This window comes from Streptomyces sp. PA03-3a, assembly GCF_033792735.1.
Lineage (GTDB): Bacteria > Actinomycetota > Actinomycetes > Streptomycetales > Streptomycetaceae > Actinacidiphila.
Genome location: NZ_JARAVM010000012.1, coordinates 171,328 through 224,603, shown reverse-complemented (window position 1 = coordinate 224,603; position 53,276 = coordinate 171,328). Strand labels below are relative to the sequence as shown.

The following is a 53,276-nucleotide window of genomic DNA, read 5'->3' as shown; positions in this document are numbered from 1 at the left end:
AGTCGTTCCCATTCAGCATCGCTCAAGTCACCCCGCCCCATGTCCACATCAACGACGCGGACGGCGAGTAGTCACATGATCGTCCGGACAAGTCCTAGGGTGCAGAACGGGCGCAGGACCCCTGTGGTGGGGTTCCGGGCCTCCGCGGTACGCCTCGCCGCCACCATGAAGGCGGATCGGATTCCTGCCGAAATGAAGCGAAGGTAACGCCGACGGCGGGGCTTCCCGACACGGACCGTCGGCTTCCGGGAACCCCGCCGCCCCGATCACACGCCCACGACCCGGGGCTCCGACGGCGCGAGCAGCGTGCTGGACGTGGGCGGCGCCGACGGCCCCGGCCGGGCGCCGGTCCGGAGCGCGGTCAGGAGGGAGGCGAGGGCACCAGTCGGCTGATCCCCAGCCGGATGCGCCCGCCGGTCGTGCCCAGGGCCAGGTACAGCTCCACCTCCGGCAGCGGTGCGCGGCGGGCGAGCGGGTCGAGCCCCACGACGAGCGCGACCGGTCCGCCGCCCGCGACGAAGGCGGTCCACCGCTCACCGGCCGCCACCTCCAGCAGCGCCCCGCCGTCCGCGCCGCGCACCACCGCCCGGCCGGGACGGCGGACGGCGATCCGGTCGCCGAGTTCGGGCAGCCGCCGCCCGGGCTCGGCGAGCCCGAGGAGCGCGGCGAGTTCCGCCGTGCCGAGCCCCTGCGGATGCGCCAGCAGCAGGAAGGCCACCGGCCCGAACGCCGTGTCGTCCAGCCAGGTCCACGAGGCGGGCCTCACCGCAGCACCACCCACACCTGCTTGCCTTCGGGCGTCGGCCGTACGCCCCACCGGTGGGCCGCCGCCGCGATCAGGTGCAGACCGCGCCCGCGTTCGGCCGCCCAGTCCGGCGGCCCGGGTGCCGGGACCGGCAGGACGGGCGACCGGTCGCTGACCGTGGCCCGCACCCCCTCCGCGGCGAGGTCGTCGAGGGTCAGCTCGCACTCCGGGGAGCCCGCGTGCCGGTGCACGTTGGCGAGTATCTCCGTGACGCACAGCGCGGCGGCGGGCGCCAGGTCCTCGCGCCCCCAGGCGCGGAGCTGTTCGCGTACGGCACGGCGGACCTCGGCGATGCGGGCGGGCTCGGCGACGACACGCATCGCCGCCGCGGGTGGAGATTCCTGCGTCATGGGTCCAACGGTTCCCTGCCGTGGCTAGCCTGACCAGGGCGGACCTGACCCCTGGTCAGCTGTGTCGGGGCCGGTCCGCGGCTGTGTACGGCGTGTGTACCGGGAGGTGGTGCCGTGTCCCCGAAGGGTGAGGGATCGGCCAGCATGCGGATGTTCGGCTCCGTGGCGCGGTCGCTGCGGGAGGCCCGCGGGATCTCGGCCGACGAACTGGCCGCGCACGTGGGCTACTCGAAGTCGCTGATCGTCAAGATCGAGCGAGGCGAGCGGATGCCGCCTCCGGCGTTCGTGGAGAAGGCGGGAGTCCTGCTGGGCGACGGCGGCGGGGTGCTGCGGTCCGCGGCGTGCCATCTGGAACGGGCGGAGTTCCCCTCCTGGTTCGAGGAGTACGCGGAGCTGGAGCGCGCGGTGGTGAGCCTCTACACCTACGACACGCATGTCATCAACGGCCTGCTGCAGACGGAGGAGTACGCCCGTGTCGTGCTCGGCGCCTACTGCCCGACGCTGGAGACGGAGGAGGTCGAGCGCCGTGTACGCGCCCGGCTGGCCCGGCAGTCGCTCCTGACCCGCGCCCCGGCGCCGCAGCTCGCCTTCGTCATCGAGGAGTGGGTGCTGCGCCGCCCGGTCGGCGGACGGTCCGTCCACCGAAGCCAGTTGGCGCGGTCGCTGGAGGCCGCCGCGTTGCGCCATGTCACGGTCCAGGTGATGCCGCTCTCCCACACGGCGCACGCGGGTTTCGACGGCCCCATGAGCCTGCTGGAGACACCGGATCTGCGGCTGCTCGCCTATCTCGAAGTCCAGGGCCGCAGCGTGCTGGTGGATGGCCGGGACGAGGTCAGCAAACTCCATCAGCGCTATGCGATGATCCGCTCACAGGCCCTCAGCGTGGGGGACTCCGCCAGAGTGATCGAGCAGATTGCGGGGGAGCTATGACATCCCGACTCGCCTGGTTCACCAGCAGTTACAGCGGCAGCGAGGGCGGCCAGTGCGTCGAGGTCGCCCATGCCTCCGGCGCCGTGCACGTGCGGGACTCCAAGGACCCGTCCGGGCCCTCGCTGGCCTTCACCGGCGAGGCGTGGACGGCGTTCGTCGCCTTCGTCGCCGACAGCACCGGGGCACCGGTAGAGTAATCGGCCGATCACCCTTCGTGCCCAGAGCATGAAGCGGCCCCCAGTGGTGCGCCAACACCGGCCGGGGGCCTACACCTACGAGGCTTTATCCGAAGGAGCCCCGCAAATGCTGCGTCATGCTATCCCGCCGACCCGTTTCTTCTCCCAGACGCCGAACGACCTCATCCGCCATCCGCGCCTGAACGGCACCGCCGTACGGCTGCTGCAGTGGGCGCTCTCCCTGCCGGAGGGGTCCCGGGAGACCCTGCAGTCCATCGGCGAGAAGATGCCCGAGGGACGCATCGCCCTGCGCCGGGCCCGGCAGCAGCTGGAGGCGGAGGGCTTTGTGCACACCCGCCGCACACAGAGCCGTGAGACCGGCCGCTGGACGACCCGGGTGCTCGTCTCCAATGTGCCCCTGCGCGACCCCGCGGAGATCGAGGCGGCCTTCGCGGCTCCGGGCGGCAGCATCCTGACCGCCGGTGCGCCGTCCGTACGGGCCGTCGGCGCATCCCCCAAGGGGGAGAACAAGGAGGAGGAGAACACCTCCCACCCCGAGCCCCCCGCCGACGAGTCGCTGGTCGCCCGCGCGGCGGCCGCGCTGCAGCGCCTCGGGCGGCGGGAGGCCAGGCTCGCCCTCGGCGTCGCCGAGGCCGCCCGGCTGGCCCCGCTCGCCGCCCGCTGGCTGGCCCACGGAGCGAGCGAGCTGGAACTGGGCACCGCCCTGTCCTCCGGGCTGCCCCGCACCGTCCACTCACCCGCCGGCTTCGTCGCCCGGCGCCTGCGCGACAAGCTCCCCGCACCCCGCCCCGCCCGCGACCCCGCCGCCCCGGCGGCCCCGCTCCCCGAGTGCCCCGGCTGCGGAGACCCGCTGCCCCCGGGCCGGACCGGCCCCTGCCCGCCCTGCGCCGGAGCCGTTCCCGCCGCTCCGTCAGGCGGTCCGCGCGGCGCCGCCCTGGTCCGCGCGGGCATCGCGCGGCAGCGGCCCCGCGTGAAGCCGCCAGTGGCCGCCGATATCAGCAACGGCTCATTTTGATATCGCTGAGTCGGACACCCATGCCGGAGGAGGCTCGAACGACCCGCACCGTCATAGACGTCGACGACCGGATGCCGGCGGAGGCGGCCGGGATCTTCGGGACCACGACCAAGGTCGCCACGGTGAACGCCGCTCCGTCAGATCGGGGCCGGACACCGTTCATCCTCTTTGGTCACTCAAAGTGCGGAACGCACCGCACAAGGTGACGATGAGCGCAATCGCTTCGACCCGGAGCGAGCTCCTTCCGTCATCTTCGAAGGCAGAGAGATGAACATACGAGCGAAGAAGACCCTGACCGGTCGACCCCGTCGTAATGTGCTTTGGGGTGTCGCCGGAACCATGACGGTCGCTGCCGCGGTCGTCACGACCACCGCATTCGTCGCCCCCCTGAACGCCACCGCCCCCGCGCGCACCACCGCGGTCGCCGAAGACGCCGCCGGAAACCCCGTCCAGGGCAATGGCAACCGTGACGACTTCGGGCGGCTGAGGACCGCCGAGTTCCTGGGTGTCTCCGCCGTCGTGCCCTCGGGCGCCACGCAGACCGTCTCGGCGCGCTGCCCCTCGCGCACCGAGGTCACCGGCGGCGGTTTCGTCCTCAGCAACCGCGGCCTGATCGTGCTGACGAGCCAGCGGTCCGGCAACGGATGGACCGTCACCGTCCGGAACATCGACGGTTCGACCCTCACCAGCCCCACCGCCCGCGCCGTCGTGGAGTGCGCCGCGATCGTCCGGGACAACAACAACTGGTGACCCCACCCCTTCCCCGTGCCACCGCCCCGGCCCCCCGTCAGACAGGAACGGGGGACCGGGGCGGGCCGTGCGCGGCCCGCGTCAGGCGCGCTTGCCCACCGACTCCGCCGCGGAGCAGACGGCGATGCCCAGCACGATCAGGAGGACGCACACGTAGATCTCGTAGCCGTCCAGGAAGCCGATCCGGTGCGTCAGCGCCCACACCCGGAACCAGCCTCCGGTGAGCTGGTAGGCGATGCCGCCGATGCCCTGGGAGAGCAGCACGAAGCCGAGGAAGCCGAGGAATCCCTTCATGCCCCGAGGCTAGGGAGCGGGCGCCCGCGTCGGCTGTCGGCGAAAGTCGCCGATCGCGCGGGGGCTGTCGTCCGAAAGTCTCGACTTGGGGCGCGGGGGTGGTGCCGGCGCCCCGGAACCGTACATTCGGAGGAATGCGACGCGTACGGAAGGGCCTCGTCGCCGACATCGCGGTCTTCCTCGGTGCGGCGGCCTTCTCCGTGCTGTCCGTGGACGGGGTGGGTGCCTCCATCGGCCCCGTCGAGCAGGCCGTCAGCGCGGCCGCGTGCGCGGCCCTGTTCCTGCGGCGGCGGTGGCCCGTGCAGCTGGCGGTGGTGCTGCTGGTGACCGGGTGGTTCGCGCACCTGGTCGGCGGCCCGACGGCGGTGGCGGTCTTCACCGTGGCGGCGTACCGGCCGCTGCGCACGACGGCCTGGGTGGCGGCCCTGGCCTTCGCGCCGCTGCCGCTGTTCGTGGCCCGGGGCCCCGACCCGGACCTGCCGGAGACGGGCTCGGCGATGACCTTCTTCGTGATCATGGCGGGTTCGATCGGCTGGGGGCTCTACGTGCGCTCCCGGCGCCAGCTGCTCGCCTCGTACGCCGAGCGCGGGCGGCGGCAGGCCCGCGAGGAGATCGCACGGGAGATGCACGACGTGCTGGCGCACCGGCTGTCCCTGCTGAGCGTCCACGCGGGAGCGCTGGAGTTCCACCCGCGTGCGTCCCCCGCGGAGATCGAACGGGCCGCCGGGGTGATCCGGGAGAGCGCGCACCAGGCGCTGGACGACCTGCGCGGCATCATCGGCGTACTGCGCGAGCCCGCCGGGTCCGCCGCGGCGGACGGCGCGGGCGGGCGGCCGCAGCCCACGCTGGCCGACGTGCCGAGGCTGGTGGAGGAGTCGCGGGACGCCGGGATGCGGATCGTGCTGGAGACGGACGACGACGCCGTGTCGGCGGCGGCCCCCGCCGCCTCGGGGCGCACGGCCTACCGCATCGTGCAGGAGGGGCTGACCAACGCCCGCAAGCACGCCCCCGGCGCGGAGGTGACCGTGCGGCTCGCCGGCGGTCCCGCACGGGGCCTGACGGTCGAGGTCAGCAATCCGGTGCCGGCCGCGGCGGCCGTGGTGCCCGCCATCCCCGGCGCCGGGCAGGGGCTGATCGGGCTGACGGAGCGGGCCTCGCTCGCCGGGGGAGACCTGGAGCACGGCCGCTCCGGCGGTGACTTCCGGGTGCGCGCCTGGCTACCGTGGGCGGCGTGAGGATGGTGCGGCTGCTGCTGGTGGACGACGACCCGCTGGTGCGGGCGGGGCTGCGGATGATGCTCGGCGGGGCACCGGACGTCGAGGTCGTCGCCGAGGCCGCCGACGGCGGCGAGGTCGCGTCGCTGGTCCGGGAGCACTCCCCCGACGTGGTGCTCATGGACATCCGCATGCCCACCGTGGACGGGCTCGCGGCCACCGAGGCGCTGCGGTCGCGGCCCGGCGCGCCGGAGGTGATCGTGCTCACCACCTTCAACACCGACGAGCACGTGCTGCGGGCGCTGCGCGCCGGCGCCGCGGGGTTCGTCCTGAAGGACACCGCGCCCCGCGAGATCGTCGAGGCGGTGCGGAAGGTGGCGGCCGGCGAACCGGTGCTCTCCCCCGCGGTGACACGGCAGTTGATCGCCCAGGTCGCCGGCGCCGACAGCGAGGGCGGCCGCGGCGCACGGTCCACCGCCCGGCGCAGGCTCGCCTCGCTGGGCGAGCGGGAGCACGAGGTCGCGCTCGCCATCGGGGAGGGCCGGTCCAACGCGGAGATCGCGGCCGGGCTCCACATGAGCGTGCCGACGGTGAAGACCCACGTCTCCCGCGTCCTCGGCAAGCTCGGCCTGAACAACCGGGTCCAGATCGCCCTGCTCGTCCACGACGCGGCCTTCCCGCCCGACCGGTGAAGCGCCCCCGGGCGGGGCGCCGCACCCGACCAACCCGTGTCCGGCCGGCGGACCCTCCGCGTCGCTCTCGTCATCGACCACCCGGATCGGGAGCCGCTGCACGAACTCCGTCGAACGCCAGGGCGGATACCCGCCGGCTTCCGTCGCCGGCGCCCGCAAGACTCAACGCCATGAACCGAGTTGAAGGAAACGTGGCGCTGATCACGGGCGGCAACCGGGGCATCGGTGCCGCTGTGGCGTCAGAGGACGGCCACCGCGTGATCACCAGGGGTCGTGTGGACTCCTGAAGATCGTGCGGTGGCCGCCGGCCGAAGCGTGGAGCGGGCAGGAGGCCGCACGAGCTTCGTCCCCACCGCGCCTGGCCGCGCGAGCTCTTAGGCCCCGTCCTCGGCGTCCCGTTCCTCCAGGGCGTCCGCGAGGGCGTCGACCAGCGCCACGACGCCCTCCGGGCCGTCCACGACGAGGTCGGCCCGGGCGGCCAGTTCGGCCACCTCCGCGCTGCCGCTGCACACCAGCACACCGGGGAGCCCGTCGGCGCGCCGCTTCTCCACGGCGCCGAAGGCGGCCAGGTCGCCCAGGTCGTCACCGGCGTACAGCACGGGACCGGCGCCGACCTCGCGCAGGTAGTCGTTGAGGGCCACGCCCTTGTCCATCCCGGGCGGCCGCAGCTCCAGCACCATCCGGCCCGGCTCCACGATCAGCCCGTGGCGCTCGGCCAGTTCGCGCAGCGGCCCGCTCAGCGACTCGAACGCCGCCTGCGGATCCTGCGTGCGGCGCGTGTGGACGGCCACCGCGCGGCCCTTGTCCTCCACCCACGTGCCCCGCCAGGCCCCGATCGCGTCCAGCACGCCGGGCAGTTCGGCCCGGACCGCGTTGACGCCGGGGTGCGCGCCGGGCGCCTTGACCTCACCGGAACGGGCGTCCCAGCGCTCGGCGCCGTAGTGGCCCAGCACGACCATGTGCTCCAGCGCGGGTACCCCGGCGAATCCTCCGTACCGCACGGCCACGCCCGCGGGGCGGCCCGTCACGACCACGACCGACCCGATGCGCGGGGCCAGCCGGGCCAGCGCGGCGGCGGCGCGGGGATGGGCCCGCGCGGCGTCCGGATCCGGCACGATCGGGGCCAGCGTCCCGTCGAAGTCCAGTGCCAGCACGGCCCTGCGGGGCTCCGCGAGCAGTGCGGCCAGGCCGTCCTTGCCCTCGGACGTCGTCGGTACCGGCAGTTCGTCCCTGCGGCTGCGGCTCATGCCCCCGACCTTACCGACCTCTGCGGGGGGCGTGCCCGGCGTACGGAAGCATCCCGCCTCTCGCTCCGGCGGTGGTCCCCGGGCCCGTCGGTGGGCGGGTGGTCGGTGTCGCCGCCGGAGGCGTCAGCGGTTGGTGCGGTGGGTGTCGCGGGTGCGGCGGAGGCGGTTGACCGTGACGGGGTCGTGCGCGAGGGCGCGCGGATCGTCGAGGAGGGCGTTGAGCAGCTGGTAGTAGCGCGTGGGGGAGATGCCGAGGCGTTCGCGGATCGCGCGTTCCTTCGCGCCGGGGCCCGCCCAGGCGCGGCGGGCGATGTCGAGGACGGCGCGGTCCTGTTCCGTCAGCCCGTCCCCGGGGGCGGCCGCGTCCGCCCCGCTCTCGTCCCGTTCCATCCGACCACCATATCCGCGGCGCCGGCGACCCCGCTGGGTGATGCGGCGACCACATGGAGTCCCCACCCGGCGTCACATGAGGTCTACACCACTCCCCCCGCGCATCGTACGCGATCTCTTTCGACGAGTGGACTAGACCTTTTGTGGTGTACCGCGCGAGACTGTCCCCCGTGAGACACGTCATCGCCCTCGATGTGGGCGGCACCGGCATGAAGGCCGCGCTGGTCGCGACGGACGGCACGCTGCTTCACGAGGCGCGCCGCCCGACCGGCCGGGAGCGCGGCCCGGACGCCGTGGTCGAGTCCGTGCTCGACTTCGCCGCGGATCTGCGGGCGTATGGCGAAAGCGCTTACGGCGAGCCCGCCGCCGCGGCCGGCGTCGCCGTGCCCGGGCTGGTCGACGAGCGGTCCGGCGTCGCGGTCTACTCCGCGAACCTCGGCTGGCGCGACGCGCCCCTGCGCGACCTGCTCACCCGCCGCCTCGACGGCACCCCCGTGGCCCTCGGCCACGACGTGCGCGCCGGCGGCCTCGCCGAGGGCCGGCTGGGCGCGGGGCGGGGCGCCGAGCGCTTCCTGTTCGTGGCCCTGGGCACCGGCATCGCCGGGGCGATCGGCATCGAGGGCCGGGTCGAGGCCACCGAACTGGGGCACATCGTGGTCCGCCCCGGCGGCCCGGCCTGTGGCTGCGGGCAGCGGGGCTGCCTGGAGACCGTGGCCTCCGCCACCGCCGTGGCCCGCGCCTGGGAGGCCGCGGGCGGCGGCCCCGACGCCGGTGCCGCCGGGTGCGCCGCCGCCGTCGAGGCCGGCGACCCCCGCGCGGCGGCCGTGTGGGACGAGGTCGTCGCCGCCCTCGCCGACGGCCTGGTCACCGGGATCACCCTGATGACCCCGGGCACGCTGATCGTGGGCGGCGGGCTCGCCGAGGCGGGCGACACCCTCTTCACGCCGCTGCGGGCCGCCGTCGAGCGGCGGCTGACCTTCCAGCAACTCCCCCTCATCGTGCCGGCGACCCTCGGGGACACCGCCGGATGCCTGGGCGCAGGGCTGCTCGCCTGGGACCTTCTCTCCGTGGAGGTGACCGCTTGACTGCGGCAACTAGCGTGCTGACCGGTGCCCGTGTGGTGCTGCCGGGCGGCGTGGTCGAGGACGGCCGGGTGACCGTCGAGGGCCGCTCGATCGTCGCGGACGACCCGCGCCAGGCGTCCACCCGCGACCTGACGGGACACTGGATCGTCCCCGGCTTCGTGGACATCCACGTGCACGGCGGCGGCGGCGCGTCCTTCTCCTCCGGTGACGCCGAGGCCGTCCTCACCGGAATCGCGACCCACCGGCGGCACGGCACCACGACCCTGCTCGCCTCGACGGTGACCGGGGACCTGGACGACCTCTCCCGGCAGGCCGCGCTGCTGTCCGAGCTGGTCGAGCAGGGCGACCTGGCCGGCATCCACTTCGAGGGGCCGTTCATCTCCCCGCACCGGCGCGGCGCGCACAAGCCCTCGCTGCTGCGCGACCCGCACCCCTCGGACGTCCGCAAGCTGCTCGACGCCGCCCGGGGCACCGCACGCATGGTCACCCTCGCCCCCGAACTGCCCGGCGGGCTCGACTCGGTGCGGATGCTGGCGGAGCACGGCGTGATCGCCGCCGTCGGCCACACCGACGCCGCGTACGAGGCCACCCTGCAGGCAGTCGAGGCGGGCGCCACCGTGGCGACGCACCTGTTCAACGCCATGCCCTCGCTGCTGCACCGTGAACCCGGCCCGATCGCCGCGCTGCTGGAGGACGAGCGGGTCACCGTCGAGCTCATCAACGACGGCGTCCACCTCCACCCGGCCGTCCTGGAGATGGCCTTCCGCAGCGCCGGCGCCGACCGGGTCGCCTTCATCACCGACGCCATGGACGCCGCCGGCTTCGGCGACGGCCGCTACCTGCTGGGCCCGATGGAGGTCGACGTCGTCGACGGCGTCGCCCGGCTCGTCGAGGGCGGCTCCATCGCGGGTTCCACGCTCACCCTGGACACGGCGTTCAAGCGGGCGGTGACCGTCGACGGGCTGCCCGTCGCCGACGCGGTGCGCGCGCTGAGCGCCAACCCGGCGCGGCTGCTGGGCGCGTACGACCGGATCGGCTCCCTGGAGCCGGGCAAGGACGCCGACCTGGTGGTCCTGGACGCGTCGTTCGACCTCGTGGGTGTGATGCGCAAGGGCAGCTGGGTCGTCGAGCCCTGACGGGACCGCGGGCGGCGGGGTCTGTGCCTGCGGGCGTTCGTTTGGCATGATCCCTTCCCGTCGCACACGCTGTTCGAAGGGATCACGCGGTGATCGTCACCGTCACGCTGAACGCCGCCATCGACGTGACCTACCGCGTCCCCCGGCTGCGGCCGCACACCACCCACCGGGTGTCGGAGGCCGCGGAACGTCCCGGCGGCAAGGGGCTGAACGTCGCCCGCGTACTCGCCGCGCTCGGCCACGAGGCCGTCGCGACCGGTTTCGCGGGCGGCGCGTCGGGCGACCGGCTGCGCGCCTACCTGACGGGCATCGACGGCGTCACGGACGCGCTCGTGCCCACTTCCGGCAGCACCCGGCGGACGGTGGGCGTCGTGGACGAGTCGGGCGGCGACACCACGATGTTCAACGAGCCCGGGCCGACGATCAGTTCGCAGGAGTGGGCGGCGTTCCTCGGCACGTACCGCACGTTCCTGGACAGCGGCACGACGCGCGCCGTGGCGCTGTGCGGCAGCCTGCCGCCCGGGCTGCCCGTCGGCTGCTACGCGGACCTCGTCCGGGACGCGCGCGCCGCGGGCGTCCCGGTGCTGCTGGACACCAGCGGCGAGCCCCTGCGACGCGGCCTGGCCGCCCGGCCCGATCTGGTCAAGCCCAACGCCGCCGAACTGACCGGGCTCACCGGAGCGACGGAGCCCATGCGCGCCGCCCGCGACGCCCGCCGCCGCGGCGCCCGCGCCGTCGCGGCCTCGCTCGGTCCCGACGGGATGCTCGCCCTCGCCGAGGACGGCACCGTGTGGACCGCCCGTCCCCCGGCCCCCGTCCCCGGCAACCCCGCCGGCGCCGGCGACTCCGCCGTCGCCGCCCTGCTCTCCGGGATCGTCGAGGGCCTCGACTGGCCGCGGCGCCTCGCCCGCGCCGTCGCCCTCTCGGCGGCCACCGTGGCGGCACCGGTGGCGGGCGAGTTCGACAGCGGGGTGTACGAGGACCTGCTGGGACGGATCAACGTGATCCGGGACGGCGACTCACGGCAGTAGCCCGCCGTGACCGGCGGGCCGCGGCGGGATCAGTTTCCCCAGCCCTCGGGCGACTGGCCCTTGTCCAGGAGCGCCACCTGGTCGAGGTTGAAGTGGCAGGCGTCACCCTGACCGCAGGTCAAGGCGATCGTGTTGCTCCCCTGCTTCAGGTCGAGGGTGACGTAGGAGCGGTACCACGCGTTCCAGTCGCCCTCCTTGCCGTAGTTCTTCAGGTCCGGCTTGTAGCTCTGGGGCGCCCCGTTGACCACGGTCGTGGCGCTGGCCGAGTCCTTCTCCGCGTTCGCGTAGCGGATCCAGAAGTCGTAGGAGCCGTCCTTCGGCACGTCGACCGTCCAGGTCACCGACGCGCCCACCGCGTTCATGTTCTCGACGTACTTGCCGCCCGCCGCCAGGGTGCCCTTGTACTGGGAACCGACCCGTGCGCCGCCCGCCTTGGCCAGCGAGGCCGCGTCGACGACACCGGGCTCGGTCGCGCTCGCCGAGGCCGAGGGCTCGCCGGAACTGTCGTCCTTGCCGCCGTCGCTGCTCGCGGTCGGCGTCGAGGTGCCGCCCGCCTGCGGGGTGTCGTCGTCACCGCCCGCCATGGCGACGCCGATGCCGATCGCCACGGCGGCGACCACGGCGACGGCGCCGATCAGCAGGCCCTTGCTGTTGGGGCCGCCGGCACGCGGGGACGCCGCGCGCCGGCTGCCGCCGCCAGCCGGTCCGGACGGGCCTGCGGGGCCCTGGGGGAACTGCTGGGTCGCCTGGGCCTGCTGGGGCTGCTGGGGCTGCGGCTGACCGTAGGCGGGCGGCTGCTGGCCGTACCCGGGCTGCTGCTGCGGGTAGCCGTAGCCGCCCTGCTGCGGCTGCTGCGGTTGCTGCGGGCGCCGCTCGCCGACCCGCTGCACCTGGTTGTACGAGGTGCGCGGCACGCCGGGCTGGGCAGCAGCCGCCTGACCCGGCTCCTCGCCGTCCTGGCGGTACAGGTACGCGAAGGGGTCGTCACTCCCGGGCTCGGGGGCACCGTTGTTGCCGGCCGTCATCGCTCTTCACCTTCCACTGCCTGTCGCTTGCACAGCACCTATCAGTACCGGGGCATCCGGCGAAAGGCGTGCGCTCCCCGCGGTGGCGAATGTTCATGATCGATTCATCCGCGGCCGTCACGGGCGGACACACCTCTGACCACGGCACCCTACCTGGAACCGGTGATGGGGCGCTCAACCGTCCGAAGCCCCGGGTTGTGCGCATACGGTGGAGGCGTGATCGACAGCACAGCCGTGTGGACGGGGTGGCGGGAGGCCACGGAGCGGGCCCTGTACGGCCCGGGAGGATTCTTCCGGCAGGAGCGCCCGGCCGCCCATTTCCGCACGTCGGTCCACGTCTCGCCGCTCTTCGCGGGGGCCGTCGCCCGGCTCCTGGAGCGCGTCGACGCGGACCTCGGGCACCCCGCCGAACTGGCCCTGGTGGACGTCGGCGCGGGCGCCGGGGAACTGCTCACGGGGGTGCTCGATGTGGTTCCCGCCACGCTGGGCGCCCGCCTGCGTCCGTACGCGGTGGAGAAGGCCCCGCGACCGGACGGCCTGGACGCCCGGGTGAGCTGGTCCGAGAAGCTCCCACGGGGCCTGCGGGGCCTGCTGTTCGCCAACGAGTGGCTGGACAACGTGCCGGTCGCGGTCGTGGAGACCGACGCGCACGGGGTGCCCCGGCACGTCCTCGTCCGCGCCTCGGACGGCGCCGAACGCCTCGGCGAGCCGGCGGCCGGGGAGGACGCCGACTGGCTGCGCCGCTGGTGGCCGGTCGAGGGCGCGGAGGCCGGGACCAGGGCGGAGATCGGCCGCTGGCGGGATTCCGCCTGGGCGTCCGCGGTGGCCTCCCTGGAGGCCGGGCTCGCCGTCGCGGTCGACTACGGCCACCTGGCCGGGGCCCGCCCGCCGTACGGGACGCTCACCGCGTTCCGGGCGGGCCGCGAGCTCTCGCCTCCGGTGCCCGACGGCTCCTGCGACATCACGGCACACGTGGCCATGGACGCCTGCGCGGGCCCTGGGGCGGTCCTGCGCAGCCAGCGCGAGGCCCTGGGCGCCCTGGGGGTCACCGGGGGCCGTCCACCGCTCTCGCTGGCCTCCTCCGACCCCGCCGGCTACGTGCGCGCCCTGGCCCGCGCGGGCCAGGCGGCCGAACTCACCGACCCGTTCGGGCTCGGCGGCTTCCTCTGGCTGGAGCAGCCTGTGCCCGCGGCCGGGAGAGCCCCGGGGGGCACGGCCCCGGCCACGTAAAGGGATGGGAAACTGGGGCCATGACGGAGACCACGATCGGCATCGGCGGCGCGGCCGAGGGCACCGACATGGTGCTGAACATCGGCCCGCAGCACCCCTCGACACACGGTGTGCTGCGCCTGCGCCTGAGCCTGGACGGCGAGCGGATCGGCTCGGCGGAGCCGATCATCGGGTACATGCACCGGGGCGCCGAGAAGCTCTTCGAGGCCCGGGACTACCGCCAGATCATCATGCTGGCCAACCGGCACGACTGGCTCTCCGCCTTCTCCAACGAACTCGGCGTCGTGCTCGCCGTGGAGCGCATGCTCGGCATGGAGGTGCCGGAGCGCGCGGTGTGGACCCGCACGCTGCTCGCCGAACTGAACCGGGTGCTCAACCACCTGATGTTCCTCGGCTCCTACCCCCTCGAACTGGGCGGGATCACCCCGATCTTCCACGCGTTCCGCGAGCGCGAGGACCTGCAGGCGGTCATGGAGGAGGTCTCCGGCGGCCGTATGCACTACATGTTCAACCGCGTGGGCGGCCTCAAGGAGGACCTCCCCAACGGCTGGCACGGCCGGGTCCGCGGCGCCGTCGCCGAGGTGCGCTCCCGCATGGGGACCTTCGACGACCTCGTCCTGGGCAACGAGATCTTCCGCGGCCGCACCCGCGGCGTCGGCGTCCTCTCCGCACAGAACGTGCACGCCTACGGGGTGAGCGGGCCGATCGCCCGGGCCTCGGGCGTCGACTTCGACCTGCGCCGGGACGAGCCCTACCTGGCCTACGGGGAGCTCGCCGACACCCTGAAGGTCCCCACCCGCACCGCGGGCGACTGCCTGGCGCGCTTCGAGGTGCTGCTGGAGCAGACCCACAACGCCCTCGACCTCGCCGACGCGTGCCTGGACCGGCTGGCCGAGTTGCCGCCGGGCCCCGTCAACCAGCGGCTGCCGAAGGTGCTCAAGGCCCCCGAGGGCCACACGTACGCCTGGACCGAGAACCCGCTCGGGCTCAACGGCTACTACCTCGTCTCCAAGGGCGAGAAGACGCCGTACCGCCTGAAGCTGCGCTCGGCGTCCTACAACAACGTCCAGGCGCTGGCCGTGCTGCTGCCGGGCACGCTCGTCGCCGACATGGTGGCGATCCTGGGCTCGATGTTCTTCGTCGTCGGCGACATCGACAAGTGACCGGCGGGCCGCCCCCGGGCGGCCCGCGGCCGCCGGATGTCAGGAGGAGCGGGCGCGCAGCTCGCTGAGGTCGAGCTGCTCGGTCTCGTCGTGCACGGTCAGGTCGATGACCTCGGCCTGCTCGGCCACCGCCTCGTCCCCGACGACATCGGCGAGGTCCGCGTCCGCGGGCGCCGTCTCGCCGGCCGCCTCCAGCTCCTGGGGGCGGGCCTTCTCGTTCTTCGTGCCGAAGAAGTCGAAGCCGCCCTGGGCGCGGCTGGCCTGCCGGTTCGGCCTGGCGTAGGGCAGCACGGCCGCGGCGACCGCCGGGACGAGCTTGGGCTGACGCACCGGCAGTGCCGGGTTGCTCCCGCTGCCGCTGGTGGTGGCGTCGTCGGGACGGTCGCGCACCGCCGGGTCCAGCGCGTGCTTGCCCTGCGGCTCGTCGGTGTCCGCGAGGTCGCGGCGGCGTGCCTCCTCGACGGTGAGCGCGGCCTGCTGGCGGGCCCCGTTGCGCGACAGGTCCCGCAGCGCGGCGGACGCCCGCAGGTACGCGGCCGGGCTGACCGGCGCCGTGTAGGGCACGGGGAGCGCGGAGCTGACCGCCTTCTTCGCGACGCGGCCGTCCTCCAGGGCGCGGGCCCGCTCGGACTCGGCGGTGGCGTAGCGACGCAGCAGGTCCGCGTGCTCCGAGCGGAGCCGGGCCAGTTCGGCGCGCTTGCCGCGCAGTTTGTTCTCCAGCTTGCCGCGCAGCTCGCGGGAGTCCTCGAGGTCCACCTCGAGTTCCGCGATCCGCTCGTCGGCACGCCACTCGTCGCGCACCCGCGCGGTCTTGAGATCGGCGACCTGCTTGCCCGCGGCGCGGTCCCAACTGCGCAGGAGGAAGGCGCCGCCACCGGCGACACCCGCCGCCGCGACGACGAACACACGGAGCAGCACCGGATCACCGATCACCAGTGCGCCGACGGCGAGGGCCGCGGCCGAGCCGGCAACCGTCGCGGGCGGGAGCAGCCGGTGCAGCGGCTGGGAATGGCGGTGGCGTCCACGGGGCATGGTAGGGAACTTAGCGTGCCGGTGGGTCGTGTGGGGCCGCGGCATCCGATTTCTCACCGAACACCCAACGACAAACACGGAGGGCGCTCACGCGCATACGAATCGTCACGTGAGCACCCTCCCGCCACCATTTATTCGATCTTGTCCGTCGGGCCGGCCCGGCCCGCGGGGCTCAGCCCTTCAGCAGGCCCTTCGACTTCAGGTAGTCGGCGGCGACGTCCTCGGGCTTCTTGCGCTCCGAGTCCACCTGCTTGTTCAGCTCGGTGAGGTCGGCCGTGGTCAGCACCTGGGTGAGCTTGTCCAGGGCCGCGGCGACGTCCGCCCCGCCGGCCTCCTTCGCGTTGACGACGGGCAGCACGTTGTCGGCGTTCTGCAGGCCCTTGTCGTCCTCCAGGAGCACCAGGCCGAACTGGTCGAGGGTGGCGTCCGTCGTCGTGGTGAGCACCAGTTGGTCGGTGCCGTCCTTGACGGCCTGCTTGGCCTGGACGGTGCCGACGCCCTTGGCGTCGACCGAGGTGACGTCTATCCCGTAGGTCTTCTTCAGGCCCGGCGAGCAGAAGGGGCGGATGGAGCACTCCTCGCCCGCGGCGAGTTTGACCTTGATCTTCGACTTCCCGAGGTCGGAGAGGGTCTTGAGGTCGTTCTTCTGCGAGAAGTCCTTGGTGACCGCGAACGCGTTCTGGTCGACGGCCTCCCCGGCCGGCAGCACCTTCAGCCCGCGCGGGGCGGCGAGTTCGCTGAGCGCCTGGACGGTGGCGTCGACGTCGGAGGAGGCGACGGGCGCGGCGTCCTTGCCGTTCGCCTTCGCGTTGAGGAACTCCGCGAGCGTGGCCGCGTACTCGGGGACGACGTCGATCTGGCCCTTCTCCAGGGCGGGTTCGTACAGCTCGCGGTTGTCGACCGTCTTGATCGTGGTCTTGTAGCCGGCGTCGGTCAGCAGCTGCGAGTACAGCTGCGCGAGGACCGTGCTCTCGGTGAACCCGGCGGAGCCGACGGTCAGGGAGCCCTTGGAGCCGCCGGCCGGCGAACTTCCCCCTCCCCCGCTCTTCTCCAGGCTGTCGCCGCCGCAGGCCGCCAGGCCCGCGGAGAGGACCGCCACAGCGGCCAGGGCGGTGGCGGTGCGCAGGGCCTTGCTCATGTGAACTCCATCTGATGGGTGGAACGGGCAGGTCTTCGGGCGGGTCGGGACTTCCGCGTCGGGGACACCAGGCGCTGCAGCAACAGGAAGACTCCCTCAACGAGCAGGGCGAACGCGGCCACGAGCACCGCGCCCGCGACGACCTTCGGGGTGTCGTACTGGGAGAAGCCCGCGGTGATGATGCGGCCGAGGCCGCCCTCGCCGGGCATCGCGGCGAGCGTGGCGGTGGCGACGACCTGGACGGCGGCCGAGCGCACCCCGCTCATGACGAAGGGCGCCGCGAGCGGCAGCTCCACCCGCGCCAGCAGCTGACCGCCGGTCATCCCCATGCCGCGGGCGGCCTCCACCGCGTCCCGGTCGACCTGGCGCATGCCGACGTAGGTGTTGGTGAGGAGCGGCGGGACGGCGAACAGCACCAGCGCGATGATGGTGGGCCAGTAGCGCGCCGAGTTCGTCGCGACGACGAGCAGCACCAGGATGGCGAAGGTGGGCACCGCCCGCCCGACGTTCGAGAGGTTCACGGCGAGCGCGCCGCCCTTGCCGAGGTGGCCGAGGAGGACCGCGACCGGCAGGGCCACGGCGCAGGCGATGGCCAGGGACACCGAGGTCAGCACGAGGTGCTCGCCGAGCCGCTGCAGGACCCCGTCGGTGCCGGTCCAGTTGGCGCCCGTGGTCAGCCAGTCCCACGCGCCGGGGATCGTCCCCATCAGCCGACCGCCTTCGCGGCCCGGGTCCATGGCGTGAGCAGCCGCTGCACCCCGAGCAGCAGCAGATCGGCGACGAGGGCGAACACCACGCAGATCACGGACGCGGTGAGCACCTCCGCCTTGAAGTAGGTCTTCATGCCGTCCTTGATGAGATTGCCGAGACCGCCGTAGCCGACGATCGAGCCGACCGTGGTCAGGGAGATCGTGGCGACCGTGGCGATCCTCACACCCGCCATCACTGCGGGCAGCGCCAGCGGCAGCTCGACCTCCCACAGCAGGCGTATCGGTCCGTAGCCCATGCCGCGCGCGGCCTCCCGCGCGTCCTCGGGCACGGCGTCCAGTCCGGCCAGGAAGTTCCTGACGAGGATGGTGAGCGAGTACAGGGTCAGGCCGGTGACGACCACCGACGCGGAGATCCCGAACACCGGCACCAACAGCGAGAAGAGGGCCAGCGACGGGATCGTGTAGAGCACGGTCGTCACCCCCAGCACCGGCGCCGCGGCCGCCCGCCAGCGCCGGGCGAGCAGGGCCAGCGGCAGCGCGAGCAGCACACCGGCGGCCACCGACGCCGCGGTGATCCACAGATGTTCGGCCCCCGCGTCCAGCAACTCCTGGCTGCGCGTGCGCACGAACTCGCCGCATATCCATTCGTTCGCCGCGAGACAGTCCTGTCCGGCCATGCGATGCCACCTCCCCCGCCCGGTTCAGATCATGCAGGTGAGCGTAAACCCGACCACGGACATTCCCGGTGTCCTGCCACATCCTCGCAACACCCCCTTCACATCCGTCGCCGAGCGTGTACCAAGCTGGGGGGTGAGCCGTACCGCCCAGCGCCGACGAGAGGGCCCGATGATCCGCTTCGAGAACGTCACCAAGCGCTACCCCGACGGCACGACAGCCGTCGACGACCTGTCCTTCGAGGTGCGCGAGGGCGAACTCGTGACCCTCGTCGGGCCGTCCGGCTGCGGCAAGACCACCACGATGAAGATGGTCAACCGGCTCATCGAGCCCACCGCGGGCCGGATCCTGCTGGACGGCGAGGACATCGCCCGCACCGACCCGGTACGGCTGCGCCGCAGCATCGGCTACGTCATCCAGAACGTCGGGTTGTTCCCGCACAAGACCGTGCTGGAGAACACCGAGACCGTGCCGCACCTGCTCGGCTGGACCCGCGCCAAGCGCCGGGCGCGCGCCGCCGAGCTGCTGGAACTGGTCGGCCTGGACCCGTCCGTGCACGGCGCCCGCTACCCCGAGCAGCTCTCCGGCGGCCAGCGGCAGCGGGTCGGCGTGGCCCGGGCGCTGGCGGCCGATCCCCCGCTGCTGCTGATGGACGAGCCCTTCGGCGCCGTCGACCCGGTGGTGCGGGAGCGGCTGCAGTCGGAGTTCCTGCGACTGCAGGAACAGGTGCGCAAGACCGTGCTGTTCGTCACACACGACATCGAGGAGGCCGTCCGGCTCGGCGACCGCATGGCGGTCTTCGGCCCCGGCCGGATCGAGCAGTACGACACCCCCGCGACGGTGCTCGGCTCCCCCGCCACCCCGTACGTGGCCGACTTCGTCGGCTCCGACCGCGGTCTGAAGCGGCTGTCCGTCACCCCGGTCGAGACCGCCGACCTGGAGCACCCGCCCGTCGTGCGGGTCGGCTCGCCGGCCGCGGAGGCCGCCGCCCTCCTGGCGAAGCAGGGCGACCCCTACGCGGTCGTGCTCGACGACGACGGCGGGCTGCGCGGCTATGTCGCCGCGGGCACCCTCACCTCGGGCACCGTGGCGGACCACACCCGCCGTCTGGAGGCCTGGGTCCCGGTGGGCTCCCCCCTCAAGCGGGCCTTCAGCGCGATGCTCCAGCACGACGCGGGCTGGATAGCCGTCGTGGACGGCGACCGCTTCGCCGGGGTGCTGACCCCGGCGACGCTCCACGCGGCGCTGCGCCGTTCGGTCAACGAGGACGGCGAGGACGGCGACGAGGCCGGAGCGGGGCAGCCGGTGGCGGCCCCGGCCGGAGCGGGCGACAATCGCCGGACGGAACCGGACGCCGAAGCCTCGTGATGCGGAGCGTTCCATGACCACCCCGCGGGACCTGATCATCACCGCCCTGGAACGGGCCGCGGCCGCCCAACCCGCCGTGGAACCGGGCGACCTCTCGCTCGCGCTCGCCGCGGCCGAGGCCGTCGACCTCCTGGCCGCGGGGGCCGTCGCCCTGGAGGGCGGCCGCCTGGTGCCGGACGGGCACCCGGAGATCGCCGACCCCCTGCTGGCCGAGGCCATGGCCTCGCTGGTGCGCGGGGCGCCGTACGAGGCGCCCGGCGACTGGCTGTGGCGCCGCGGCCGCGGGCTGGCCGACGCGTACCTGACCGGCCTGGCGGCCGAGGGCCAGGTGGTGAGGGAACGGCACCGCAACTGGCTGGTCCGCGACACGCGGACCGTGCTGACCGACTCCCGCGCCCGGCGGCGCGCGGCCGCCCGCATGGCGGCGGACGAACCCGTCCTGGCCGCCCTGACCACCACGCTCGGCCTGCGCCGCGGCTCTGCCGCCGACGCGGCACCGGCCGTGAGCGACGCCTCCGCGGCCCGCGTCCTGGCCGCCCTCGACGACGCGCTGGCCGAGCTGGCCTCCGAACGCCGGCGCCGCTCCCGGCGCCAGGCCGACGCCGCGGCGGAGAACGTCCGGCGGGGCTACTGAGCCCGCGCGTACCGGGCCGGTGGGGCCGGTGGGCGGGTGCGGGTTCATCTCGCGCCCTTTCGGGCGCAAAGCGCTCGCTGCGGATGGGAGAGTGGGGGCGGCCCTTGTCCGCAGTGTGCGGGTGGGTCGGTGGCTGGGGTTCAGGCGCCGGAACGGGTCACCTTTCCGCCGGCGGAGGTCTCGTTGCCGCCCGCGGGTACAGATGGCCGCTTCCACGCCACCCGTGGGCGGTGGGCGCGCCCGCCGTAACCCGCGTCTGCGGGTATTTCGGGGTACTGCCGAGGGCCTGAGGGAGATCGGGCCCGCCATCAGCGGTATGGACGTCGGAACAGAGCCCGAGGGGGAAGCACCAACGCCGGTCACGGCAGGCGCGGCGGGCGCGCCACCCACGGACATTCGGCGGGGCCTCCGGCCATCCATACCCGCCGACGGCAACGAGAACGGAACCGGACGAACGACCCGCCCCGCTCCGGCGCCTGAACCCCGGCCACCAACCCACCCGCACCCTGCCGACCGGCCCCGGACCGCCACCCTCCCATCGCGGCCGGCCGCATTGTGCCCGCAGGGCGCGAGACGGCGGGACACCCGAAGCACCGGCAGGGCGCCACCCATCAGCGCCGCGCCCCCGGTGCCCCGCGCTACGCGCGGCCGCCCACCGTGCCGGTGCGGTTGTCGTCCTCGTCCTCGGGGAGGCGGCAGACCCGCTCCAGGAAGATCGCGGCGGCGCAGACGGCGACGCCGGCGATGACCGCGACACCGGCGTAGATCGCCTGGTCGCGGCGGGGGTCGCTGTCCATCTGGTACATCAGGAGGAAGGCGCACACACCGCCGTACATCCCCGCGACCAGAGCGGCGACCAGGGCGCTGGCCTGGCCGAAGACCACCGCGCGGGCGGCCAGCAGCGGGTCGACGCCCTTCGCCCCCGGACGCCGCTCACGCTGCGCGCGCAGCCGCGAGCGCAGCGACAGCGCCGTCGCCGCCAGGACGGCGGCGATCAGCGCCAGCACGATCGGCGCGGCCACGGGCACGCCCGGCAGGGTGCCGAGCGAGTCCCACAGCTTCGCGCCCGCCCACGAGAGCACTCCGGCGACCACGAACAGTCCGACCAGGGTCCTGATGCGCAGCGCCTTCACCGGGTGCTCGCTCCCCACATCACATCGACGAACGTACGGACGGGATCGTAACGATTACTCCGGCAGCCTGAGTTCCACGTCGCCCCGGGACCACACGCTCTCCCGGCCCACGCCCGCCAGCAGACCCGCCACCGGCCCCTGGCCCGGCAGCTCGGCGCCGGGGTCGATGTCGAGCCACGGCGCCAGCACGAAGGCGCGCTGGTGCGCCCGCGGATGCGGCAGCGTCAGCTCCGGGTCGTCGGAGACGACGCCCTGGTAGGCAACGATGTCGACGTCGATGGTGCGCGCACCCCAGCGCTCACCGCGGGTCCGGGCGAAGGCGTCCTCGATCGCCCGTCCGCGCTCCAGCAGCGAGGACGGCGGGAGCGTCGTCCTGACCAGGACCACGGCGTTGAAGTAGTTCGGCTGCGAGCCCGGCTCGACGCCCCAGGGCTCCGTCTCGTACACCGGGGAGACCTTCTTCACCCGCAGGCCCGGGGTGTCCTCCAGGGCGTCCACGGCGCCCTGCAGCGTCTCCAGGCGGTTGCCGAGGTTGCTGCCCAGCGAGATGACGGCGAACTTCGGGTTCTGCAGCGTCGAGTCCGCGGCGTCGACCTGCGCGACGACGGAGGCGGGGACGGGCTGCACGGTGGGGTCGTAGCTCACGGGCGCCTCCGGGTGATGGTGACGGACACATCGGCGAACGGGACGGTGATCGGGGCCTGTGGCTTGTGCACGGTGACCTCCACCTCCTGGACCAGGTCGTGCTTGAGGACCTGGTCGGCGATCCGCTGGGCCAAGGTCTCGATCAGGTCCACGGGCTCGCCCTCGACGACGGCGGTGACCTCCTCGGCCACGATGCCGTAGTGCACGGTCCTGGTCAGGTCGTCCGTCGCGGCGGCGGGGGCGGTGTCCAGGCCGAGGACGAGGTCCACGAAGAAGTCCTGGCCCTCGCGGCGCTCGTGCTCGAACACGCCGTGGTGCCCGCGGGCCTTCAGGCCGCGCAGCGCGACACGATCCACGATTCACTCCCGCAGGTCGACGAACGGACGGACGGGCGCGGTCCGCCCGCCCAGCGGGAGGGGAGGGCCGCACTGCCCTTACTCGAATGTACCTTCGACCGCCGACAGTCCCGAGTACCGGGCGGCGAGGCGGCCGACCGCCCGGCGCTTACCCGGGGACGCGGCGTCCTACTCGGGCCTTCACCACTTCTTGCCGGTTCTTGGCACGAACGGGTGGTCAGAACGCCTCAGGCGGACCCCTCGCCGCCGTTGTCCACGTCCTCCGCGGCGTCCTCGTCGATGCCGTCGGCCATCACCGGCGAGCCGTGGTGCACCCACAGCCGCCAGCCCTCGGATGTGCGCCGAAACACATTCGTGGCGACCACCAGGCCGCCCACGAGCGAGCCCATCTCGCCCTCCTCCTCGGCGGGGCCGCCGGTGAGGATGTTCTCGGTGCAGGTCACCAGGGCCGTGTCGCCGTCGACCGCCACCTCGACGTCGGTCAGGAAGAACTGGATGTACTCGGTGTTCGCCATGATCAGGGCGTACGAGCGCATCACCTCGCGGCGTCCCCGCAGCACGGGCCAGCCCGGGTGCACCACGGACACCGTCTCCGCCAGCGGGCCGGTCAGCACCAGCTCCTCCAGCGCGTCCAGGTCGGACCGCTCCACGGCGTCGTAGAACGCCTGGTTCGCCTGCTCGACCCGTGCGGCCTCGGCTGTGCGCGGCGTCATCGTGCCCCCTCCAGTGCCCGTGCGACCCGCACGGCATCGGCGCTGTCGTGCACCTCGTGCACCCGGACCGCCCAGGCGCCGCGGCCCGCCACGATGGCGGTGACGGCGGCCGTGGCGGCGTCGCGCTCCCTCGCCGGGGGCGGATCGCCGCCCTCGCCGGCCAGCACCCGGCCGAGGAACCGCTTGCGGGAGGCCGCGATCAGCAGGGGGCGGCCCAGGGCCCGCAGGTCCTCCAGGTGGGCGATCAGGGTCAGGTCGTGCTCGGCGTTCTTCGCGAAGCCCAGCCCCGGGTCGAGGACGATCCGCTCCGGGTCGATGCCGCCCGCCACGGCGCGGTCGAAGCTGTGCCGAAGCTCCGCTGTGACCTCGCCCACGACGTCCCGGTAGACCGCCCGGTTGTTCATGTCGATGCTCTGGCCCCGCCAGTGCATCACGATGAACGGGCTGCCGGTCGCCGCGACGACCGGGATCATCGCCGGGTCCGCCTGACCGCCGCTGACGTCGTTGACCAGGACCGCGCCCGCCTCGACCGCCTTCTCCGCGACCGCGGCCCGCATCGTGTCCACGCTCACCACTGCCCCGGCCCGGGTCAGCTCGCGCACGACCGGGACGACCCTGCGCAGTTCCTCCGCCTCGTCCACCCGCGCCGCGCCCGGACGGGTCGACTCGCCGCCGACGTCCACCATGTCGGCACCGGCCGCGACGAGGTCCAGGCCGTGCTTCACCGCCAGCTCGGTGTCGAACCACTCGCCGCCGTCCGAGAACGAGTCCGGCGTGACGTTCACCACGCCCATGACCGCGCACCGGTCCCAGGACGGCAATCCGGCCACGTGGCCGCGCAACGTACCCATGGGCTCAGCCTAGAGCGGGCCGCTCACCGCAGGCGCCGTGAGGCCCAGGCGGGGAGGGCCAGGGTGACGAATCCCTCGGCCCGCATGGCGGCCAGCCCGATCCGCGGGAGGTCCCCGGTGGCCCGGAAGACCAGGAAGCGCGGCAGCCACTCGGGCTGGAACTTGGCGTTGAACCGGTACAGCGACTCGATCTGGAACCACCGGGACAGGAAGACCAGCAGGCCCCGCCAGGTCCGCAGCACCGGCCCCGCGCCGAGCCGCTCCCCGCGGGCCAGCGCCGACCGGAACATCGCGAAGTTCAGCGACACCCGCCGCACGCCCAGCCGCGGCGCCTCGCCCAGCGCGGCCACGATAAGCAGTTCGTTCAGCCCCGGGTCGGCGGACCGGTCGCGCCGCATGAGGTCCAGCGACATGCCGTCCTCGCCCCAGGGCACGAAGTGCAGCACCGCCCGCAGCGCGTCCTGGCCGTCGTGCGCCGTCACCACCACGCACTCCTCGTCCGCGGGGTCGCCGAAGCGGCCCAGCGCCATGGAGAAGCCCCGCTCGGTGTCCGTACCCCGCCAGGCCTCGGCCGCGCGGCGGACCGCGTCGCGTTCCTCCTCGCCCAGCTCCGCCACACGCCGGACCCGGCACACATAGCCGGCCCGCTCGGTGCGCTTGACCATCTGCCGCACGTTGCGCATCGCCCGCCCGGACAGGGAGAAGCGGGAGGTCTCCACGACGGCCTCGTCGCCCAGCTCCAGGGCGTCCAGACCGGTCTCCCGGGTCCAGACCTCGCCGCCGGTCTCGCTGCAGCCCATGACCGCCGGGATCCAGGCGTGCGCCCGGGCCTCGGCCATGAAGCGCTGTATCGCCCCCGGCCAGGCCTCCACGTCGCCGATCGGGTCGCCACTGGCCAGCATCACCCCCGACACCACGCGGTAGCAGACCGCGGCTTTGCCGCTCGGTGAGAAGACCACGCTCTTGTCCCGGCGCAGCGCGAAGTGCCCCAGGGAGTCACGGGCCCCGTGCCGCCGCAGCAGCGCGCGCAGCCGCTCCTCATCCCCGGCCGTCAGCTCGGCGACCGGGGAGGCCGGGCGCAGCGCCAGGTACGCGGTGGTCACGGCGGTCAGGAAGCCCAGCCCGCCCAGTGAGTACGCGACGACGTCGGCCGTCTGATCGGTGGCGTAGGCGACCGGCCCGTCGAAGCCGAACAGCCCGTACAGCACCTCGGCGAACCGCTGCGGCCACGTCGGGCCGCCCGTGCCCGCCGCCGGGTGGGCGCTGACGATGAACAGCCCCACCACGAGGCTGAGCACACTCAGCCACGCGAAGGCCGCGACGGCCCTCAGCCGGGTGCGCGGGTCGCCGAGCGCCGAGAACTGCGCCCGGTACCTGATCAGCGGGGCCAGCAGCACCGTCGACAGCACGGCTCCGCCCAGCGAGTGCCGGTGCAGCACCTGCGCCACCGCACCGACCGGCAGCAGCAGGACGGCTGCCCGCCAGGCACGCCTCTTCCCCCGCTTGAGGCCGTGCGCCAGCATCAGCATCAGGATGCCGATGACCACCCCCGCCGCCGCGGCCACCGAGGTGACCGTCCCGGGGAAGACCCCGGCGAGCCCGTCCATCCGGCTGTGCCGGAAGCCGGGGAACACCCCCGCCGCGAGGTCCGCCAGCCCCACCAGGGCACACGCCGTCCCCATCACGCGGGGCGCCGCTGACGCCGGCAGCGCCCGTGGGAGCCGTCGCACCCTGTCCCGGGGAACCCGGACGGCGGGATCTTCCTCTGCCACGACAGACATCGCTCACCACGCCCCGGCGATGCGGATCACACCGCACGCCCCACTCTCGTCGGAGATTTGCGCCCTGTAGGACGTGGACTCCGCCACATGGGTTCCGTCACCGGGCGGGGAACGAGCACATCGGCCGGGACGGCCGGGGGCCGCGGCCCCTCAGGTCACTTGGCCATGATCAGGCTCATCGCCTCGGCGCGGGTGGCGGAGTCGCGCAACTGCCCCCGCACCGCCGAGGTGATGGTCTTCGCGCCGGGCTTGCGGACCCCGCGCATCGTCATGCACATGTGCTCGCACTCGATGACCACGATCACGCCGCGCGGTTCGAGTATCCGCATGAGCGAGTCCGCGATCTGCGTGGTCAGCCGCTCCTGCACCTGCGGGCGGCGGGCGAAGACGTCGACCAGACGGGCCAGCTTCGACAGGCCGGTGATCTTGCCGTCCGACGAGGGGATGTAGCCGACGTGGGCGACGCCCACGAACGGCACCAGGTGGTGCTCGCAGCTCGACAGCACCTCGATGTCCTTGACCAGGACCATCTCGTCGTGGCCGAGGTCGAAGGTGGTCGTCAGGACGTCCTCGGGCTCCTGGTAGAGCCCGGCGAAGATCTCCCGGTACGCCCGGGCCACCCGCGCGGGGGTCTCCCGAAGACCCTCGCGTTCGGGGTCCTCCCCGACCGCGATCAGCAGCTCACGGACCGCGTTCTCGGCACGCTTCTCGTCGAACTCGCCGACGGGGCGCAGTGCGCCCTCAAGGGTCACCGGGTCGGTCATGTGTGCCTCGTTCCTCAGACGTACCGAATGCGTCGAACCGCGGGAACCGCGGAAACGCCGCGCCCCCCAGGATAGGAAACCTGGGGGGCGCGGCACGCATTCCGATGTCCGTGACCAAGGCCACGTCCGAGGTGTCAGGCCTCGGGGTTCGGCTCCTCCGGGAGCTCCACCGTCTCGGCGGGCTTGCTCAGGGACGCCGTGGCGCTGCCGTTGGCCGTCGGCTGGGTGCCGTTGGTCAGGGCGAGCTCACGGGGCGAGAGCACCGGCGGGCGGGTCGACGGCGTACGCCGCGAGGAACCCGTCCAGGCCGGACGCGGCGGGCGCTTGACGATCGGCTTGAAGATCTCGGCGAGCTCCTCCTTGTTCAGCGTCTCCTTGTCCAGGAGGGCCAGAACCAGGTTGTCGAGGACGTCGCGGTTCTCGACGAGGATCTCCCACGCCTCGTTGTGCGCGGTCTCGATGAGCTTCTTGACCTCTTCGTCGACCAGCCCGGCGACCTCTTCCGAGTAGTCGCGCTGGTGGGACATCTCACGGCCGAGGAAGGGCTCCCCGTCGCTCGTCCCGAACTTGATCGCGCCCAGCCGCTCGGTCATGCCGTACTGGGTCACCATCGCGCGGGCCGTGGTGGTGGCCTTCTCGATGTCGTCCGCGGCACCGGTGGTCGGGTCGTGGAAGACCAGCTCCTCCGCCGCGCGGCCGCCCATGGTCATGGCGAGCCGGTCGAGCATCTCGTTGCGGGTGGTGGAGTACTTGTCCTCGTCCGGCAGGACCATCGTGTAGCCGAGGGCACGGCCGCGCGACAGGATCGTGATCTTGTGCACCGGGTCGCTGTTCGGAGAAGCCGCGGCGACCAGGGCGTGACCGCCCTCGTGGTACGCGGTGATCTTCTTCTCCTTGTCGGACATGATCCGGGTGCGCTTCTGCGGGCCGGCCACGACACGGTCGATGGCCTCGTCCAGCATCGCGTTGTCGACCAGCTTCTTGTCGCTGCGCGCGGTGAGCAGCGCCGCCTCGTTGAGGACGTTCGCCAGGTCGGCACCGGTGAAGCCGGGGGTGCGGCGGGCGACGGCCTTCAGGTCGACGTCCGGGGCGACCGGCTTGCCCTTCTGGTGGACCTGGAGGATCTCCAGACGGCCCTGCAGGTCGGGGCGGTCGACGGCGATCTGCCGGTCGAACCGGCCCGGGCGCAGCAGCGCCGGGTCCAGGATGTCCGGGCGGTTGGTGGCGGCGATCAGGATGACGCCGCCCTTGACGTCGAAGCCGTCCATCTCGACCAGCAGCTGGTTGAGCGTCTGCTCGCGCTCGTCGTGACCGCCGCCGAGACCCGCACCGCGGTGCCGGCCGACGGCGTCGATCTCGTCGACGAAGACGATGGCCGGGGCGTTCGCCTTGGCCTGCTCGAACAGGTCGCGGACACGCGAGGCGCCGACACCCACGAACATCTCGACGAAGTCGGATCCGGAGATCGAGTAGAACGGGACGCCCGCCTCGCCGGCGACGGCGCGCGCGAGCAGGGTCTTGCCCGTTCCGGGCGGGCCGTAGAGCAGCACACCCTTGGGGATCTTGGCGCCGACGGCCTGGAACTTCGCCGGCTCCTGCAGGAACTCCTTGATCTCCTGGAGCTCCTCGACGGCCTCGTCCGAGCCCGCGACGTCGGCGAAGGTCGTCTTCGGGGTGTCCTTGGTGATCAGCTTGGCCTTGGACTTCCCGAAGTTCATCACCCGGGAGCCGCCGCCCTGCATCTGATTCATCAGGAACAGGAAGACCACGACGATGAGGACGAAGGGCAGCAGCGACAGCAGAATGCCGACGAAGGCGTTCTGCTTCGAGGGCGCGACGGTGTAGCCGTCGGGCAGCGTGCTCTTGTCGGTGTCGTCGACCTTGGCCTGCAGGATCTTCGCCACGTCGACGCCCTGGTCGCCGATGTAGCTCGCCTTGATCTTGGAGCCCAGGTCCTTGCCGCCTACCTTGGCGCCGTCCTTGAGCTCGACCTTGATCGTGTTCTCGTCGCCTGTGGTCAGCTCGGCGGACTTGGCCTGGTTGCTGTTGATGGCCTCAATGGCCTGGCCGGTGTCCACCGTCTTGTAGCCGCCGGACGAGCCGACGACCTGCATCAAGACGACCACAGCGAGGACAGCCAGCACGATCCACATGACTGGCCCACGGAAATAGCGCTTCACGTCCATCCATGCGGGGCGAACACGCCCCGTCCCTCCTGCCACAGTGAGGCACCGCGGCCTGGGGGCCGCCGGTGCATCCGGTGTATGAACCGACCTTCGGACGGTACCCCAGCATTGTCACCCGAAGTTGCCGGAGACCGTAAACAAACAGCGTTACCACCCTCCAACGCGGAGGAGGGCGTCGGGGTTCCCGGAGCCTCAGCCGCCGTACACGTGCGGCGCAAGGGTGCCGATGAACGGCAGGTTCCGGTACTTCTCCGCGAAGTCCAGGCCGTAGCCGACCACGAACTCGTTGGGGATGTCGAAACCGACGTACTTCACATCGATCTCGACCTTGGCGGCGTCCGGCTTGCGCAGCAGCGTGCAGACCTCGAGCGAGGCCGGGCGGCGCGAGCCCAGGTTGCTGATCAGCCAGGACAGGGTCAGACCGGAGTCGATGATGTCCTCGACGATCAGGACGTCCCGCCCGGCGATGTCGGTGTCCAGGTCCTTGAGGATCCGCACGACACCCGAGGACTTGGTCCCCGCGCCGTACGAGGACACGGCCATCCAGTCCATGGTGACCTGGGAGGACAGCGTTCGCGCGAGGTCCGCCATCACCATGACGGCGCCCTTGAGGACGCCGACGATCAGCAGGTCCTTGCCCTCGTAGTCCTTGTCGATCTGCGCAGCCAGCTCCGCCAGCTTGGCGTCGATCTCTTGCTTGGAGATGAGCACCTTCTCGAGGTCGGTGCCCATGTCGTTCTCGTTCACCCGCACAACTTCCGGCTCGGTCTACAGGGCCTGGAAGAACAGTCTGCCATTCCGCCGGCCGACGGCGACGCCGCCCGGTAGGTTGAGCGGCTTCTGCCCACGCCATCCGGTGAGCAGGCGGTCGGTCTCCTCGATGTGCCGCGCGAAGAGCGAACCGGCGGGCGAGCCCGCCGCGACGGCCGCACGGCGCAGCACCCGGCGGCGCACCGCGGCGGGAAGGGTCAGCAGCCGGGCGACGTCCAGCCCGCCGTCGGCGTCGGCGGCCGACCGCTCGGCCTGGGCCGCCCACTGGTCGAGGGCGTCGGCGTCGTCCCGGGAGAGCTGGGCGGTGCGGGCCAGCGCCTCCACGACGCCCTTGCCCAGGGACTTCTCCAGCACCGGCAGCGCCTCGTGGCGGACCCGGGAGCGGGTGTAGGCGGGGTCGTGGTTGTGCGGGTCCTCCCACACGTCGATGCCCTGCACCAGGCAGGCCTTGCGGACCGTGTCCCGGTCCAGCAGCAGGAAGGGGCGGCGGTAGCGCCCGTTGACGGCGGGCATACCGGACAGCGACCGGATGCCGGAACCACGGGCCAGACCCAGCAGCACCGTTTCGGCTTGGTCGTCCCGGGTGTGGCCGAGCAGCACGGCGGAGGCGCCGGCGCGTTCCGCGACGGCGTCCAGCGCGGCGTACCGCGCGTCGCGCGCGGCGGCCTCCGGGCCGCCCTGACGGCCGACGGTGACCTCGACGGCGTCCACCGGGGCGAGTCCGAGGCCGCGCAGGCGGTCGGCCACGTCGACGGCGCGGGTCGCCGAGCCTTCCTGCAGGCCGTGGTCGACGGTGACACCGCCGGCCCGGATGCCGAGCTTGGGCGCTTCGAATGCGAGGGCGGTGGCGAGGGCCATCGAATCGGCTCCGCCGCTGCAGGCGGCCAGCACGAGCGGGCTGCCGCCGGGGTGGTCGGTCAGGATGTCCTGGAGTACGCGGCGGACCGCCAGGCGTATCGCCGCGACCGCGGGGTGGGGACCCATGTCCGGTTTCCCTCCTGGAGAGGCTGGGGGAGGCGTCGGGACGGTGAAGATGACGCAGGGTAGCTAGATGGTGACAGACAGCGTGCGATACTCGAGCATCGCACGCTTACCCTGCGCCCACGGTCCCTCGGACGGGTGAACCGGGAGGCCCCGGGGCCCTTCTGTGCCCCGGGTCGACTCAGGTTTCGCTCCGCCCGTGCACCCGTGCCACCCAGTCCGCGGGTTTGGCGATCTCCTGCTTGGTGGGCAGGGTGTTGGGCGAGGTCCAGATCCGGTTGAAGCCGTCGATCCCGGCCTCGTCCACCACCGCCCGCACGAACCGCTCGCCGTCACGGTACTGCCGCAGCTTGGCGTCCAGACCCAGCAGTTTGCGCAGCGCCATGTCCATCCGCCCGGCTCCGCTCTGCCTGCGGCGCTGGAACTTCTCGCGGATCTCGGCCACCGACGGCACGACGTCCGGCCCCACGCCGTCCATCACGTAGTCGGCGTGCCCTTCCAGCAGCGACATGACCGCGGTCAGCCGGCCCAGGATCTCCCGCTGGTTCGGGGTCTGCACCAGGTCGATCAGGCTGCGGCCCTCGTCGCCGTCCGCGTCGACCGAGGCCTCCTCCGAGTCGGGCCGGCTGCCGGAGGAGAACGCCTGGAACGCCTCACGGAGCCGCTCGATCAGCGTCGACGGGTCGATCTCCGTCTCGCCGAGGAAGGCCTGGATCTCCTGCTCGATGTGGTCCCGCAGCCACGGCACGGCCGTGAACTGCGTCCGGTGGGTCTCCTCGTGCAGGCACACCCACAGCCGGAAGTCGTGCGGGTCCACGTCGAGTTCGCGCTCCACGTGGACGATGTTGGGGGCCACCAGCAGGAGCCGCCCGGTACGCGGCTCGCCCGGGCCGGGCGCGGCGGGGCCGGCCGGCATGTCACGGGTCGCGGGGGCGAAGGTCTCGTACTGGCCGAGCACGCGCGAGGCCAGGAAGCTCAGCAGCATCCCGACCTCGACCCCGGTCACCTTCCCGCCCACGGTGCCCAGAACGGCACCCCCGGGGCCGCCCGGCTTGCGGGCCTGCATCTTGTCCAGCAGCGGCTTCAGCACTTCGCGGAAGCCGGCGACGTTCGCCTTGATCCACCCCGGGCGGTCCACGATCAGCACCGGGGTCCCGGTGTCGGCCGGGTCCTCCTGGTCGCCGAACATCCTGGTGAAGGCCCGGACGTGCGCCTCCGACTCCTTTGCGTGCCGCCGCAGTTCCGCCACGACCGCGCGCGCCTCGTCCCGGTTGACCTCCGGGCCGGGCCGCACGAAGCGGGTCGCGGTCGCGACCGCGAGATTCCAGTCGACCATCTCCGCACCACCGATGCTCGTCATTCCTTCACGGTACGTGCTTGTCCCCCTCGCCGGGAGCGTTCCTCGCCGGGGCGCGGGCGGGTCGGGGCGCGTGGGGGTCGCGTGCCGTGGTGCCGCCGGTGGTTCCGCTGTCCCGCCGTCTCGCGCCCTGCGGGCGCAAAGCGCCGGCTGCGGACGGGAGGGTGGGGGTTCGGGGCCGGTCTGCGGTGTGCGGGTCGGTGGGTGGCCGGGGTTCAGGCGCCGGAGCGGGGCCGGTTGTTCGTACGGTTGCGGTCTCGCTGCCCGCCGCGGGTGCAGATGGCCGGTGACCACGCCCACCGTTCGTGGGTGGCGCGCCCGCCGTAACCGGCGTCTGCGGGTGATTCCCCGACATCGGGCCCTGTTCCGACGGCTATGACGCTGAAAGCGAGCCCGATCTCACCCGGCTCAAAGGTCGGGCTCTGTTTCGACGTCCATACCGTCGAAACAGAGCCCGATCTCCATCGAGCACCCGGCCGCACCTCGAAGCAGCCGCAGACGCGGGTCACGGCGGGCGCGCCCAACACCGGCAGTAGGCGTGGAAGCGGCCATCTGCACCCGCGGACGGCAACGAGAGCCACGCCAGCGGAAAGTGACCCGCTCCGGCGCCTGAACCCAACCGTCCACCCACCCGCACGCTGCCGAGCGGCCCCGGACCCCCACCTGCCCGTCCGCAGCCGGCGCTTTGCGCCCGAAGGGCGCGACACGGCGCGAAAGCCCGATCCGGCGCGCGGCCCCACCCACCGCGACCCCACCGGGTCGCGGTCGGCCGCCGCCGGCGGGGCCTGCGGCTACGTGCGGCAGCCGCAGGTGGTGAGTCCGGCGGCGAGGCGGTCGAGGGCGGACTGTGCTGCCACGGGATTGGTGGTGCCGTTGGTCAGGAAGGCGAACGTGAGCAGCCGGCCGTCCGCGTCCACCACCGTCCCGGCGAGCGCGTTGACCCCGGTGAGCGTCCCCGTCTTCGCGCGGACCAGCCCCGCGCCTCCGCGCGACGAGGTGAAGCGTTCCCGCAGGGACCCGCTGAAGCCGGCGACCGGCAGCCCGGTCAGGACGGGGCGCAGCTCCGGGTGGTCGGGGTCGGCCGCCAGCGCCAGCAGCCGCGCCAGTTGCTCCGCCGTGAGGTGGTCGGTGCGGTCGAGCCCGCTGCCGTCCGCGAAGCGGGCCCCCTTCAGCGGGAGACCGAGCTCGCGGAGTGCGGAGCCGATGGCCTTGGCGCCGCCGGAGAAGGACCCCGGGCGGTCCGCGGCGAGCGCGGTGTGCCGGGCGAGCGCCTCGGCGATGTCGTTGTCGCTGTTGGTGAGCATGCGCTCGACCAGGTCGGCCAGGGGCGCGGACCGCACCTCCGCCAGCCGGTCGGCCGCCTGCGCGTGCGAGGGCGCCTTGCCGGCCTTCACCGCGCCCTCCACCTTGACGCCGCCCTTGCGCAGCAGGTCCGCGAAGGCCTCCGCGGCCTTGGCCGCCGGGTCGGCGTGGCGGGCCGCGGGGCCCTTGACGCTCTTGCCGTCGCTGCGGGCCTCGTCGGCCATCAGGGCGGTGACGGGGGCGATGTTGTCATTGTGCCCGATGGGGTGGACGGCCGGGCCGGTGAAGAGCGAGGTGTCGTACGTGAGCCTCACCGAGCGGACGCCCTTGGCCCGCAGTGCGCGGACGGTGTCCGAGGCGAGGGTGCGCAGGGAGGCGGCCGTCCAGCCGCCGCCGGGCTTCGCGCGGGCGGTCAGGGTGGGGTCGCCGCCGCCGACCAGGACGACGCGGTCCTTGCCCGCGGCGACCACGGAAGTGGTGAGGCGGTGGTCGGCCCCGAGCAGCGACAGGGACGCGACGGCCGTGGCGACCTTCGTGGTGGACGCGGGCACGGCGGGTGTGCCGGGGCGTTGCCCCCACACCGTCCGGCCCGAGACGGCGTCGACGACGGCGCCCGTCGTCAGCGAGCCGAGCGCCCCGTCGTACAGCAACGGGCCGAGCCGCCCTGCCAGTCCGGCCTTGGTCGGCACCGGCGCGTTGTGCGGACCGGTCACGGCGGCGAGCACCTCGGGGGCGGCGGGCGGCACCGGGGCGAGCGCCCCCTTGTGACCGCCTGTCGCCCCCTTCTTGTGGGGTCGCGCCTGCTTCCCCTGACCGTCCCGGGAGGCGGCGATCGCCCGTTCGGCCGTACGCTGGCCTGACTCCCACGGTCCCGCTGCGGCCACGGCCGTCAGCGCCACGGCAAATCCTGCGGCAGCCGAGCCTGCCACCACCTGCCAGTTCTTCGGAACGGGCACCCCGGACCAGCCCCTTTCGCGACCACACACAAGCGTGGGAGACACTTAATCACCAGAAGTATGTGCTGATCATGGAGGACAGGCTGTGCTCGAGTTCGACGTAACGATCGAGATCCCGAAGGGTTCCCGCAACAAGTACGAGGTGGACCACGAGACCGGTCGTATCCGCCTGGACCGGCACCTGTTCACCTCGACGGTCTACCCGGCCGACTACGGCTTCGTGGAGAACACCCTGGGCGAGGACGGCGACCCGCTGGACGCCCTGGTGCTGCTCGACGAGCCGACCTTCCCCGGCGTCATCGTGCGCTGCCGCGCGATCGGCATGTTCCGCATGACGGACGAGGCCGGCGGCGACGACAAGCTGCTGTGCGTGCCCGCCTCGGACCCCCGGGTCGAGCACCTGCGTGACATTCACCACGTCTCCGAGTTCGACCGTCTGGAGATCCAGCACTTCTTCGAGGTCTACAAGGACCTGGAGCCCGGCAAGTCCGTCGAGGGCGCCAACTGGGTGGGCCGCGGCGAGGCCGAGGCCGAGATCGAGGCGTCCTACAAGCGCCTGAAGGAGCACGGCGGTCACTGACCCGCCGGCTCCCGCCGCGACGAGGGCGGCGCGCTCCCTGCCGGGGCGCGCCGCCCTCGCGCGTGCCGGGCGGCCTCACCCGCAGGCGTCGAGGAGTTCGGCCAGCGCGCCGTGCAGGGCGGCGGCGAGCGTGTCGGCGTCCGGCAGCGACTCCGCGTCGGCGAGCAGCCCGATGTGCACCCGGCAACGGTACGTGGAGCAGGCGACGGCCAGGGACTGGCCGCGGGCGAGCGGGGCGATCGGGTAGAGCTCCGTCATGCGGCAGCCGTCCAGGGTGAGCGGCACGTCCAGCATCGGCACGTTGGTCACCAGTACGTCGAAGAGCAGCCGCGCCGAGGCGGCGAGCAGCGGGGCGGCGAAGCGGTGGGCGAGCGGCGGCACGCTGTCGGCCAGCAGGGCGACGGCACCCGGGCCGGTGTCGGGCCCGGCGTCCTTGTTGCGGTCCATGCCCGCGCGCACGTCGCGCAGCCGGGCGAGCGGATCGGGCTCGCCGACCGGCAGCCGCAGCAGGTAGCCGGAGATGCGGTTGCCCCGGCCGCCGCGCACGCCTCTGCGGCGGCGGCGCGCCACCGGGATCAGGGCGCGCGGCCCCGGGCCCGCCGGGTCGTCGCCGCGCGCCTCCATCCACCGCCGCAGCGCGCCGGCCACGACGGCCATGACGACGTCGTTGACGGTGCCGCCGCTGGTCTTGCGGACCCGGTGCAGGTCGTCGACGTCGAGGGAGGCCGTGGCGAAGCGCCGCTCGGCGCCGCCGGGCGTCCAGGCCGCGCCGAGCGCGGCGGGCCCGCCGGGGTCGAGGGAGGCGCGCAGCACGGCCGAGCCGATGCCCAGAGCGCGTCCGGCCTCACGCACCCGGTCCGGCAGGGAGGCGACGACCTGCCGGGGATCGGGCAGCGGCAGCGCGGGCAGGTGGAGGCCGGGGGCCCGGACCTGGGCCGGTACGGCCGCCTCGGCGCCCTTCCGCGGCGCCGCGGGGGCGGAAGCCGGGGCGGAAGCCGGGGCCGGCATGCGGGCCCCCTGGTCGAGGAGCGCGGCGCCGAACTCCACGGCGCGCAGCCCGTCGGCGAGGGCGTGGTGCAGCTTGACCAGGATGCGGAAGGGCGCGTCGGGGGCGCCCTCGATGACGTAGACCTCCCACGGCGGCCGGTGGCGGTCCATGGGGCGGGCCATCAGCTCGGCGACGGCGGCCCAGGCGTCCGTCCGCCGTACGGCGTGGACGTGGTGCCGCGCGTCGAAGTGCTCGTCGGCCGCCCAGGCGGCGCCGCCCACGCCGTACCAGACGTCCTTCACACGCTGCCGCATCCGCGGAACGGCCTCGGCACGGGCGGTGAGCAGCGCGGCGAGTCCGTCGGCGTCGACCGGGCGTTCCGGGTCGCGGTCGAAGACGGCCACGGCACCCAGGTGCATGGGGTGGCCCGGGGAGTCCAGGTTCCAGAACGCGAGGTCCAGCGGGCTCAGGTGCTCGTCAGCCAAGGCTTCATGCCTCCGAAAGATCGCGGTTTGCCCCGGAACGGACTCCAGATGGTGAAGTGAAACCCCTAAAACCGATTACAGTCAACTACGACCACGATACGGACAGTTAACATCAGGTTGCCTGTGCCATGGCCGGGTGGCGAGGCGGCGTGGTCCGGAAGGCTCAGAAACCGCGGGTGCGCTTGGCCGCCGCACGGCGTCGTGCCTGGCCGGCGCCACCGGGCAGCTTGATGAACAGCCGCGCGATCTCGCCTCCCAGGTTCACCCCGATGGCCACGGCGAGCGCCAGCGCCGCCGCCTTCGTCAGCGAGGCGAATCCCTGGTCCAGGTGACCGCGGGTCAGCCCGAGAAGCCCGAAGTACGTCGCGGAACCCGGCAGCAGCGGGCCGATCGCGGCCGTGACGTACGGCAGCGCCGAGACGTGGCGGTAACGGGAGAGCACCTGACCGAAGAGGCCCACCAGGCCCGCGGCGACGGCGGTGGCCGCGACCGGCGACATGCCGACGCCGATCGTCTCCTGGTGCAGCGCCGCGTAGACCGTCCAGGCGACTCCGCCGTTGAGGGCGGCGACCACCAGCACGCCCCGCTCGCACTGCAGCAGCACGGCGAAGGCGAGACTCAGCACCATCGCGGCGACCAACTGCACCGGCGGGTTCTCGTAGGCCCGGAAGGCCTGGTCGGGGTCGAGTTCCGCGCCCAGGCTGACCCCGGCGTAGAGGATCAGCGTCACGCCGACGACGATGCCGGTGAAGAGGTACATCACCTCCAGCAGGCGGGCGGAGGCGGTGATGTAGAAGCCGGTCAGGCCGTCCTGGACGGCCGCGACCAGGGCCCTTCCCGGGATCAGCGCGAAGAGCCCACCGGTGATGACCGCGGAGGCCTGCAGGCTGCTCGTACCGGGCAGGTGCTGGCCGAACCGGGCGACCAGCACCCCCATGACGGCGGCGGGCATCGCCGCGGCGACGAACTGGTAGAACTCCGGCAGCCCGCGGCCGGCGCACAGCCAGGCCAGCCGGTCGCCCAGCATCGCGCCGAGCGCGGCGATCGCGAACACCAGCGGACCGCCGCCGCCGACGAGCATGCTCGCCGCGCCCGCGAGGAGCCCGGCCGCCGCGGTCAGCAGCCAGCCCGGGTAGGGGTGCCGGTTGCGGCGGATCCCGGCGAGCCGCCGGTAGGCGTCCTCCAGGCTGAGATCGGCCGCGGTGATGTCGTTGATCAGCCGGAAGACGGCCGCGAGACGGGTGTAGTCGGTGGCCCGGCGACGCACCGTGCGGTTGGCGGTGACCGGCGCGTCCACCAGCGAGGGCTGGTACGAGATGCCCAGCAGGGTGAACGTCACGGTCGGCTCGACCCGTCCGAGCCCGTAGGCGTGGGCGACGCCGAGCATCGCGGCCTCGACGTCCTCCGCGCCCTCGCCGCCGGCGAGCAGCAGCTCACCGATGCGCAGCGTCAGGTCGAGCACGCGCGGGACCGGTGGGCCGCCCTCCGCCTCGGGCTGCCGGGCGGGCTGCTCGGGGGCGGGGCGCTCGCCGACGGGCATGCGCAGCATCGTGCGCATCCGGTCGGGCCACGGGGTCTCCTTGGAGAGGCTGACGACCGGGATGCCCTCGGGGGGCGTGAAGGCCGGGTGGGACAGCTGCGAGGAGGTCCGCGTCCCGGGGCGGGCGAAGGCGGAGCCCTGCGTTTCGGGCCTCGGCAGCTCCACACCCAGGGGCGGTGTGAACTCCGAGCCGCCCGCATGCTGCTCGGTCTCCTTGGGATGCGCCACGGGATCCTCCTTTCGGCGCGTGATCGCCCGGCGGGCGCCGGGTGTGCCGAGGGGGGAGGGTGCGGGCACCCTCCCCCCTCGGCTCTGGCACAGCGGGACGACTGCCCACTCTCTCCGTCGGCTAACGGCGGTTGGCGCGGTGCCGACCTCCGGTGCCGCGCTGGAGCTGCGGCTGGCCGGCCTCGTCGTCGGCCTCGAACTCGGGTGCCCCGGGCAGCGGCGCGGCCTTCCGGGAGGCCGCGCGGGCGCGCAGGAACTCGATGGCGATCGGGACGACCGAGAGCAGCACGATCGCGATGAGGATCAGCTCGATGTGCTCGTGGACGAACGCGATCTGGCCCAGCCAGTAGCCGAGCAGGGTCACGCCGACGCCCCACAGAAGGCCGCCGATGACGTTGTACGTCACGAACACGCGGTAGTTCATGCGGCTGACGCCGGCGATGACCGGGGTGAACGTCCGCACGATCGGCACGAAGCGGGCGAGCACGATCGACTTGGCGCCGTGCCGCTCGAAGAACTCGTGGGCCTTCTCGACGTTCTCCTGCTTGAAGAGCCTGGAGTCCGGACGCCGGAAGAGCGAGGGCCCGACCTTGCGGCCGAAGAGGTAGCCCACCTGGTCGCCGGCGACGGCCGCGATCCAGACCAGCACGCAGACCAGCCAGATCGGATAGTCGAGCTTGCCGCCCGCGACCAGCAGGCCGCCGGTGAAGAGGAGGGAGTCACCCGGCAGGAAGAAGCCGATGAGCAGACCCGACTCGGCGAAGACGATCGCCAGCAGGCCGATCAGGCCCGCTGACGAGATGAGGTAATCGGGGTCGAGCCATTGCGGGCCCAGGGCGATAGTCGTCACGCGCCAAAAGTATCAACGCGGTCGCGACCGAACCGTTCCCAGCCCGGAAACGCTCGGCTACGGTCCTCCCAAGCGTTTTACCGTGCAACACCGCAAGTCGCCCGTCACTCCTGAATCATCATGATCCGGCGGAACCCACATGACTCGCGCCATCTCCCTGCACGACGTCTCGAAGACCTACGGCCGCGGCGTGCGCGCCGTGGAGCGTTTCTCCCTGGACATCGCCCCCGGCGAGTTCCTGGTGCTGCTCGGCCCGTCGGGCTGCGGCAAGTCCACGGTGCTGCGCATGATCGCGGGTCTGGAGGACATCACCTCCGGTGAGCTGCTCCTGGACGGCGAGCCCGCGAACGACCTGGCACCGGGCGACCGCAGGATGGCCATGGTCTTCCAGAACTTCGCCCTCTACCCGAGCATGACCAGCCGGGAGAACATCGGTTTCCCGCTGCGCTTCGAGATGCCCGGGCAGGACACCGGGCCCCGGGTCGCCGAGACCGCGCGGACGCTCGGCATCGAGGACATCCTCGACCGCTACCCGGCTCAGCTGTCCGGCGGCGAGCGGCAGCGGGTCGCGATGGGCCGGGCCATCTCGCGGCACCCGTCCGTCTTCCTGATGGACGAGCCGCTGTCCAACCTCGACGCCAAGCTCCGCTCGCACCTGCGCGCCGAGATCGCCCGCCTCACCCGCGGCATGGGCGTGACGACCGTGTACGTCACCCACGACCAGGCCGAGGCGATGTCGCTGGGCGACCGTGTGGCGATCATGCGCAACGGCGTGCTGCAGCAGGTGAGCGCCCCTCGGGAGGCGTACCACCTGCCGCAGAACGTCTTCGTCGCCGCCTTCATCGGCACCCCGCGGATCAACCTCATGGAGGCGACGGTGGTGGCCCAGTTGGACGGCGGGATGTGGATCGACCTGGGACGGCAGCGGCTCGTCCTCCCCCGGCCGCTGAGCCGGGACCACCAGATGCTGCGCATCCAGCAGGGCCGGCCGGTCATCGTCGGCCTGCGCTCGGAGGCCGTGCGCATCGACCGGCCGAGCAGCGCCCGGCCCGGCGAGGTGGTGCTCAGCGGTGTCGTGGAGCACGTGGAGTACCAGGGCCACGAGTCACTGGTGCACCTGGACACCGGCGCCCGTCCGGCCGTCGTGCCCGAGCTGGAGTCCGCCCGTCCGGGCACCGGGCGGCAGCGCTCCCGGGCGGCCTCGCGGCAGGGCGGAACCGCCGGCCTGGGCCGGCTGGTGCAGAAGGCCGCCGCGCGGGTGTCCGGCCAGGGCAGGACGGCCGTACTGGACCGGCCGCCGCGGCCGGAGACCGAGCGGCCCGCCGGCGGGAGCGGTGACCTGGTCGTCCGCACCGGGCCCGATCTGCGGCTCCGCGCGGGACAGCACGTGCCGCTGCTGGTCGACCTCGCCCACCTGTACGTCTTCGACCACACGGGCCGCCGGATCTGCCCCGCCCCGGAGCAGGCACCGCACCTGGAGTACTGACACCGCGCGGGACGGCGGCGGGGGGACGACGATGCCCGTATGGGTATCGACGAGTACGGCGGCGGACAGTCGCCCCAGTCCGCCGTCCTGGTGGTCACCACGAACGACGTGCCGGGCTACCGGGTGGAACGAGTGATCGGCGAGGTCTTCGGCCTCACCGTGCGCTCCCGCCATCTGGGCAGCCAGATCGGCGCGGGTCTGAAGTCCCTGGTCGGCGGCGAGCTGAAGGGGCTCACCAAGACCCTGGCCCAGACCCGCACCCAGGCGATGGAGCGGCTGGTGGAGCAGGCGCAGTCGCGCGGCGCCAACGCGGTGCTGATGATGCGCTTCGACGTCAGCGAGGCCGCGGAGGCCGGCACCGAGGTGTGCGCCTACGGCACCGCGGCGGTGATCACGCCCCGGCACGCCTAGCGTTGGCCATGATCGCGTCGTGGACGTACCGGGCGGTGCCCGGAGCGATCGACTCGTAGAAGGCGTGGAAGCGCGGGTCGGCCAGGTACATCCCGGCGAGCCCGGTGTGGATCTCGTACGTGCAGTCGTAGTAGTGGTCCACGATGAACCGCCGGTGCTCCTCGGCCATGTCCATCGCGGCCTCGCCGTCCGCCGGGGCGCCGGACTCGCGGAGCGCGACCAGCCGGGCGCCCCAGTCCTCCTGCTCGGCCTTGATCCGCAGCCAGTCCTCCTTGGTGTAGGAGGCGGCCCGGCGCTGGGACTGCTCGTACGCGTCGGTGTTGCCCCAGCGCTCCCGGGTCTCCTCGGCGTGCCGGTCGGGGTCGTAGTCCCCGAAGACCTCGAACTTCTCCTCGGGCGTGAGGTTGATGCCCATCGTGCGTGCCTCCATGGCTCGTTGGACGGCGTCGGCCATCTCCGTCAGCTTCCCGATGCGGGCCGTCAGCAGTTCGTGCTGGCGCCGCAGGTGCTCCCGCGGGTCCGCGTCCGGGTCGTCGAGGAGGGCCGCGACCTGTTCCAGGGGGAAGCCGAGCTCCCGGTAGAAGAGGATCTGCTGCAGCCGGTCGAGGTCGGCGTCGCTGTAGCGCCGGTGGCCCGCGTGGCTGCGGGCGCTCGGCGAGAGCAGTCCGATCTCGTCGTAGTGGTGCAGCGTGCGGACGGTCACGCCGGCGAAAGCCGCCACCTGCCCGACCGGGTAGCCCGCGCTCGTGTTCATGACCACACCCTCCGGCCTCACGCCACGTGAGGTGCAACTGCCATATTGGTGCGCATGCTGGGAATCACCGATCTGCCGACGTACGTGCTGGGCACCGTACTGATCGTGCTGCTGCCCGGGCCGAACTCGCTGTACACGCTCTCCGTCGCGGCGCGCCGCGGCGTCCGGACGGCGTACAGCGCGGCCCTGGGCGTCTTCCTCGGCGACACCGTGCTGATGACCGCCTCGGCGGCGGGCGTGGCCGGGCTGCTCACGGCCAACGCCGTGCTCTTCGGCATCGTGAAGTACGCCGGCGCCGGCTATCTGGCGTGGATCGCCCTCGGCATGGCGCGGGCCGCCTGGAGCATGTGGCGGTCCCGGGGCGCGGAGCCGGCGGCGGTGGCGACCGCGGCCGACGAGGTGGCGGTCGCCGAGCAGCCGTTCCGGCGGGCGCTGGTGATCAGCCTGCTCAACCCCAAGGCGATCCTCTTCTTCATCTCCTTCTTCGTGCAGTTCGTGGACCCCGGCTACGCCCATCCCGCGCTGTCCTTCCTGGCGCTGGGCACGATCGCGCAGGTCTTCAGCTTCTGCTACCTGACACTGCTGATCTTCGGCGGCACCTACCTGGCCGGCCAGTTCCGCCGCCGCAGGCGTCTCGCGGCGGGCCTGACCTCGGGAGCGGCGGCGCTGTTCCTGGGCTTCGCGGCCAAGCTGTCGATGTCCTCGGCGGGCTGACCGGCCCCGGCCCGGGCGGTCGCCGACCTGCCGGTGACCGGATTCACCCGTATCGTGACGGTATGTCGCTGCACAAAGGTGCCGAGGGCCTGCCGAAGCTCGCCGTGAACCCCTTCTACGCCGGGGCCGACCCGGTCGCCGGGATGCGCTCGGCGCCACCGAAGCACCGGCTGCCGGACGGCCCGATGGTGCCGGCCACGGCGTACCAGCTCGTCCACGACGAGCTGATGCTCGACGGCAACGCCCGGCTCAACCTGGCCACCTTCGTCACGACGTGGATGGAGCCCGAGGCCGGGGTGCTGATGGGCGAGTGCCTCGACAAGAACATGATCGACAAGGACGAGTACCCGCGCACCGCCGAACTGGAGCGGCGCTGCGTGTCGATGCTCGCCGACCTGTGGCACGCGCCCGATCCGGAGAGCGCCGTCGGCTGCTCCACCACCGGCTCCTCCGAGGGCTGCATGCTCGCCGGCATGGCTCTCAAGCGCCGCTGGATGAGGCGTACCGGCGATGGCGCCCGCGCGTCCCTCGCACGCCGCCTGACGAGGCGCGGCGGCGACCGCCACCCGGGCACCGGCCGCCCGAACCTGGTCATGGGCGCCAACGTGCAGGTCTGCTGGGAGAAGTTCTGCAACTTCTGGGAGGTCGAGCCGCGCCTGATGCCGATGGAGGGCGACCGGCTGCACCTGGAGGCGGACGCCGCCGTCGCGATGTGCGACGAGAACACCATCGGGGTGGTGGCCGTCCTCGGCTCGACCTTCGACGGCTCCTACGAGCCCGTGGCCGAGATCTGCGCCGCCCTCGACGCCCTGCAGGAGCGCACCGGGCTCGACATCCCCGTGCACGTCGACGGGGCCTCCGGGGGCATGATCGCCCCCTTCCTCGACGAGGACCTGGTCTGGGACTTCCGGCTGCCCCGGGTGGCCTCGATCAACACCTCCGGCCACAAGTACGGGCTGGTCTACCCCGGCGTCGGCTGGGCGCTGTGGCGGGACACCGACGCCCTGCCCGAGGAACTGGTCTTCCGGGTCAACTACCTCGGCGGCGACATGCCGACCTTTGCCCTCAACTTCTCCCGGCCCGGCGCCCAGGTGGTCGCCCAGTACTACACCTTCCTGCGGCTGGGCCGGGACGGCTACCGCACCGTCCAGCAGACCGCCCGCGACGTGGCCACCTACCTCTCCTCGCGGATCGAGGAGTGCGGGGACTTCCGGATGATCACCCGCGGCGACCAGCTGCCGGTCTTCGCCTTCACCACCGCCGACCACGTCACCGCGTACGACGTCTTCGACGTCTCCCGGCGGATGCGCGAGCGCGGCTGGCTGGTGCCCGCCTACACCTACCCTGCGAACCGCGAGGACCTGGCGGTGCTGCGCATCGTCGTCCGCAACGGCTTCTCCGAGGACCTCGCCGACCTCTTCCTCGCCGACCTGGAGCGCTACCTCCCCCAGCTGCGCGCCCAGGACCACCCGCTCCACCCGCCCGGCGAGGCGCCCACCGCCTTCCACCACTGAGCGGCGCCTCGCGGGGCACACGCTCCCCATGGGGAAGGACGAACAGACCAGGGGCACCGTCTTCGTCGCGCTCGCCGCGAACCTGGTGATCGCCGTGGCGAAGGCGATCGGCGGGCTGCTCACCACCTCGCCGGCGCTGCTGTCGGAGGCGGCGCACTCGGTGGCCGACACACTCAACGAGGTCTTCCTGCTGGCCGCGCTGCGGCGCAGCCGGCGCGGGCCCGACGCGCGGCACCCCTTCGGCTACGGCAAGGAGCGCTGGTTCTGGTCGCTGCTCGCCGCCGTGGGCATCTTCGTGATGGGCGGCTGCTTCTCCTTCTACCAGGGCGTGTCCGCGTTCCACGAGAGCGAGCCGCACACCGTGCGGGCCTTCGTGATCGCCGTGGCCGTGCTGGTCATCTCCCTGCTCGCCGAGGGGACCTCGCTGGTCAGGGCGCTGCTGCAGGTACGCGGCGGGGCCCGCGAGCACGGCCGCCCCTTCCGCACCGAACTGCGCGAGGGCGAGGACCCCACCCTGCGCACCGTGCTCGGCGAGGACAGCGCGGCGGTGTTCGGCGTGCTGCTGGCGCTCACCGGCGTGTTGCTGCACTGGACCACCGGCGACCGGACCTGGGAGGCGTACGCGTCCCTGGCGATCGCCGTCCTGCTGATGTACGTCGCCTACCGGCTCGGCAAGGACTGCCGGGACACCCTCATCGGCGAGGCCGCCGACCCCCGGCTGCGGCACCGGGCGCACGAACTGCTGACGCGGCAGCCGGAGATCGACACCGTCACCGCGCTGCTGACGATGCGCCTCGGGATCGACTCGGTGCTGCTGGCCGCCCGGGTGGACCTGACCGAGGGCATCGACAGCGAGAGCGTGGAGGAGGCGGCGGTCCGCATCAAGGGCGCGCTGGCCGGGGAGTTCCCCGAACTGGACCAGATCTTCCTGGACGTCACCGACGCCTCCGAGGAGGACCGCCGCGCTGCCCACCGGCTGCGGCGGGCGCTGCGCGCCGAGGCGGGCAAGGGCGAGGGCGGGAGCGGGAGTTGACCCGGCCGCCCGGCCGGGCCCCGGGTGCGGGCCTGCCGCGGCGGTCAGCGGCCGACGCCTACGCCGTGCCGGGCCAGCCAGGGCAGCGGTGCCACCGATGAACCCATCTGGGGCGTGACGCGGACCTCGAAGTGCAGGTGCGGGCCGGTGGAGTTGCCGGAGTTGCCGGACCGGCCGATCCGCTCGCCCGCGCTGACCCGCTGCCCGGGGACGACCTCCAGGACGGACAGATGGGCGTAGTGCGTGCAGTACCCGTCGTCGTGCCGGACGACGATCTGGTTGCCGAAGCCGTCACCGCACGCGGCGACCACCACCGTGCCGTCGCCCACCGCGCGGACCGGGGTGCCCGGCGGCACCGCGAAGTCCTGGCCGGTGTGGCGGTGCGCCCAGTGCGCGCCGGAGGCGTCGTAGCGGGCGGTGAGCGTGTAGTGCGCCACCGGGCGCACCCAGTGCGGGGCGCCCCGGCGGTGGGCGGCGGCGGACGACCGGGGCCGGGCCGGGGACAGGTCGCGGGGGCAGTCCGCCGAGAGCCCCTCGTGGGCCATGAGCGCCAGGTCCCGGGCGGACAGCCGGGCCCTGGCGCGCTGCAACCGTGCCTCGATGCCCCGTCGCAGCACGTCCTTGCGGTGCGCCTCGCGGGCCAGCACCGCCAGCGTCCGGTCCACGGCCACGGTGTCCGCCGCCAGCCGGCGCTCGGCCAGCATCCGCTCGGCCAGCAGCGCCGCCTGCGCGTGGTCGCCCTGTCGGGCCAGCGTCGCGCCCTCCAGCAGCCGGTCGGGCCGCCCGGACAGCAGCAGCCGCGCCGACGGCCCCAGCACCCCGTTGCGGTACTCGCTGCGCGCCATCGCCCCGATCCGGTCCCGCAGCACGTCCAGCCGGTGCCTCTCCACCGCCGCGGCCCGGTGCAGCAGCCGCAGGTCGGCGCGCTTGCGGCGGACCGCCCGCTCCGCGTCCTCGTACGCCTGCACCGCACGGGCCGCCTGCGCGTACAGCCGCTCCACCCGGGCCGGCGGGCCGGGGCGCGGCTCGGGGCGCTCGCCGGCCACCGCCGGCGAGGCGGTCAGCAGCAGGCAGAGGGCCACGGCCGCCGTCCTCCATCGCATCGCCCGATCCTTTCGGGCCCGGTCACCGCGGTGCCCGGACGACACGCCCCGCCGGGCCCGGGGCCACCCGGCGGGGTGACCGCATCCGGGCGTGCGCCCGGCCGGGGACCGCCCGATCATGGGAACGGGCGCACTCGGCGGACAGGAGGGTGACCGGGTGAGCGGTGACGGTGAGCCCGGCAACTGGTCACCGCTGGACCACGCGGTCCTGCGGCAGGTGCTGGACGGCACCCCCGCGGGCGTAGGCATCTACGACCCGCAGCTGCGCTACGTCTACGTCAATCCCGCCCTCGCCCGGATGAACGGCCTGCCCGCCGACGCCCATGTGGGCCGCCGGATCACCGAGGTGCTGCCGGACCTGGACGACGCGGGCGAGGAGGCGCTGCGCCAGGTCCTGTCCGACGGCAAGTCGCGCGAGGTGCCCTCCAGCGGCCGCACGCACGCCGAGTCCGAGCCGGGCCGGCGCTACTGGCAGGGCGCGTACCACCGGCTGGACGCGGCGGACGGCACCGTGCTGGGCCTGGTCGGGATCATGCTGGAGGTCAGCGCCTCCCGCCAGCACCAGCAGGAGCTGGAGCGGGCCCGGGAACGGCTGGCGATCCTCGACCGCGCGGCCACCTTCATCGGCACCACGCTGGAGATGGACGAGACCTGCGCCGAACTCGCCGGGTTCCTCGTGCCGCTGCTCGCCGACATCGCCACCGTCGAGGTCTTCCCCACCGAGCGCTCCACCCCCTACAACCGCGGCGTGCTGCGGCTGCGCCGGGCCGCCATGGCCGCGCTGCCCAACCTGCGCGAGCAGGTCAAGGCCTTCGGCGAGCCCGGGGAGTACGTCGAGTACCCGTCGGGCACGACCATCCCGCGCTGCCTGCAGTCCTGCAGCCCCGTGGTGCAGAACCTCTTCGACGACGACGCCCTGGGCCACGGCGGGTCCGCCCGCGAACGGATGGCCGCCTTCCGCTCGGTGGGCATCCACTCGGCGCTCGTCGTGCCGCTCGCGGCGCGCGGCGAGCCCATCGGCACGGTGACCCTGGTCCGCTGCGGCGAGTCCCCGGGGTTCACCGAGCGGGACACCGAGACCGTGCAGGACGTCGTCCGGCGGGCCGCGATCTACCTCGACAACGCCCGCCGCTACACGCACGAGCACGGCATCGCCCTGGAGTTGCAGCGCGCCCTGATGTCCGAGCCGGGCTCCCCGCACCCCTCCGTGGAGGCCGCCTTCCGCTACCAGCCGGCCGGCAGCACCGCGCTGGTGGGCGGCGACTGGTACGACACCGTACGGCTGTCCTACGGACGCACCCTCCTGGCGATGGGCGACGTCATGGGGCACGGGGTGGAGGCCTCGGTCGACATGAGCCAGTACCGCTCGATGCTGCGCTTCGTGGCCGCGGCCGACCTCCCGCCGCACCGCATCCTGCGCAGGCTGGACGCCCTCATCTCGGAGACGGAGTCGGGCCGTCCGGCGAGCTGCCTGCTGGCCCTCGTCGACCCGGTGCGCGACATGTGCACCTTCTCCAGCGCCGGTCACCTGCCGCCCGCGGCCATCCGCCCGGACGGCACGGTCCGCATCATCGACGTGCCGGTCGGGCCGCCGCTGGGCACCGGTCACGGGGGCTACGAGGCCGTGTCCGCCTCCTGCCGGCCCGGCGACGTCCTGCTGCTGTACACGGACGGCCTCGTGGAGCGGCGCGGGGAGGACATCGACGCGTCGCTCGACCGGCTCGCCGGGTTGCGTCTGCACTCCGACGGTGATCTGGGCGGACTGGTCGACCGGATCCTGTCCTTGCTGGTCGTGGAGCCGGCGGACGACGACATCGCGGTCCTCGCCGCACGGATCGTCCGATAACCGGATCAACCGCTCGGACTATCACAAGAGGCGGATCTCGACTTGCGCCCGCACGATGATCAGACGGGCCGCCGCAGGGGCGGTCCCGGGAACCGGCCCCTCGGGGAGGATCTGCCGTGACCGTCAGTCTGGCGCATCTGCGTCGTTGCTCCGTTGCCGTCGACCTCGGGGCGTCGCGCACCCGTGTCTACCTCAAGCACCAGGGACTCGTCGTGGACGAGCCCAGCGTGGCCGCCGTCAACGCGCACAGCGGTGCCCTCATCGCGGTCGGCTCGCTCGCCGAGAAGATGACCGGCCGCACGCCGGAGCACATCCGCGTGGTCCGCCCCATCCAGGCCGGGATGGTCGTCGACATCGAGATGGCCCAGCGCATGCTCCGCCACTTGCTGGGCGGTCAGCTCCGCAAGGCCTGGCGGCGCAAGCCGATGCTCCGGGCGGCCGTCTGCACCCCCAACGGCAGCGGGCCGCTGGCCCAGCGGGCCGCCGTCGAGACGCTGTACGGCCTCGGTTCGCGGCGGGTCGAACTCGTCGACTCCGTGATCGCGGCCGCCATCGGGTGCGGACTGCCGGTCGAGCAGCCCGAAGCGACGATGATCATGCTCGCCGGGGCCGGCACCACGCAGATCGCGGTCATGTCGATGGGCTCGATCGTCGCCGCGGAGACCATCGGGGTGGGCGGCGAGGCCATCGACCACGCCGTCGTCCAGCACCTGCGCAACACGCACGAACTGCTGCTGCCCAGCCAGTCGGTGCGGTCGCTGCACGAGGCCCTCTCCGCGCCCGGGCCCACCGCGCCCAGCGCCGAGGTCCAGGGGCGCGACGTCGCCAGCGGGATCGCCCGTACGGTCCGCGTCGACACCGAGGCGGTACGGCAGGCGATCCGGATGCCCATGGCGACGCTGGTCGACGGCATCGGCCAGGTGCTCCGGAGGTGCCCGCCGGACCTGGTGGCCGACCTCACCGACCGCGGCGTCATGCTGGCGGGCGGCAGCGCGCTGCTGCCGGGCCTGGACATGATGCTCCGTCAGGCCACCGGGATGCCGGTCACGGTCGCGGACCGGCCCGACGTCTGCGCGGTGCTCGGACTCGGCGCCATGATGGAGGGCCACCCCGTCCCAACGCCGCTCGACCCGCTGTCCGTGTAGTCCCGCGGCCGGCCGGGACGGGAGCACCTGCCCGTCCCGGCCGAGCCGTGTCCGGAGGGGCTCTCCGGGCCGGCCCGGTGGAAGCGGCCGTCAGCGGCCGGCGCCCGGGCTCGGCGGTCGCGGCGCGGCCCTTTCGGCCCTGTCCCGTTCCGCGCGTTCGACCAGGCGCGCGGTGTGCCCGGCGACGAGGTCCGGGCGGTGGGAGGGAAGCCAGTGGCCGCCGTCCACGTGGTGGATCTCCGCGGCGGGTGCCCAGTCGGTGATCTCGGTCTGCCAGGGCGGCAGGACGAACACGTCCTTGGACGGGGCCAGCACCACCGCGGGGAGCCCGGCGTGCCGGACGCGGGGGCGGATCACGCGGGGCAGCACATTGGCGCGGTAGAGCCTCAGCCCGGCACGGTTGCGGGCGGCGAGCCCGGGGCCGTACCCGGCGGGGGCCTCCCCGGTCTCCAGGCGGCGCAGGGTCGCGATGACGCCGTCCAGGAAGCCGCCGCGGCAGGCGAGTTCGGCGATCCCCGCCAGATGGAAGAAGCCGACGTACTGCGAGGCCAGCGACTGCTTGGCGAGCTTGAGCAGACGGGCCGGGGACGGGCGGCGCAGCTGGGCGCGGTACCAGCGGCCGGTGTGGTCGAGGTCGGGTCCGGAGATCGAGGTGATCGAGGCGTAGCGGTGCGCGAGTTCGGGGGTGCTGACGGTGTGCCAGCTCTGCACCGACCCCCAGTCGTGGGTGAGCAGGTGCACCGGGGCGCCCGGGCTGACCGCGTCGGCGACGGCGGTGGTGTCGGCGGCGAGCCGCGGCAGCCGGTAGGCGCGGGTACGGCGCGGCTTGTCCGAGGCGCCCGAGCCGCGCACGTCGTACGACACGACGTGGAGGCCGCGGGCGGCCAGCCGCCCTGCGACGCCGTCCCACACCCCGTGGTCGTCGGGGAAGCCGTGCACGCACAGCACCGTGGGCCCGGCCGGGTCCCCCTGCTCGTACACCGCCAGCCGCACCCCGTCGGAGGCCGTGACCCAGCGCTGCGCCATGTCCGCCGCCCTTCGTCCTCGCGTCGCCGCCGCGCCGCCGCGTCGCCACTTGGCCGTCGCGGCGTCACCTCGTCTTCGTGCCCCGTTCCGCCGCCGTTCCCGGCGGCCACGATGGCAGCTTGCTGACGCGATGTCTAGCAGTGGGACGGGATACCTTTGCCGCTGTGACCGGTGCGAACGCGATACTGCAGCGACGGCTCGGCGTCTTCGACGCCACCGTCATCGGACTCGGCTCGATGATCGGCGCCGGGGTCTTCGCCGCCTTCGCCCCGGCCGCCCGCGCGGCCGGGTCCGGGCTGCTCGCCGGGCTCGCGGCCGCCGCCGTCGTCGCCTACTGCAACGCCATGTCCTCGGCCCGGCTCGCCGCGCTGTACCCCGCCTCGGGCGGGACGTACGTCTACGGGCGCGAGCGGCTCGGGCCGTTCTGGGGCTACCTGGCGGGCTGGTCCTTCGCCGTCGGCAAGACCGCCTCCTGCGGCGCGATGGCCCTGACGATCGGCGCGTACGTCTGGCCGGAGCAGCAGCGGGCGGTCGGCGTCGCCGCGGTCGTGGCGCTCACCGCCGTCAACTACGCCGGCGTGCAGAAGGCGGCCTGGCTCACCCGGGGCATCGTCGCCGTCGTCCTCGCGCTGCTCGCGGCCTTCACGGTCGCCGCGTTCACCGGCGGCGACGCCGACGCCGCCCGGCTGGACATCGGCGCCGACGCGACCGTGGGCGGGGTGCTGCAGGCGGCCGGCCTGCTGTTCTTCGCCTTCGCCGGATACGCCAGGATCGCCACCCTCGGCGAGGAGGTCAGGGACCCGGCGCGCACCATCCCCCGCGCGATCCCGCTCGCCCTCGGCATCACGCTGGTCGTCTACGCGGCCGTCGCGGTCGCCCTGCTCGCGGTGCTGGGCCCGCAGGGGCTCGCCGGCTCGGCCGCGCCCCTGGCCGACGCCGCGGGCGACCTCGCGCCGCTGATGCGGGTGGGCGCCGCGGTCGCCGCCGTCGGCTCCCTGCTCGCGCTGATCCTCGGGGTCTCCCGCACCACCCTGGCCATGGCCCGCGACGGGCACCTGCCACGGACCCTGGCCGCGGTGCACCCCCGGTCCGGGGTGCCGCACCACGCCGAACTCGCCGTCGGCGCGGTCGTCGCCGTCCTCGCCGCCACCGCCGACCTGCGCGGGGCGATCGGCTTCTCCTCCTTCGGCGTCCTCGCCTACTACGCGGTCGCCAACGCCTCCGCCTGGACCCTCGGCCCCGGCGCCCGGCGCGCCGTACCCGCCCTCGGCCTGCTCGGCTGCCTCGTCCTGGCCTTCGCCCTGCCCTGGACCTCCGTCGCCGCGGGCGCGGCCGTCCTGGCCATCGGCGCGGCGGTGTACGCGGCACGCTCCCGGGGCTCCCGGCGCGCCTGACGCGGGTCGCCCGGGCGAGGGGCGTTGCCCGACCGAGATCCATCCGCAACGGCCCCGATGCCACCCGTCCGCGGTCTCCTGCGTCACAGTCGCAGAAGGCGCAGGGGGCGCCCACGGGGGAGGGCAGGGCAGGTGACGCTGATGCGGCGGATCATGGCGGCGGTACTGGCGACGGTGGCCGCCGGAGCGGTACTGACGGGTTGCGGCGCCAACGCGGACCGGGAAAGCGGCGACCGCGCGCAGCGGCCCGGGCCCGTGCGGGGCGCGGACGAGGGCCCCAAGGACGGCTCCGAGTGGAACGGGCAGGGCACGCACGAGGACGGGGGCCCGGAGCTGGCGCCCGACGCGTCGCGGCTGTCGACCTTCGCCCTGGACGTCGACACCGCCTCCTACGGCTACGCCAAGCGGCGGCTCGACCAGGGTTTCCTGCCCTCCCCGAAGGACGTGCGCCACGAGGAGTTCGTCAACAGCTTCCGCCAGGACTACCCCGCACCCAGGGGCGACGGCTTCTCCGTCACCGTCGACGGCGCCCGCATCGGCGACGAGGAGGGCTGGTCCCTCCTGCGCGTCGGCCTCGCCACCCGCCCCGCGGACGAGGCGAACAGGCCGCCGGCCGTGCTCACCTTCGTCGTGGACGTCTCCGGCTCCATGGGCGACCCGGGCCGCCTCGACCTCGTCCAGAAGGCGCTGCGCGCCGCGGTCGGCGAGCTGCGGGACGACGACTCCCTCGCCGTCGTGACCTTCAGCGACCACGCGCGGGTCGCCCTGCCGGCCACCCGGCTCGGGGCCGCGGACGCCCGGAAGCACGCCCTGTCCGTCGTCGACCGCCTCGCACCGGAGGACTCCACCAACCTGGAGGCGGGTCTGCTCACCGGCTACGACGTTGCCCTGGAGAGCGCCCGGCGCGGGGCCACCAACCGGGTCGTACTGCTCTCCGACGCCCTCGCCAACACCGGGGAGACCGACCCCGACGCCCTCCTGGAGCGGATCGACCGGGCCCGCTCACGGCACGGCATCGCGCTCTTCGGCGTCGGCGTCGGCAGCGAGTACGGCGACGAACTGATGGAACGGCTGGTCGACAAGGGCGACGGCCACACCTCGTACGTCTCGACCCCGGCCGAGGCCCGCGCCCTGTTCGTGGACCGACTGCCCGTCAACATCGGCCTGCGCGCCCGCGACGCCAAGGCCCAGATCTCCTTCGACCCGCGCACCGTCGACCGCTACCGCCTGATCGGCTTCGAGAACCGCGCCGTCGCCGACGAGGACTTCCGCGACGACCGCGTCGACGGCGGCGAGGTCGGCCCCGGCCACACCGTCACCGCGCTCTACGCCGTGCGGCTGAAGGCGGGCGCCCGGGGCCACGTCGCCACGGCCACCGTGCGCTGGCTCGACCCGCACGACCGCTCCCCGCACGAGGCCGCGGGCGCCGTCGAGGCGGACCGGCTCGCCGGCCGCCTGTGGGACTCCGGCACGTCCCCGCGGCTCCGCGTGGACGCGGTCGCCGCGTACTTCGCCGACGCGCTGCGCACCTACGACACCGGTGACGGGCAACTGCCCGGCGCCCCCGGCCTCGCCGAGCTCGGCGACCGCGCGCACGCCCTGGCCGCGACCACCGAGGACCCGGCCGTACGCGACCTGGCGGAAGCCGTCGACAGCGCGTACGCGCTGCGCGCGGGCTGATGGAGTATCAGTGGAGACATGGCAGAAGAGAAGGAACCCGAACCCGAGCTCGACGCCCGTCACAGCAGCGCCGGCGCGACCCCCACGACCTGGCACGACGCCCGCGGACACCTGGCGGGCGCCGAGATCTACTGGCTGACCACCGTCCGACCGGACGGCCGCCCCCACGTCACCCCGTTGATCGGGGTCTGGCTCGACGACGCGCTGCACTTCTGCACCGGCGCCGACGAGCGCAAGGCAGGGAACCTCGACCGCAACCCCCGGGTCGTCCTCACCACCGGCAACAACGCGCTCGGCGAGGGCCTGGACATCGTGCTGGAGGGCAGGGCGGCGCGTGTGCGCAGTGACAAGCAACTGCGCCGGATCGCGGAGGCGTACGAGAGCAAGTACGGCTCCGAATGGCACTTCGACGTACGCGACCAGGTCTTCGTCGGCGACGGCCACGAAGCCCTGGTCTACGAGGTGGAACCCACCACGGCCTTCGCCTACGCCCGCGGCACCACCTACAGCCAGACCCGCTGGCTGTTCTAGGTGAACCCGGGGGACGCGGCCCGTAGGCGCCTGTGGCCTGTCGTCGGGTGCGGGTTCGTCT

At 73.3% G+C, this 53,276-nt stretch carries 52 protein-coding genes; 24 read left to right on the top strand and 28 right to left on the bottom strand.

Going from position 1 to position 53,276, the window contains the following annotated elements:
- Positions 1 to 361 precede the first annotated feature (361 nt).
- Entirely contained in the window at positions 362 to 766 is a 405-nt protein-coding gene (locus PV342_RS17400; protein WP_500317762.1) for a hypothetical protein, read from the bottom strand.
- On the bottom strand, positions 763 to 1,155 hold the full coding sequence (locus PV342_RS17395; protein ID WP_391576585.1) for an ATP-binding protein: 393 nt from the start codon (positions 1,153 to 1,155) through the stop codon (positions 763 to 765). Before PV342_RS17395 ends, PV342_RS17400 begins: the two co-directional genes overlap by 4 nt.
- Before the next feature lie 114 nt (positions 1,156 to 1,269).
- On the opposite strand from PV342_RS17395, the gene PV342_RS17390 reads away from it, so the two are divergent.
- The 4 genes from PV342_RS17390 (at position 1,270) to PV342_RS17375 (ending at position 4,047) form a co-directional block, all read left to right on the top strand.
- Positions 1,270 to 2,085, top strand: coding sequence for a helix-turn-helix domain-containing protein (locus PV342_RS17390; protein WP_500317760.1), 816 nt, complete (start codon positions 1,270 to 1,272; stop codon positions 2,083 to 2,085).
- Entirely contained in the window at positions 2,082 to 2,282 is a 201-nt protein-coding gene (locus tag PV342_RS17385; RefSeq protein WP_400804073.1) for a DUF397 domain-containing protein, read from the top strand. Before PV342_RS17390 ends, PV342_RS17385 begins: the two co-directional genes overlap by 4 nt.
- A 106-nt stretch (positions 2,283 to 2,388) precedes the next feature.
- The gene (locus tag PV342_RS17380; protein ID WP_500317758.1) at positions 2,389 to 3,297 is read left to right on the top strand and encodes a hypothetical protein; all 909 of its coding nucleotides are present in this window, start codon (positions 2,389 to 2,391) and stop codon (positions 3,295 to 3,297) included.
- 339 nt (positions 3,298 to 3,636) lie between these two features.
- Positions 3,637 to 4,047, top strand: coding sequence for a hypothetical protein (locus tag PV342_RS17375; RefSeq protein WP_400804078.1), 411 nt, complete (start codon positions 3,637 to 3,639; stop codon positions 4,045 to 4,047).
- Positions 4,048 to 4,128: 81 nt separating this feature from the next.
- Here PV342_RS17375 and PV342_RS17370 read toward each other — a convergent pair whose 3' ends face one another.
- A complete protein-coding gene (locus PV342_RS17370; protein ID WP_018560058.1) occupies positions 4,129 to 4,341 on the bottom strand; it encodes a hypothetical protein in 213 nt (70 codons plus the stop codon).
- A gap of 134 nt (positions 4,342 to 4,475) precedes the next feature.
- Between PV342_RS17370 and PV342_RS17365 the strand changes: the two genes are divergently transcribed.
- Together PV342_RS17365 and PV342_RS17360 are read left to right on the top strand one after the other, a co-directional pair.
- On the top strand, positions 4,476 to 5,576 hold the full coding sequence (locus PV342_RS17365; RefSeq protein ID WP_500317756.1) for a sensor histidine kinase: 1,101 nt from the start codon (positions 4,476 to 4,478) through the stop codon (positions 5,574 to 5,576).
- Positions 5,577 to 5,578: 2 nt separating this feature from the next.
- Positions 5,579 to 6,247 (top strand): response regulator, encoded by a 669-nt coding sequence (locus PV342_RS17360; protein WP_500317773.1) that lies wholly within the window; start codon positions 5,579 to 5,581, stop codon positions 6,245 to 6,247.
- 374 nt (positions 6,248 to 6,621) lie between these two features.
- Here PV342_RS17360 and otsB read toward each other — a convergent pair whose 3' ends face one another.
- Complete coding sequence (otsB, locus tag PV342_RS17355; protein ID WP_500317755.1) at positions 6,622 to 7,494, bottom strand: trehalose-phosphatase; 873 nt, start codon at positions 7,492 to 7,494, stop codon at positions 6,622 to 6,624.
- A 123-nt stretch (positions 7,495 to 7,617) separates the two neighbouring features.
- Positions 7,618 to 7,884 (bottom strand): DUF3263 domain-containing protein, encoded by a 267-nt coding sequence (locus tag PV342_RS17350; RefSeq protein ID WP_386987997.1) that lies wholly within the window; start codon positions 7,882 to 7,884, stop codon positions 7,618 to 7,620.
- 170 nt (positions 7,885 to 8,054) lie between these two features.
- On the opposite strand from PV342_RS17350, the gene PV342_RS17345 reads away from it, so the two are divergent.
- The 3 genes from PV342_RS17345 (at position 8,055) to PV342_RS17335 (ending at position 11,136) form a co-directional block, all read left to right on the top strand.
- Positions 8,055 to 8,969, top strand: coding sequence for an ROK family protein (locus PV342_RS17345; RefSeq protein WP_500317753.1), 915 nt, complete (start codon positions 8,055 to 8,057; stop codon positions 8,967 to 8,969).
- Complete coding sequence (gene nagA, locus PV342_RS17340) at positions 8,966 to 10,105, top strand: N-acetylglucosamine-6-phosphate deacetylase (protein ID WP_500317751.1); 1,140 nt, start codon at positions 8,966 to 8,968, stop codon at positions 10,103 to 10,105. Before PV342_RS17345 ends, nagA begins: the two co-directional genes overlap by 4 nt.
- Positions 10,106 to 10,194: 89 nt before the next feature.
- Positions 10,195 to 11,136: a 1-phosphofructokinase family hexose kinase gene (locus tag PV342_RS17335; protein WP_400804087.1), complete on the top strand. Its 942-nt coding sequence runs from the start codon at positions 10,195 to 10,197 to the stop codon at positions 11,134 to 11,136.
- A gap of 29 nt (positions 11,137 to 11,165) precedes the next feature.
- Here PV342_RS17335 and PV342_RS17330 read toward each other — a convergent pair whose 3' ends face one another.
- A complete protein-coding gene (locus PV342_RS17330) occupies positions 11,166 to 12,161 on the bottom strand; it encodes a carbohydrate-binding protein (protein WP_400804090.1) in 996 nt (331 codons plus the stop codon).
- A gap of 216 nt (positions 12,162 to 12,377) precedes the next feature.
- Between PV342_RS17330 and PV342_RS17325 the strand changes: the two genes are divergently transcribed.
- Complete coding sequence (locus tag PV342_RS17325; protein ID WP_500317748.1) at positions 12,378 to 13,391, top strand: SAM-dependent methyltransferase; 1,014 nt, start codon at positions 12,378 to 12,380, stop codon at positions 13,389 to 13,391.
- 20 nt (positions 13,392 to 13,411) lie between these two features.
- Complete coding sequence (locus PV342_RS17320; RefSeq protein WP_361001611.1) at positions 13,412 to 14,554, top strand: NADH-quinone oxidoreductase subunit D; 1,143 nt, start codon at positions 13,412 to 13,414, stop codon at positions 14,552 to 14,554.
- 39 nt (positions 14,555 to 14,593) lie between these two features.
- Here PV342_RS17320 and PV342_RS17315 read toward each other — a convergent pair whose 3' ends face one another.
- The 4 genes from PV342_RS17315 to PV342_RS17300 form a co-directional block, all read right to left on the bottom strand.
- Positions 14,594 to 15,586 (bottom strand): hypothetical protein, encoded by a 993-nt coding sequence (locus PV342_RS17315; RefSeq protein ID WP_400804096.1) that lies wholly within the window; start codon positions 15,584 to 15,586, stop codon positions 14,594 to 14,596.
- A 172-nt stretch (positions 15,587 to 15,758) separates the two neighbouring features.
- Positions 15,759 to 16,724, bottom strand: coding sequence for an ABC transporter substrate-binding protein (locus tag PV342_RS17310; RefSeq protein ID WP_400804099.1), 966 nt, complete (start codon positions 16,722 to 16,724; stop codon positions 15,759 to 15,761).
- A complete protein-coding gene (locus PV342_RS17305) occupies positions 16,721 to 17,431 on the bottom strand; it encodes an ABC transporter permease (protein ID WP_386988732.1) in 711 nt (236 codons plus the stop codon). Before PV342_RS17305 ends, PV342_RS17310 begins: the two co-directional genes overlap by 4 nt.
- Positions 17,431 to 18,111 (bottom strand): ABC transporter permease, encoded by a 681-nt coding sequence (locus tag PV342_RS17300; RefSeq protein WP_400804102.1) that lies wholly within the window; start codon positions 18,109 to 18,111, stop codon positions 17,431 to 17,433. Before PV342_RS17300 ends, PV342_RS17305 begins: the two co-directional genes overlap by 1 nt.
- A gap of 169 nt (positions 18,112 to 18,280) precedes the next feature.
- On the opposite strand from PV342_RS17300, the gene PV342_RS17295 reads away from it, so the two are divergent.
- Together PV342_RS17295 and PV342_RS17290 are read left to right on the top strand one after the other, a co-directional pair.
- A complete protein-coding gene (locus tag PV342_RS17295; RefSeq protein WP_400804188.1) occupies positions 18,281 to 19,477 on the top strand; it encodes an ABC transporter ATP-binding protein in 1,197 nt (398 codons plus the stop codon).
- A 13-nt stretch (positions 19,478 to 19,490) separates the two neighbouring features.
- The gene (locus PV342_RS17290; protein ID WP_400804105.1) at positions 19,491 to 20,111 is read left to right on the top strand and encodes a GPP34 family phosphoprotein; all 621 of its coding nucleotides are present in this window, start codon (positions 19,491 to 19,493) and stop codon (positions 20,109 to 20,111) included.
- A gap of 638 nt (positions 20,112 to 20,749) precedes the next feature.
- Here the strand turns inward: PV342_RS17290 and PV342_RS17285 are convergent.
- From PV342_RS17285 to dacB, 12 genes are all read right to left on the bottom strand, one after another.
- On the bottom strand, positions 20,750 to 21,244 hold the full coding sequence (locus PV342_RS17285) for a DUF3180 domain-containing protein (RefSeq protein ID WP_329191137.1): 495 nt from the start codon (positions 21,242 to 21,244) through the stop codon (positions 20,750 to 20,752).
- 54 nt (positions 21,245 to 21,298) lie between these two features.
- Complete coding sequence (gene folK / locus PV342_RS17280; RefSeq protein ID WP_361001626.1) at positions 21,299 to 21,889, bottom strand: 2-amino-4-hydroxy-6-hydroxymethyldihydropteridine diphosphokinase; 591 nt, start codon at positions 21,887 to 21,889, stop codon at positions 21,299 to 21,301.
- Positions 21,886 to 22,245 carry a dihydroneopterin aldolase gene (folB, locus tag PV342_RS17275; RefSeq protein ID WP_018558516.1) on the bottom strand — a complete coding sequence of 120 codons (360 nt, stop codon included), beginning with the start codon at positions 22,243 to 22,245 and terminating at the stop codon, positions 21,886 to 21,888. Before folB ends, folK begins: the two co-directional genes overlap by 4 nt.
- Before the next feature lie 227 nt (positions 22,246 to 22,472).
- Entirely contained in the window at positions 22,473 to 22,958 is a 486-nt protein-coding gene (locus PV342_RS17270) for a nuclear transport factor 2 family protein (RefSeq protein ID WP_326574927.1), read from the bottom strand.
- Positions 22,955 to 23,809 (bottom strand): dihydropteroate synthase, encoded by an 855-nt coding sequence (gene folP / locus PV342_RS17265; protein ID WP_329187184.1) that lies wholly within the window; start codon positions 23,807 to 23,809, stop codon positions 22,955 to 22,957. The genes PV342_RS17270 and folP overlap by 4 nt, the downstream gene beginning before the upstream one ends.
- A 23-nt stretch (positions 23,810 to 23,832) precedes the next feature.
- On the bottom strand, positions 23,833 to 25,590 hold the full coding sequence (locus PV342_RS17260) for a phosphatidylglycerol lysyltransferase domain-containing protein (RefSeq protein WP_400804110.1): 1,758 nt from the start codon (positions 25,588 to 25,590) through the stop codon (positions 23,833 to 23,835).
- A 155-nt stretch (positions 25,591 to 25,745) separates the two neighbouring features.
- Positions 25,746 to 26,354, bottom strand: coding sequence for a GTP cyclohydrolase I FolE (gene folE / locus PV342_RS17255; protein ID WP_361001636.1), 609 nt, complete (start codon positions 26,352 to 26,354; stop codon positions 25,746 to 25,748).
- A gap of 134 nt (positions 26,355 to 26,488) precedes the next feature.
- Positions 26,489 to 28,540 (bottom strand): ATP-dependent zinc metalloprotease FtsH, encoded by a 2,052-nt coding sequence (gene ftsH / locus PV342_RS17250; protein ID WP_026250884.1) that lies wholly within the window; start codon positions 28,538 to 28,540, stop codon positions 26,489 to 26,491.
- Positions 28,541 to 28,732: 192 nt separating this feature from the next.
- Complete coding sequence (gene hpt / locus PV342_RS17245) at positions 28,733 to 29,272, bottom strand: hypoxanthine phosphoribosyltransferase (protein ID WP_037731546.1); 540 nt, start codon at positions 29,270 to 29,272, stop codon at positions 28,733 to 28,735.
- Between the two features lie 36 nt (positions 29,273 to 29,308).
- Complete coding sequence (gene tilS / locus PV342_RS17240) at positions 29,309 to 30,295, bottom strand: tRNA lysidine(34) synthetase TilS (RefSeq protein ID WP_400804115.1); 987 nt, start codon at positions 30,293 to 30,295, stop codon at positions 29,309 to 29,311.
- Positions 30,296 to 30,473: 178 nt separating this feature from the next.
- Positions 30,474 to 31,652, bottom strand: coding sequence for a zinc-dependent metalloprotease (locus PV342_RS17235; protein WP_386987963.1), 1,179 nt, complete (start codon positions 31,650 to 31,652; stop codon positions 30,474 to 30,476).
- Positions 31,653 to 32,440: 788 nt separating this feature from the next.
- The gene (gene dacB, locus PV342_RS17230; protein WP_018558508.1) at positions 32,441 to 33,850 is read right to left on the bottom strand and encodes a D-alanyl-D-alanine carboxypeptidase/D-alanyl-D-alanine endopeptidase; all 1,410 of its coding nucleotides are present in this window, start codon (positions 33,848 to 33,850) and stop codon (positions 32,441 to 32,443) included.
- A 142-nt stretch (positions 33,851 to 33,992) separates the two neighbouring features.
- Here dacB and PV342_RS17225 point away from each other — a divergent pair, with 142 nt between their 5' ends.
- Positions 33,993 to 34,487, top strand: a complete 495-nt coding sequence (locus PV342_RS17225) for an inorganic diphosphatase (RefSeq protein WP_018558507.1) — start codon at positions 33,993 to 33,995, stop codon at positions 34,485 to 34,487.
- A gap of 75 nt (positions 34,488 to 34,562) precedes the next feature.
- On the opposite strand, the gene PV342_RS17220 is transcribed toward PV342_RS17225, so the two are convergent.
- The 3 genes from PV342_RS17220 to PV342_RS17210 form a co-directional block, all read right to left on the bottom strand.
- On the bottom strand, positions 34,563 to 35,960 hold the full coding sequence (locus PV342_RS17220; protein ID WP_500317742.1) for a wax ester/triacylglycerol synthase family O-acyltransferase: 1,398 nt from the start codon (positions 35,958 to 35,960) through the stop codon (positions 34,563 to 34,565).
- A 163-nt stretch (positions 35,961 to 36,123) separates the two neighbouring features.
- Complete coding sequence (locus PV342_RS17215; protein ID WP_386987956.1) at positions 36,124 to 37,728, bottom strand: threonine/serine exporter family protein; 1,605 nt, start codon at positions 37,726 to 37,728, stop codon at positions 36,124 to 36,126.
- Between the two features lie 121 nt (positions 37,729 to 37,849).
- Complete coding sequence (locus PV342_RS17210) at positions 37,850 to 38,578, bottom strand: DedA family protein (protein WP_386987954.1); 729 nt, start codon at positions 38,576 to 38,578, stop codon at positions 37,850 to 37,852.
- A 139-nt stretch (positions 38,579 to 38,717) separates the two neighbouring features.
- Here PV342_RS17210 and PV342_RS17205 point away from each other — a divergent pair, with 139 nt between their 5' ends.
- Positions 38,718 to 40,064 (top strand): ABC transporter ATP-binding protein, encoded by a 1,347-nt coding sequence (locus PV342_RS17205; protein ID WP_400804123.1) that lies wholly within the window; start codon positions 38,718 to 38,720, stop codon positions 40,062 to 40,064.
- Between the two features lie 39 nt (positions 40,065 to 40,103).
- Positions 40,104 to 40,475: a YbjQ family protein gene (locus PV342_RS17200; protein WP_018558502.1), complete on the top strand. Its 372-nt coding sequence runs from the start codon at positions 40,104 to 40,106 to the stop codon at positions 40,473 to 40,475.
- On the opposite strand, the gene PV342_RS17195 is transcribed toward PV342_RS17200, so the two are convergent.
- A complete protein-coding gene (locus PV342_RS17195) occupies positions 40,456 to 41,229 on the bottom strand; it encodes a MerR family transcriptional regulator (protein ID WP_018558501.1) in 774 nt (257 codons plus the stop codon). The genes PV342_RS17200 and PV342_RS17195 overlap by 20 nt on opposite strands.
- A gap of 54 nt (positions 41,230 to 41,283) precedes the next feature.
- Here PV342_RS17195 and leuE point away from each other — a divergent pair, with 54 nt between their 5' ends.
- The 3 genes from leuE to PV342_RS17180 all read left to right on the top strand — a co-directional run bounded on the left by leuE (position 41,284) and on the right by PV342_RS17180 (position 44,490).
- Complete coding sequence (gene leuE / locus PV342_RS17190; RefSeq protein WP_500317739.1) at positions 41,284 to 41,943, top strand: leucine efflux protein LeuE; 660 nt, start codon at positions 41,284 to 41,286, stop codon at positions 41,941 to 41,943.
- A gap of 62 nt (positions 41,944 to 42,005) precedes the next feature.
- On the top strand, positions 42,006 to 43,457 hold the full coding sequence (gad, locus tag PV342_RS17185; RefSeq protein ID WP_500317737.1) for a glutamate decarboxylase: 1,452 nt from the start codon (positions 42,006 to 42,008) through the stop codon (positions 43,455 to 43,457).
- A 28-nt stretch (positions 43,458 to 43,485) separates the two neighbouring features.
- Complete coding sequence (locus PV342_RS17180) at positions 43,486 to 44,490, top strand: cation diffusion facilitator family transporter (RefSeq protein ID WP_400804133.1); 1,005 nt, start codon at positions 43,486 to 43,488, stop codon at positions 44,488 to 44,490.
- Between the two features lie 44 nt (positions 44,491 to 44,534).
- Here PV342_RS17180 and PV342_RS17175 read toward each other — a convergent pair whose 3' ends face one another.
- Entirely contained in the window at positions 44,535 to 45,593 is a 1,059-nt protein-coding gene (locus PV342_RS17175) for a M23 family metallopeptidase (protein WP_500317736.1), read from the bottom strand.
- Between the two features lie 157 nt (positions 45,594 to 45,750).
- Between PV342_RS17175 and PV342_RS17170 the strand changes: the two genes are divergently transcribed.
- On the top strand, positions 45,751 to 47,439 hold the full coding sequence (locus tag PV342_RS17170; RefSeq protein ID WP_500317735.1) for a SpoIIE family protein phosphatase: 1,689 nt from the start codon (positions 45,751 to 45,753) through the stop codon (positions 47,437 to 47,439).
- Positions 47,440 to 47,555: 116 nt separating this feature from the next.
- Positions 47,556 to 48,584 carry a rod shape-determining protein gene (locus PV342_RS17165; protein ID WP_018558496.1) on the top strand — a complete coding sequence of 343 codons (1,029 nt, stop codon included), beginning with the start codon at positions 47,556 to 47,558 and terminating at the stop codon, positions 48,582 to 48,584.
- Between the two features lie 90 nt (positions 48,585 to 48,674).
- Here the strand turns inward: PV342_RS17165 and PV342_RS17160 are convergent, their stop codons facing one another.
- The gene (locus PV342_RS17160; RefSeq protein ID WP_500317733.1) at positions 48,675 to 49,610 is read right to left on the bottom strand and encodes an alpha/beta fold hydrolase; all 936 of its coding nucleotides are present in this window, start codon (positions 49,608 to 49,610) and stop codon (positions 48,675 to 48,677) included.
- 164 nt (positions 49,611 to 49,774) lie between these two features.
- Here PV342_RS17160 and PV342_RS17155 point away from each other — a divergent pair, with 164 nt between their 5' ends.
- From PV342_RS17155 to PV342_RS17145, 3 genes are all read left to right on the top strand, one after another.
- The gene (locus PV342_RS17155) at positions 49,775 to 51,004 is read left to right on the top strand and encodes an APC family permease (protein ID WP_500317732.1); all 1,230 of its coding nucleotides are present in this window, start codon (positions 49,775 to 49,777) and stop codon (positions 51,002 to 51,004) included.
- 141 nt (positions 51,005 to 51,145) lie between these two features.
- A complete protein-coding gene (locus PV342_RS17150; protein WP_500317770.1) occupies positions 51,146 to 52,684 on the top strand; it encodes a vWA domain-containing protein in 1,539 nt (512 codons plus the stop codon).
- A gap of 18 nt (positions 52,685 to 52,702) precedes the next feature.
- The gene (locus tag PV342_RS17145; protein WP_018558492.1) at positions 52,703 to 53,215 is read left to right on the top strand and encodes a pyridoxamine 5'-phosphate oxidase family protein; all 513 of its coding nucleotides are present in this window, start codon (positions 52,703 to 52,705) and stop codon (positions 53,213 to 53,215) included.
- The last annotated feature ends 61 nt before the right edge of the window (positions 53,216 to 53,276 follow it).

Excerpts from the sequence above, each read along its gene's own strand:
- PV342_RS17370 (WP_018560058.1), bottom strand. The coding sequence starts at position 4,341 with ATGAAGGGATTCCTCGGCTTCCTCGGCTTCGTGCTGCTCTCCCAGGGC.
- PV342_RS17375 (WP_400804078.1), top strand. The coding sequence starts at position 3,637 with ATGACGGTCGCTGCCGCGGTCGTCACGACCACCGCATTCGTCGCCCCC.
- PV342_RS17160 (WP_500317733.1), bottom strand. The coding sequence starts at position 49,610 with ATGGCGCAGCGCTGGGTCACGGCCTCCGACGGGGTGCGGCTGGCGGTG.
- PV342_RS17295 (WP_400804188.1), top strand. The coding sequence starts at position 18,281 with ATGATCCGCTTCGAGAACGTCACCAAGCGCTACCCCGACGGCACGACA.
- tilS (WP_400804115.1), bottom strand. The coding sequence starts at position 30,295 with ATGGGTCCCCACCCCGCGGTCGCGGCGATACGCCTGGCGGTCCGCCGC.
- PV342_RS17270 (WP_326574927.1), bottom strand. The coding sequence starts at position 22,958 with ATGACGCCGCGCACAGCCGAGGCCGCACGGGTCGAGCAGGCGAACCAG.
- PV342_RS17205 (WP_400804123.1), top strand. The coding sequence starts at position 38,718 with ATGACTCGCGCCATCTCCCTGCACGACGTCTCGAAGACCTACGGCCGC.
- PV342_RS17380 (WP_500317758.1), top strand. The coding sequence starts at position 2,389 with ATGCTGCGTCATGCTATCCCGCCGACCCGTTTCTTCTCCCAGACGCCG.
- PV342_RS17175 (WP_500317736.1), bottom strand. The coding sequence starts at position 45,593 with ATGCGATGGAGGACGGCGGCCGTGGCCCTCTGCCTGCTGCTGACCGCC.
- gad (WP_500317737.1), top strand. The coding sequence starts at position 42,006 with ATGTCGCTGCACAAAGGTGCCGAGGGCCTGCCGAAGCTCGCCGTGAAC.
- hpt (WP_037731546.1), bottom strand. The coding sequence starts at position 29,272 with ATGGGCACCGACCTCGAGAAGGTGCTCATCTCCAAGCAAGAGATCGAC.
- PV342_RS17320 (WP_361001611.1), top strand. The coding sequence starts at position 13,412 with ATGACGGAGACCACGATCGGCATCGGCGGCGCGGCCGAGGGCACCGAC.
- PV342_RS17395 (WP_391576585.1), bottom strand. The coding sequence starts at position 1,155 with ATGACGCAGGAATCTCCACCCGCGGCGGCGATGCGTGTCGTCGCCGAG.
- PV342_RS17290 (WP_400804105.1), top strand. The coding sequence starts at position 19,491 with ATGACCACCCCGCGGGACCTGATCATCACCGCCCTGGAACGGGCCGCG.
- folE (WP_361001636.1), bottom strand. The coding sequence starts at position 26,354 with ATGACCGACCCGGTGACCCTTGAGGGCGCACTGCGCCCCGTCGGCGAG.
- PV342_RS17260 (WP_400804110.1), bottom strand. The coding sequence starts at position 25,590 with ATGTCTGTCGTGGCAGAGGAAGATCCCGCCGTCCGGGTTCCCCGGGAC.
- ftsH (WP_026250884.1), bottom strand. The coding sequence starts at position 28,540 with ATGGACGTGAAGCGCTATTTCCGTGGGCCAGTCATGTGGATCGTGCTG.
- PV342_RS17315 (WP_400804096.1), bottom strand. The coding sequence starts at position 15,586 with ATGCCCCGTGGACGCCACCGCCATTCCCAGCCGCTGCACCGGCTGCTC.
- PV342_RS17360 (WP_500317773.1), top strand. The coding sequence starts at position 5,579 with ATGGTGCGGCTGCTGCTGGTGGACGACGACCCGCTGGTGCGGGCGGGG.
- leuE (WP_500317739.1), top strand. The coding sequence starts at position 41,284 with ATGCTGGGAATCACCGATCTGCCGACGTACGTGCTGGGCACCGTACTG.
- PV342_RS17150 (WP_500317770.1), top strand. The coding sequence starts at position 51,146 with ATGCGGCGGATCATGGCGGCGGTACTGGCGACGGTGGCCGCCGGAGCG.
- PV342_RS17330 (WP_400804090.1), bottom strand. The coding sequence starts at position 12,161 with ATGACGGCCGGCAACAACGGTGCCCCCGAGCCCGGGAGTGACGACCCC.
- PV342_RS17145 (WP_018558492.1), top strand. The coding sequence starts at position 52,703 with ATGGCAGAAGAGAAGGAACCCGAACCCGAGCTCGACGCCCGTCACAGC.
- PV342_RS17200 (WP_018558502.1), top strand. The coding sequence starts at position 40,104 with ATGGGTATCGACGAGTACGGCGGCGGACAGTCGCCCCAGTCCGCCGTC.
- PV342_RS17300 (WP_400804102.1), bottom strand. The coding sequence starts at position 18,111 with ATGGCCGGACAGGACTGTCTCGCGGCGAACGAATGGATATGCGGCGAG.
- PV342_RS17305 (WP_386988732.1), bottom strand. The coding sequence starts at position 17,431 with ATGGGGACGATCCCCGGCGCGTGGGACTGGCTGACCACGGGCGCCAAC.
- PV342_RS17365 (WP_500317756.1), top strand. The coding sequence starts at position 4,476 with ATGCGACGCGTACGGAAGGGCCTCGTCGCCGACATCGCGGTCTTCCTC.
- folP (WP_329187184.1), bottom strand. The coding sequence starts at position 23,809 with ATGGGTACGTTGCGCGGCCACGTGGCCGGATTGCCGTCCTGGGACCGG.
- PV342_RS17195 (WP_018558501.1), bottom strand. The coding sequence starts at position 41,229 with ATGAACACGAGCGCGGGCTACCCGGTCGGGCAGGTGGCGGCTTTCGCC.
- PV342_RS17235 (WP_386987963.1), bottom strand. The coding sequence starts at position 31,652 with ATGACGAGCATCGGTGGTGCGGAGATGGTCGACTGGAATCTCGCGGTC.
- PV342_RS17385 (WP_400804073.1), top strand. The coding sequence starts at position 2,082 with ATGACATCCCGACTCGCCTGGTTCACCAGCAGTTACAGCGGCAGCGAG.
- PV342_RS17180 (WP_400804133.1), top strand. The coding sequence starts at position 43,486 with ATGGGGAAGGACGAACAGACCAGGGGCACCGTCTTCGTCGCGCTCGCC.
- PV342_RS17310 (WP_400804099.1), bottom strand. The coding sequence starts at position 16,724 with ATGAGCAAGGCCCTGCGCACCGCCACCGCCCTGGCCGCTGTGGCGGTC.
- PV342_RS17350 (WP_386987997.1), bottom strand. The coding sequence starts at position 7,884 with ATGGAACGGGACGAGAGCGGGGCGGACGCGGCCGCCCCCGGGGACGGG.
- otsB (WP_500317755.1), bottom strand. The coding sequence starts at position 7,494 with ATGAGCCGCAGCCGCAGGGACGAACTGCCGGTACCGACGACGTCCGAG.